General features: G+C 50.6%; 49 protein-coding genes (2 of these 49 cut by a window edge). 36 read left to right on the top strand and 13 right to left on the bottom strand.

The features are described 5' to 3' along the window. The 4 genes in view from Q9291_RS05435 to serS are tightly spaced (at most 24 nt apart) and all read left to right on the top strand, a layout consistent with a single transcriptional unit that may run on beyond the window. Positions 1-989: the 3' portion of a DNA translocase FtsK gene (locus tag Q9291_RS05435; RefSeq protein ID WP_306389012.1), read on the top strand. 1324 nt of this gene lie to the left of the window's left edge; 989 of the gene's 2313 nt are visible here — the last part of the coding sequence; its start codon lies beyond the left edge, outside the window; its stop codon occupies positions 987-989. Further along, positions 982-1599 (top strand): outer membrane lipoprotein periplasmic chaperone LolA, encoded by a 618-nt coding sequence (lolA, locus tag Q9291_RS05430; RefSeq protein ID WP_306389011.1) that lies wholly within the window; start codon positions 982-984, stop codon positions 1597-1599. The genes Q9291_RS05435 and lolA overlap by 8 nt, the downstream gene beginning before the upstream one ends. 24 nt (positions 1600-1623) lie before the next feature. Next, positions 1624-2949, top strand: coding sequence for a replication-associated recombination protein A (locus Q9291_RS05425; RefSeq protein ID WP_306389021.1), 1326 nt, complete (start codon positions 1624-1626; stop codon positions 2947-2949). Continuing rightward, positions 2949-4223 carry a serine--tRNA ligase gene (gene serS / locus Q9291_RS05420; protein WP_306389010.1) on the top strand — a complete coding sequence of 425 codons (1275 nt, stop codon included), beginning with the start codon at positions 2949-2951 and terminating at the stop codon, positions 4221-4223. The genes Q9291_RS05425 and serS overlap by 1 nt, the downstream gene beginning before the upstream one ends. A 21-nt stretch (positions 4224-4244) precedes the next feature. Here serS and mltF read toward each other — a convergent pair whose 3' ends face one another. Both mltF and rpiA read right to left on the bottom strand, forming a co-directional pair. Next, positions 4245-5702 (bottom strand): membrane-bound lytic murein transglycosylase MltF, encoded by a 1458-nt coding sequence (gene mltF / locus Q9291_RS05415; RefSeq protein WP_306389009.1) that lies wholly within the window; start codon positions 5700-5702, stop codon positions 4245-4247. A 29-nt stretch (positions 5703-5731) separates the two neighbouring features. Next, on the bottom strand, positions 5732-6406 hold the full coding sequence (gene rpiA / locus Q9291_RS05410; RefSeq protein WP_306389008.1) for a ribose-5-phosphate isomerase RpiA: 675 nt from the start codon (positions 6404-6406) through the stop codon (positions 5732-5734). 160 nt (positions 6407-6566) lie between these two features. Between rpiA and mfd the strand changes: the two genes are divergently transcribed. Then, positions 6567-9974, top strand: a complete 3408-nt coding sequence (gene mfd, locus Q9291_RS05405) for a transcription-repair coupling factor (protein WP_306389007.1) — start codon at positions 6567-6569, stop codon at positions 9972-9974. After that, complete coding sequence (locus tag Q9291_RS05400; RefSeq protein ID WP_306389006.1) at positions 9974-10591, top strand: DedA family protein; 618 nt, start codon at positions 9974-9976, stop codon at positions 10589-10591. Before mfd ends, Q9291_RS05400 begins: the two co-directional genes overlap by 1 nt. 192 nt (positions 10592-10783) lie before the next feature. Here the strand turns inward: Q9291_RS05400 and Q9291_RS05395 are convergent, their stop codons facing one another. The 4 genes from Q9291_RS05395 to Q9291_RS05380 form a co-directional block, all read right to left on the bottom strand. After that, positions 10784-11059 (bottom strand): hypothetical protein, encoded by a 276-nt coding sequence (locus tag Q9291_RS05395; protein ID WP_306389005.1) that lies wholly within the window; start codon positions 11057-11059, stop codon positions 10784-10786. 168 nt (positions 11060-11227) lie between these two features. Continuing rightward, positions 11228-11902: an NAD(P)H-dependent oxidoreductase gene (locus tag Q9291_RS05390; RefSeq protein ID WP_306389004.1), complete on the bottom strand. Its 675-nt coding sequence runs from the start codon at positions 11900-11902 to the stop codon at positions 11228-11230. Beyond that, the gene (locus tag Q9291_RS05385; protein WP_306389003.1) at positions 11899-15351 is read right to left on the bottom strand and encodes a UvrD-helicase domain-containing protein; all 3453 of its coding nucleotides are present in this window, start codon (positions 15349-15351) and stop codon (positions 11899-11901) included. The genes Q9291_RS05390 and Q9291_RS05385 overlap by 4 nt, the downstream gene beginning before the upstream one ends. Further along, the gene (locus tag Q9291_RS05380) at positions 15342-18086 is read right to left on the bottom strand and encodes a PD-(D/E)XK nuclease family protein (protein WP_306389002.1); all 2745 of its coding nucleotides are present in this window, start codon (positions 18084-18086) and stop codon (positions 15342-15344) included. Before Q9291_RS05380 ends, Q9291_RS05385 begins: the two co-directional genes overlap by 10 nt. A gap of 97 nt (positions 18087-18183) precedes the next feature. On the opposite strand from Q9291_RS05380, the gene Q9291_RS05375 reads away from it, so the two are divergent. The 11 genes from Q9291_RS05375 to Q9291_RS05325 all read left to right on the top strand — a co-directional run bounded on the left by Q9291_RS05375 (position 18184) and on the right by Q9291_RS05325 (position 25399). Further along, positions 18184-18552, top strand: a complete 369-nt coding sequence (locus Q9291_RS05375; protein ID WP_306389001.1) for a hypothetical protein — start codon at positions 18184-18186, stop codon at positions 18550-18552. After that, a complete protein-coding gene (greB, locus tag Q9291_RS05370; RefSeq protein WP_306389000.1) occupies positions 18552-19034 on the top strand; it encodes a transcription elongation factor GreB in 483 nt (160 codons plus the stop codon). The genes Q9291_RS05375 and greB overlap by 1 nt, the downstream gene beginning before the upstream one ends. A gap of 108 nt (positions 19035-19142) precedes the next feature. After that, complete coding sequence (locus tag Q9291_RS05365; protein WP_306388999.1) at positions 19143-19523, top strand: hypothetical protein; 381 nt, start codon at positions 19143-19145, stop codon at positions 19521-19523. A 57-nt stretch (positions 19524-19580) separates the two neighbouring features. Beyond that, positions 19581-20237, top strand: coding sequence for a hypothetical protein (locus Q9291_RS05360; protein WP_306388998.1), 657 nt, complete (start codon positions 19581-19583; stop codon positions 20235-20237). Between the two features lie 29 nt (positions 20238-20266). Further along, positions 20267-20608, top strand: coding sequence for a heavy-metal-associated domain-containing protein (locus tag Q9291_RS05355; protein WP_306388997.1), 342 nt, complete (start codon positions 20267-20269; stop codon positions 20606-20608). Then, entirely contained in the window at positions 20608-20997 is a 390-nt protein-coding gene (locus Q9291_RS05350) for a hypothetical protein (protein ID WP_306388996.1), read from the top strand. Before Q9291_RS05355 ends, Q9291_RS05350 begins: the two co-directional genes overlap by 1 nt. Positions 20998-21251: 254 nt before the next feature. After that, positions 21252-21755: a hypothetical protein gene (locus Q9291_RS05345; RefSeq protein ID WP_306388995.1), complete on the top strand. Its 504-nt coding sequence runs from the start codon at positions 21252-21254 to the stop codon at positions 21753-21755. 128 nt (positions 21756-21883) lie between these two features. After that, entirely contained in the window at positions 21884-23008 is a 1125-nt protein-coding gene (gene earP / locus Q9291_RS05340; RefSeq protein WP_306388994.1) for an elongation factor P maturation arginine rhamnosyltransferase EarP, read from the top strand. A gap of 37 nt (positions 23009-23045) precedes the next feature. After that, positions 23046-23606, top strand: coding sequence for an elongation factor P (efp, locus tag Q9291_RS05335; RefSeq protein ID WP_306388993.1), 561 nt, complete (start codon positions 23046-23048; stop codon positions 23604-23606). 236 nt (positions 23607-23842) lie between these two features. Further along, the gene (locus tag Q9291_RS05330) at positions 23843-24316 is read left to right on the top strand and encodes a hypothetical protein (RefSeq protein ID WP_306388992.1); all 474 of its coding nucleotides are present in this window, start codon (positions 23843-23845) and stop codon (positions 24314-24316) included. 21 nt (positions 24317-24337) lie between these two features. Next, entirely contained in the window at positions 24338-25399 is a 1062-nt protein-coding gene (locus Q9291_RS05325) for a trypsin-like serine protease (RefSeq protein WP_306388991.1), read from the top strand. 120 nt (positions 25400-25519) lie between these two features. Here Q9291_RS05325 and Q9291_RS05320 read toward each other — a convergent pair whose 3' ends face one another. Then, positions 25520-25777 carry a DUF2934 domain-containing protein gene (locus tag Q9291_RS05320; protein WP_306388990.1) on the bottom strand — a complete coding sequence of 86 codons (258 nt, stop codon included), beginning with the start codon at positions 25775-25777 and terminating at the stop codon, positions 25520-25522. A 238-nt stretch (positions 25778-26015) separates the two neighbouring features. Here Q9291_RS05320 and Q9291_RS05315 point away from each other — a divergent pair, with 238 nt between their 5' ends. From Q9291_RS05315 to Q9291_RS14150, 5 genes are all read left to right on the top strand, one after another. Beyond that, complete coding sequence (locus Q9291_RS05315) at positions 26016-27179, top strand: sugar MFS transporter (protein ID WP_306388989.1); 1164 nt, start codon at positions 26016-26018, stop codon at positions 27177-27179. 139 nt (positions 27180-27318) lie between these two features. After that, on the top strand, positions 27319-27453 hold the full coding sequence (locus Q9291_RS05310; RefSeq protein ID WP_306388988.1) for a hypothetical protein: 135 nt from the start codon (positions 27319-27321) through the stop codon (positions 27451-27453). A 168-nt stretch (positions 27454-27621) separates the two neighbouring features. Next, positions 27622-27855, top strand: a complete 234-nt coding sequence (locus Q9291_RS05305; protein ID WP_306388987.1) for an RH3 domain-containing protein — start codon at positions 27622-27624, stop codon at positions 27853-27855. After that, positions 27842-28105, top strand: a complete 264-nt coding sequence (locus Q9291_RS05300; protein WP_306388986.1) for a type II toxin-antitoxin system RelE family toxin — start codon at positions 27842-27844, stop codon at positions 28103-28105. The genes Q9291_RS05305 and Q9291_RS05300 overlap by 14 nt, the downstream gene beginning before the upstream one ends. 228 nt (positions 28106-28333) lie before the next feature. Further along, complete coding sequence (locus Q9291_RS14150; RefSeq protein WP_370530744.1) at positions 28334-28480, top strand: hypothetical protein; 147 nt, start codon at positions 28334-28336, stop codon at positions 28478-28480. On the opposite strand, the gene Q9291_RS05295 is transcribed toward Q9291_RS14150, so the two are convergent. The 4 genes from Q9291_RS05295 to Q9291_RS05280 all read right to left on the bottom strand — a co-directional run bounded on the left by Q9291_RS05295 (position 28447) and on the right by Q9291_RS05280 (position 35229). After that, the gene (locus tag Q9291_RS05295; protein WP_306388985.1) at positions 28447-28857 is read right to left on the bottom strand and encodes a hypothetical protein; all 411 of its coding nucleotides are present in this window, start codon (positions 28855-28857) and stop codon (positions 28447-28449) included. The genes Q9291_RS14150 and Q9291_RS05295 overlap by 34 nt on opposite strands. Positions 28858-28976: 119 nt before the next feature. Continuing rightward, positions 28977-30416, bottom strand: coding sequence for a metalloprotease TldD (gene tldD, locus Q9291_RS05290; protein ID WP_306388984.1), 1440 nt, complete (start codon positions 30414-30416; stop codon positions 28977-28979). 91 nt (positions 30417-30507) lie between these two features. After that, positions 30508-31362: a carbon-nitrogen hydrolase family protein gene (locus Q9291_RS05285; protein WP_306388983.1), complete on the bottom strand. Its 855-nt coding sequence runs from the start codon at positions 31360-31362 to the stop codon at positions 30508-30510. A gap of 24 nt (positions 31363-31386) precedes the next feature. Beyond that, positions 31387-35229 (bottom strand): YhdP family protein, encoded by a 3843-nt coding sequence (locus Q9291_RS05280; RefSeq protein WP_306388982.1) that lies wholly within the window; start codon positions 35227-35229, stop codon positions 31387-31389. A 335-nt stretch (positions 35230-35564) separates the two neighbouring features. On the opposite strand from Q9291_RS05280, the gene Q9291_RS05275 reads away from it, so the two are divergent. The 9 genes from Q9291_RS05275 to Q9291_RS05235 all read left to right on the top strand — a co-directional run bounded on the left by Q9291_RS05275 (position 35565) and on the right by Q9291_RS05235 (position 48377). Further along, positions 35565-37466, top strand: a complete 1902-nt coding sequence (locus Q9291_RS05275) for an ATP-binding cassette domain-containing protein (RefSeq protein ID WP_306388981.1) — start codon at positions 35565-35567, stop codon at positions 37464-37466. A 103-nt stretch (positions 37467-37569) separates the two neighbouring features. Continuing rightward, a complete protein-coding gene (locus tag Q9291_RS05270) occupies positions 37570-38136 on the top strand; it encodes a hypothetical protein (RefSeq protein ID WP_306388980.1) in 567 nt (188 codons plus the stop codon). Between the two features lie 246 nt (positions 38137-38382). Further along, entirely contained in the window at positions 38383-39063 is a 681-nt protein-coding gene (locus Q9291_RS05265; RefSeq protein ID WP_306388979.1) for a response regulator transcription factor, read from the top strand. Between the two features lie 62 nt (positions 39064-39125). Next, complete coding sequence (locus Q9291_RS05260) at positions 39126-40241, top strand: sensor histidine kinase (RefSeq protein ID WP_306388978.1); 1116 nt, start codon at positions 39126-39128, stop codon at positions 40239-40241. 76 nt (positions 40242-40317) lie between these two features. After that, positions 40318-41871 (top strand): lysine--tRNA ligase, encoded by a 1554-nt coding sequence (lysS, locus tag Q9291_RS05255; RefSeq protein WP_306388977.1) that lies wholly within the window; start codon positions 40318-40320, stop codon positions 41869-41871. 172 nt (positions 41872-42043) lie between these two features. After that, the gene (locus Q9291_RS05250; protein ID WP_306388976.1) at positions 42044-43435 is read left to right on the top strand and encodes an OprO/OprP family phosphate-selective porin; all 1392 of its coding nucleotides are present in this window, start codon (positions 42044-42046) and stop codon (positions 43433-43435) included. A gap of 65 nt (positions 43436-43500) precedes the next feature. Then, the gene (locus tag Q9291_RS05245; protein ID WP_306388975.1) at positions 43501-44487 is read left to right on the top strand and encodes a PstS family phosphate ABC transporter substrate-binding protein; all 987 of its coding nucleotides are present in this window, start codon (positions 43501-43503) and stop codon (positions 44485-44487) included. Positions 44488-44772: 285 nt separating this feature from the next. After that, positions 44773-46419: a putative bifunctional diguanylate cyclase/phosphodiesterase gene (locus tag Q9291_RS05240; RefSeq protein WP_306388974.1), complete on the top strand. Its 1647-nt coding sequence runs from the start codon at positions 44773-44775 to the stop codon at positions 46417-46419. A 302-nt stretch (positions 46420-46721) separates the two neighbouring features. Next, entirely contained in the window at positions 46722-48377 is a 1656-nt protein-coding gene (locus Q9291_RS05235; RefSeq protein ID WP_306388973.1) for a putative bifunctional diguanylate cyclase/phosphodiesterase, read from the top strand. Here the strand turns inward: Q9291_RS05235 and Q9291_RS05230 are convergent. Then, positions 48352-49695, bottom strand: a complete 1344-nt coding sequence (locus Q9291_RS05230) for a TAXI family TRAP transporter solute-binding subunit (RefSeq protein WP_306388972.1) — start codon at positions 49693-49695, stop codon at positions 48352-48354. The two genes, Q9291_RS05235 and Q9291_RS05230, sit on opposite strands and share 26 nt — an antisense overlap. Before the next feature lie 135 nt (positions 49696-49830). Then, a complete protein-coding gene (dsr1, locus tag Q9291_RS05225; protein WP_306388971.1) occupies positions 49831-53667 on the bottom strand; it encodes an anti-phage defense-associated sirtuin Dsr1 in 3837 nt (1278 codons plus the stop codon). A gap of 207 nt (positions 53668-53874) precedes the next feature. Between dsr1 and Q9291_RS05220 the strand changes: the two genes are divergently transcribed. From Q9291_RS05220 to Q9291_RS05200, 5 genes are all read left to right on the top strand, one after another. Then, positions 53875-54855: a sulfate ABC transporter substrate-binding protein gene (locus Q9291_RS05220; RefSeq protein ID WP_306388970.1), complete on the top strand. Its 981-nt coding sequence runs from the start codon at positions 53875-53877 to the stop codon at positions 54853-54855. 56 nt (positions 54856-54911) lie between these two features. Further along, positions 54912-55739 (top strand): EAL domain-containing protein, encoded by an 828-nt coding sequence (locus Q9291_RS05215; RefSeq protein WP_306388969.1) that lies wholly within the window; start codon positions 54912-54914, stop codon positions 55737-55739. A gap of 110 nt (positions 55740-55849) precedes the next feature. Continuing rightward, on the top strand, positions 55850-56683 hold the full coding sequence (cysT, locus tag Q9291_RS05210; protein WP_306388968.1) for a sulfate ABC transporter permease subunit CysT: 834 nt from the start codon (positions 55850-55852) through the stop codon (positions 56681-56683). A gap of 69 nt (positions 56684-56752) precedes the next feature. Then, complete coding sequence (gene cysW, locus Q9291_RS05205) at positions 56753-57643, top strand: sulfate ABC transporter permease subunit CysW (RefSeq protein ID WP_306388967.1); 891 nt, start codon at positions 56753-56755, stop codon at positions 57641-57643. A gap of 1 nt (position 57644) precedes the next feature. Next, on the top strand, positions 57645-57671 hold the 5' portion of the coding sequence (locus Q9291_RS05200; RefSeq protein WP_306388966.1) for a sulfate/molybdate ABC transporter ATP-binding protein. It continues 951 nt past the right edge of the window; 27 of the gene's 978 nt are visible here — the first part of the coding sequence; its start codon is at positions 57645-57647; the stop codon falls past the right edge of the window.

The raw sequence follows: 57671 nt of genomic DNA, 5'->3' as shown, positions 1-57671 counted from the left end.
CACTGATTCTAAGCTTACTCTACAAGGCTGAGGCCAGTCGGGTGCGCATGATTCTCATCGACCCCAAAATGCTGGAACTGTCTGTGTATGAAGGCATTCCGCATTTGCTGGCCCCCGTGGTCACTGACATGCGGCAGGCGGCCAATGCCTTGAACTGGTGCGTGGCAGAGATGGAGCGCCGCTACAAGTTAATGTCCACACTGGGTGTGCGCAACCTCGCAGGCTATAATCAGAAAATTGTAGAGGCCAAAAAGCAGGGCACAGCTATTCCGCATCCATTCAGTTTAACGCCGGATGCGCCAGAGCCTCTGGAAGAAATGCCCCTGATTGTAGTGGTGATTGATGAACTGGCCGACCTGATGATGGTCGTGGGCAAAAAAGTGGAAGAGCTGATTGCCCGTCTGGCGCAGAAAGCGCGCGCTTCCGGTATTCATCTGGTGCTGGCCACGCAGCGGCCCTCAGTTGATGTGATTACCGGCCTGATCAAGGCTAATGTGCCGACCCGTGTTGCGTTTCAGGTATCTAGCAAAATTGACTCGCGTACCATTCTGGACCAGATGGGTGCGGAAACCCTGCTCGGCCAGGGCGACATGCTCTACCTGCCGCCTGGCAGCGGTTATCCCTTGCGTATTCACGGCGCCTTTGTCAGCGACGGTGAAGTGCATAACGTGGTGAACTTTCTAAAAGCGCAGGGGGAACCGAACTATATCGAAGGCATTCTCACCAATGAGACGGAAGGTGGCGACATGGATGGCCTGTCCGGTGGGCAGGATGCAGGCGGTGAGAAAGACCCGTTGTATGATGAAGCCGTCGCCATTGTGTTAAAAACCCGCCGTGCCTCGATTTCATCCGTGCAACGTCAGTTGCGTATCGGCTATAACCGTGCAGCGCGATTAATCGAAGATATGGAACGTGCCGGTCTGGTCTCTGCCATGCAAAGCAATGGTAACCGTGAAGTACTGGTAAAGGCTGGAGGCGATCATGATTAAGAGGTTTGTAGTGTGTGTATTCAGTGCACTGGTGGCGGTGGCGGTGGCGCATGCCGATGGCGTGGATGACCTGAAGCGTTTTTACAGTGCCACCCAGGCCATGCGTGCCAATTTCAAGCAAACCGTGTTTGACCAGAAGGGCCGCAAGCTGCAGGAGGTCGATGGCACCATGATGTTGCAACGTCCCAACAAGTTTCGCTGGGATTATCATAAACCCTACGAGCAGCAAATCATCAGCGATGGCAATCAGGTGTTTTTGTTTGATATCGACCTCCAGCAAGTGACTGTGCGCGCCGTCGACAAAGTGCTGGGTACCAGTCCGGCCGCATTACTGGCGGGTGGACCAGCCGTCGAGACCAGCTTTCAGCTGAGTCGCCTGGTTGATTATGAGGGCTTGCAACGCGTGCAGGCCAAGCCACGCCAGAAAGACAGTGGTTTCCAGGTGGTGATCATTTCGTTTGATCATGGCAATCTGGCGCAAATGCGTATGGTGGACAGCTTTGGTCAAACCACCCAAATTGTATTTTCAAATGTAGAAGTGAATCCCGCTTTAAACACAGCACAGTTTCTATTTCACCCACCCAAAGGGGTCGATGTCGTGGGTGAGTAATTCATCCATCCACGTCTGCGTATGATGCAATCACTGTTTGAACCTGCCGCCCCCACCTCAGTGCCATTGGCTGAACAATTGCGGCCCAAAGTACTGGATGACGTCGTCGGACAAACCCATCTGCTGGGCGAGGGCAAGCCATTGCGTCGGGCGTTCGAGTCCGGCAAGCTGCCTTCCATGATTTTATGGGGGCCACCAGGCGTCGGTAAAACCACGCTGGCGCGCCTGATTGCACAGACGGCAGATGCCGAGTTTGTGCCCTTGTCCGCCGTGCTGTCCGGCATCAAGGATATTCGCGAAGCGGTTGAGCGTGCCGAGCATACCTTGCAGCAAACTGGCCGCAATACCATTTTATTTGTGGATGAAGTGCATCGCTTCAACAAAGGTCAACAGGATGCGTTTTTGCCCTATGTTGAAAGCGGCTTAATTACCTTTATCGGCGCGACGACCGAAAATCCTTCATTTGAAGTCAACAGTGCCTTGCTCAGTCGTGCGCAGGTGTTTGTGCTGAATGCGCTGACCGAAGCCGAATTGGCGCAACTGCTCGAACGCGCCCGTCAGAAAGTCGCGCCAGAAATCCGCTTGACCGCAAGCGTGCAGGAGCAGGTGCTGGCCTATGCGGATGGCGATGCCAGACGCTTGCTCAACTTTGCCGAAGGCTTGCTCTACGGCGCGCTGAGCGAAAAAATCGCTGAGATCGATGACGCGTTTCTGCAATCGACCATGTCCAGCAAACTGCGTCGTTTTGACAAAGGGGGAGAAGCCTTTTACGACCAGATTTCAGCCCTGCATAAGTCTGTGCGCGGGTCTAATCCTGACGCTGCCTTGTACTGGCTGATGCGCATGCTCGATGGCGGTGCTGAACCTCTGTATCTGGCCAGACGCATTATTCGCATGGCCTGGGAAGATATAGGCTTGGCTGATCCACGCGCTATGCAGATTGCGAATGATGCTGCGTTGACCTTTGAGCGGCTGGGCAGCCCGGAAGGCGAACTGGCGCTGGCGCAAGCGGTGATTTATCTGGCGGTGGCCGCCAAAAGCAATGCCGGCTATATGGCCTACAACCAGGCCAAGGCCTTTGTGGCCCATGACAAATCACGTGCGGTGCCCTTGCATCTGAGAAATGCACCAACCAAACTGATGAAAACGCTGGATTACGGCAAGGAATACCGTTACGCGCACAATGAGCCTGGCGCCTATGCGGCGGGGGAGCAGTATTTTCCGGACGATTTGGAAACACAACAGTTTTACCAACCCACACCACGCGGTTTGGAAGGTAAAATAGGCGAAAAATTGCAGCACCTTAAAGAACTTGATCAGCAATACTTACAGAGCAAAGCGAAAAAATAATGTTAGATATTCAGCAGCTTAGAAATGATTTGGATGCCTTGGTGGCCCGTCTTGCAGCACGCAAGTTTACTTTTCCGGCAGAGGAATTCAAGGCACTGGAAGCCCGGCGAAAAACCATCCAGACCAATACCGAAAACCTGCAAGCCAAGCGCAATGCCGCTTCCAAGCAAATCGGCATTGCCAAATCCAAGGGCGAAGATGCCAGTGCCATTTTGGCCGAAGTGGCTGGGTTAGGCGATGCACTCAAGGCCGCTGAAGCTGAGTTGAACGAAGTGCAAGCCAGTATTTTGGTACTGATGCAGAACGTACCCAACCTGCCGCATGACAGTGTGCCGGTGGGGCTGGATGAAACACAAAACGTTGAAGTACGTCGCTGGGGTAACCCACGCCAGTTTGATTTCGCAGTTAAAGATCATGCCGATGTAGGCGCACCAATGGGGCTGGATTTTGATACTGGCGCCAAACTGTCAGGTGCGCGCTTTACCTTTATGAAGGGGCAGATCGCTAAACTGCACCGTGCCATCGCACAGTTGATGCTGGATACGCAAACTGAAAAGCATGGTTATACCGAGTGCTATACGCCGTATATGGTGAATCGCGAAACGCTGGTAGGCACTGGTCAACTGCCCAAGTTTGAAGAAGACCTTTTTTCTACGCCACATAATGACAGCAAGCTGTATCTGATTCCGACCTCTGAAGTCACCCTGACCAATACGGTACGGGATGAAATTGTGGCGCTGGAAAACCTGCCGATTAAACTCACTGCACACACCCCGTGCTTTCGCTCCGAAGCTGGCTCTTATGGTCGAGACACCAAAGGCATGATCCGTCAGCATCAGTTTGATAAAGTCGAGATGGTACAAATTGTGCACCCGGAAAATAGCTATGCGGCGCTGGAAGAGATGGTTGGGCATGCTGAGGCAATTTTGCAAGCGCTGGAATTACCTTATCGTGTGGTTTCACTCTGTACCGGTGATATGGGCTTTGGCGCGGCCAAAACATACGATCTGGAAGTCTGGTTGCCCGCGCAGAATACCTACCGTGAAATCTCTTCCGTCTCCAACTGCGAAGCCTTCCAGGCCCGCCGGTTACAGGCGCGCTTCCGCAATGCCAACGGTAAGCCCGAGTTGCTGCACACCTTGAATGGGTCCGGTCTGGCAGTAGGCCGGACACTGGTGGCGGTGCTGGAAAACAACCAGCAAGCCGATGGCAGCGTGACTATTCCCAAGGCTTTGCAGCCTTATATGGGTGGAAAAACAGTCCTCTCACTCTAAGCTGTGGTCTGGTTGCCTGTTTTAATCTGCCTTGGCTAATAGCCAGGGCATTTTTACGTCCGCAATTCTGTAAGGGTCTACGCCAGGGTCATACGGTGGGAAGTGTTTTTCCATGATCTGGTAATAGCTGCGCACCGATTCGGTGTAAATCACTGGCGCACCGCAGCTGCAGTAACCATGCTTGGCATTCACATAATGTGCCGGATCATTGAGCAACTGATAGCCGCGTTTTACATCGGCCCAGCTGTCCGGGTTAAGCCCCAGCCGTTGTGCAATCACCCGCGCATCTTCAAGATGTCCAACCCCATTATTGTAAGCCGCAAGCGTCATAAAAGTGCGGTCCGGTTCCGGAATCCGTGACGGGATACGGTCTTTCAGCCAGAGCAAAAATTTGGCACCTGCCATCACACTTTGTTTGGGGTCCAGTCGGTCAGTCACATTCATCATGTCCGAGGTCTGTTCCGTCAGCATCATCAGTCCGCGCACATTGGTGGGCGAGGTGCTGTAGTTATCCCAGTGTGATTCCTGATAGCTCAGTGCGGCCAGCAGGCGCCAGTCAATGTCGGTAATTTCCTGGGCACTCTTGAACAGACGGACATATTTGGGCAGCAAGGTTTGTGATTTGCTTAAAAAGGTCGCCACGTCTACTTTTTTAAGTCGGCGGGTATGTCCGTGGTAACGGTCCAGCAGATTACGCAGCGTGCCATCTTTTTCAATTTTTTTGAAAAACGACTCGATTTGTTCGAGCTTTTCATGCGCATGCTGCTTGTTAATTGCCCAGGCAATTTTATCTGCGGAGCCCAGTATCAGGCCTGCATCCAACTGCGGGTAGTTATACTGCATGATGGCAAGCAGATGATTGTCTGCGACTGTGTAATCGATTTGGCCGAGCGCGACCGCTTCAATCAGTTGTTCCGAGCTGTATTGATCGCTCTCTCTCCAGGTCAGTTCTGGATGTGCCGACTGCAACTCACGCAGACGGTCTACAAAGCTGGTCTCACGGGGAACGACCAGTGCTTTATTGAGTAAGGAGGACACCTTGCCGGGCTCTTTATTTTTATCTTTATTAAACACCACCATAGATTGCACCTGGTTAAATGGCGGCCCAAATGTCACCTGACGTTTGCGTGGTGTGGTAATGCTGATGTCTGCGGCAGCAATATCGGCTTCGCCGCGAAGCAAGGTTGGCAGCACTTTTGAAAAACTGTCTACGACAATAAACTCGAGTGTGTAGGGGGGGCCGATAAACTCAACAAACCGCTTGGCCAGGTCATATTCGAGCCCGGCATAGTTGTTTTGACTGTCAATATAATAAGTGCTTGGGCTGTTAATCGTCACAAATCGTATGGTGTATGGGTCCGGGGCTGCGGGGGGAGATGTTTGCGATGACATGGGCTCTTTGCAGCCAAGCAAGGCCAGGCACATGCCAGCAAGTGCCAGCAAGTGCCGTGCAGGCCGCAGAGCCATTGTTCTGCGCAAGATTCCCCCGTACTTGCCGAACATGACGACTAGCCGCGTGCCTCAACCTTGCCTTGATCGGCGATCAGGACCGTAGTGGCCAGTTTGGCAAAAATACCATGCTCAACCACACCGGGAATATTATTGAGCAGTGCGTTGAGCTGGTGGCCGTCAATCCCGGCATCAAAGCGCATGTCTAATACCAGACTGCCATGGCTGGTGATGCTTAAGCCATCTTTAGCAGCGTTGGGGCGCAAGTCTCCGGTTCCGCCAATAGCTTCAATGCTACGCTTGGCTGCCTGCCAGGCAAAAGGCATGACCTCAATCGGAATCGCAAAGTGTTCACCAATGCGGCTGACCAGCTTACTTTTGTCAGCGACGACAATAAACTGCCTGGCAGCTTTGGCCAGCAGCTTTTCCATGACCAGATCATAGCCGCGTCCTTTTAGTAGCGTATTATCCGGCGTAATTTCGTCTGCTCCATCGACGTACAGGTCTATTTCAGATAGTTGCGCCAGGCTAAGCACAGTCAGTCCGACGGACTGTGCTTTAATCATGCTGATATTCGAACTGGCAACCGTAGCCACACGCAGGCCCTCAGATTGCTGGCGTTGTGCCAACGCCTCAATGAAATAGTTGGCGGTGGAACCTGTGCCAAGGCCGACAATCATATCGTTCTTGACGTAATTGGCAGCTTCCAGTGCAACGGCCTGTTTGTCGTTCATGGTGATTTCTCCGTTTTTATATGGCGCGCGAGTGCCTTTGATCGCTCGGGTGGACAGCGGGTGAATGTCACAGCTGCTGTACGCTTGCAGTTATAATAGCAAACTCGGCAAATTCGCCAACCATTACTCATCTAACTTCTACACGCAGATTCGACTTTTTATGGCAGTTTCACTCCCCGTCATCGGGCATCCGCAGCGATTTTCATTTCAGAGCCAGGGCATTGACAGTCGCGCGCTGGCTGACCTGGCCTGTGCGTTAAAAACCACCCATACGCCGCTGGTCGTCCTCACCGCCAATGCTTTTGAGGCCCAACGCCTGCTGGAGGAGATTCCTTTTTTTGCCAAGGACATTACGGTCAATGTATTGCCAGATTGGGAAACCCTGCCTTACGACGTGTTTTCGCCACATCCTGATTTGATTTCAGAGCGGTTGGCTACCTTGTACCAACTCAGCCAGAACCAGAGTAATGTCGTGGTGGTGCCCATTTCAACGGCTTTGTTACGGTTGCCGCCGGTCGCCTATCTGGCAGCCCACACCTTTATGCTCAAAAAAGGGCAAAGGCTGGATGTAGACGCCTTACGCAATCAATGCGCACAGGCAGGCTATCACCATGTCAGCCAGGTGATGAGTCCGGGTGAGTTCAGTGTGCGCGGTGGCCTGGTCGACTTATACCCGATGGGCAGTGCCTTGCCGTATCGCATCGACTTGTTTGATGATGAAATTGAAACCATCCGTACCTTCGATATCGATACCCAGCGCAGCGTGTACCCGGTGTCTGAGATCCGCATGCTGCCTGCGCGTGAATTCCCCATGGACGAAGCGGCGATTACGCGCTTTCGCAGCCAGTTTCGGGAGTATTTTGAAGGCGATCCGCAACGCGCAAAAATTTATAAAGATGTGAGCAAAGGCACGCCCAGCGGTGGTGTGGAATGGTATCTGCCGCTGTTTTTTGAAGACACGGTGACCTTGTTTGATTACTTTCCCAAACAAGCCGTCTTGTGTTTGCATGGTGATCTCGACAAAGCGGCGCAAACGTTTTGGGGCGATGCCAACCTGCGTTACCGCCTGATGGCATATGATGCTGAAAAACCGATTCTGCGTCCGGAAACCCTGTTGCAGAAAATCGATGATTTTTTCAGGCAAACCCATGCGTTTGCCCTGGTGCATTATCAACTGCAAGGCGTGGCGGCCATGCCGGCTGTGGATGTGGACCGGCGGGCCGAGCAGCCTTTGCACAAACTGCAAGCTTATCTCCAGCAGTTTGACGGCCGTGTATTGATTGCCGCCGAGAGCCTCGGCCGACGGGAGACCATTGCCCAGCTGTTTGTCGAGCATGGCCTGCAAATGGCGACCTGCGACGATTGGGCCAGCTTTATGCAGGCACCGGACCGTGTCATGCTCGGCGTAGCCCCGCTGCATATGGGCTTTGTCGATGAGGCGCGTGCAGGCAGCCCAATCGTGGTGATTACCGAGGCCGAGTTGTATGCGGCCACTGTGCGTCAGCAACGCCGCCGCAATCAGGAAAAAGCCCGCAATACCGAGGGCATGCTCAAAGACCTTTCCGAGTTGCGCATCGATGACCCGGTCGTGCATGAGCAGCATGGCGTGGGTCGCTACAAAGGCCTTGTCAATATTGATTTTGGTGAGGGCGAAACCGAGTTATTGCTGATTGAATATTTTGGCGATGACAAGCTATATGTACCCGTCTCGCAATTATTCCTGATTTCACGCTATTCCGGCGGACCGCCTGAAAGTGCGCCTTTGCATCGCCTGGGCAGTGGTCAGTGGGAAAAAGCCAAGAAAAAAGCACTCAAGCAGATTCGTGATACCGCTGCCGAATTACTTAACTTGTACGCACAACGCGCTGCGCGCAAAGGTCATGCCTTTACTTTAAGCCTGCATGATTACGAAGCCTTCTGCGAAAGCTTTCCGTTTGAAGAAACACCAGACCAGCTCGAAGCCATTGAAAATGTGATCAAAGATATGCAGTCTGGCCGCCCCATGGACAGGCTGGTGTGTGGCGATGTCGGCTTCGGCAAGACGGAAGTGGCCTTGCGTGCAGCTTTTGTGGCCGTGATGGGTGGCCGTCAGGTCTCCGTGCTGGTGCCCACCACCCTGCTGGCAGAGCAGCATTACCAGAACTTCTGTGACCGTTTTGCCGAATGGCCAATCAAGATTGCTGAAATTTCGCGCTTCCGCACTGCCAAAGAGCAAACCGAAGCGCTCAAAGGACTGGCCGATGGCAGCATAGACATCATCATCGGCACCCATCGCCTGATCCAGAAGGATGTAAAGTTCAAAAATCTGGGCCTGGCGATTCTAGACGAAGAACACCGCTTTGGTGTGCGGCAGAAAGAACAGATGAAGGCCCTGCGTGCCGAAGTCGATGTGCTGACACTGACGGCCACGCCGATCCCGCGTACGCTCAGCATGGCGATGGAAGGCTTGCGCGAGTTCTCCGTCATTTCCACGCCGCCGCAAAAGCGGCTGGCGATTAAAACCTTCCACACCGAATATTCCGATGGCATTATCCGCGAAGCTGTCATGCGTGAATTCAAGCGCGGCGGGCAGGTGTATTTTCTGCACAACGAGGTGGATACCATCTACGTGATGAAGGAAAAGCTGGAAAAAATCGTGCCCGAAGCGCGCATTGCCATCGGCCATGGCCAGTTGCGTGAGCGTGAGCTGGAACACGTCATGCGTGATTTTTATCAGCAACGTGCCAACTTGCTGTTATGCACTACCATTGTCGAAACCGGTATTGACGTTCCCACCGCCAATACCATGATCATTAACAAGGCCGATATGTTCGGCCTGGCACAGTTACACCAGTTGCGTGGCCGCGTCGGTCGCAGTCACCATCAGGCATATACCTATTTGCTGACCGATCCACATCGCACCATTACGCCACAAGCGCAAAAGCGGCTGGATGCAATTCAGTTGCTGGAAGACCTGGGTGCTGGTTTCCACCTCGCCATGCACGATCTCGAGATCCGTGGTGCCGGTGAATTGCTGGGCGATAGCCAAAGTGGTGAAATGCAGGAAATTGGTTTTAACCTGTATTCCGACATGCTCAACCACGCCGTGAAGCAGCTTAAGGCTGGTAAAGAGCCCGATCTGGATGCGCCACTCGGCGTGACGACAGAAATCAACCTGCATACGCCCGCCTTGCTGCCTAGCAACTATTGCCCGGATGTACATGAGCGACTGGTAATTTATAAGCGCCTCGCCAACTGCGAAGATGACGAAGCGCTGGATGGCATGCAGGAAGAGCTGATTGACCGTTTCGGCCTGCTGCCAGAACCTGGTGAAGCGCTCGTGGCATGCCATCGTTTACGGATTGCCGCCAGAGCACTGGGTATCATCAAAATTGACGCCTCGGATGCCGCCATTCAACTGCAATTTAATCCCAAGGCAGATATTGACCCGATGAAGCTGATCAACCTGCTGCAACGTGATAAACGCTGCCGCATGAATGGGCCTGACAAGCTCAGAGTTACGGTACAATTGGGCAACCTCAACCATCGTACCGAGTTGGTCAAAACCCTTCTGAAGGAATTTATGTAATGTTGGAAAAACTGTTGGCAGCAATTGCCGCCTGGATTATCGGCGTGATATCGACCATGGGCTACGGCGGTATCGTGTTGTTGATGGCGATTGAGTCAGCCTGTATTCCCTTGCCATCAGAAATCATCATGCCGTTTGCAGGGTTTCTGGTGACCAAAGGCGAAATGACCTTGTGGGGCATCGCGCTGGCAGGCGCCATTGGCTGTGTGGTCGGCTCGATTCCGGCCTATTATCTGGGCATGTATGGCGGCCGTCCGCTGGTGGAGAAGTATGGTAAGTACGTGCTGATCAGCAAAAGGGATCTGGACATGGCAGACCGCTGGTTTGCGCAGCATGGCGAGATTATTATCTTTATCGCCCGTCTGCTGCCTGCTGTACGCACCTTTATTGCTTTCCCGGCAGGCGTGGCGCGCATGAATATGACGCGGTTTGTGGCTTACACCTTCGTCGGTTCATTGATCTGGTGTTTTGTGCTGGGCTATGTCGGCATGAAGGCCGGTGAGCACTGGGAGGACCTGAAAGTGTATTTCCATGAGTCGCATTATGTGATCGCGGCATTGGGATTGATCTTTGTTGTCTGGTATGTGCGCAGACATTTCAAAAATGAGGCAGCGTAATCATGCATCTTGAGTGACCGGTACACAGGCGCTGTGACCAATCAAAACCTGATGCCTTGGATTATAGATCCACATGCATGAAAAACACAAAAGGCCGTTAACCGGCCTTTTGTGTTTTTACTGTATCGATCACACACCATTTACAACATAAGCGAGTGCACCCCAAGAAGCATTTGCCGTGAGTGCGCAGTTTTATGCGAGCATGCTGTCTGCATCAGTACTGTCAGCCTGATCATCATCCGATGAAGCCACTTTGTCCAAGGTCATGCTGGCATATCCCTTAGTTGAAGCCTCCAACGCAAACGCAAACGCGTATGTAGCAAGGCCATCTTTCATGGGAAGGTCTGCATGCGCAAGCACACCCTCTAACACATCCACTAGTCCCCCATGATCTGCAGTTGCATTGGCCGTAAACGTTGCCAATATGAGCGCACTGCAAGTGAACATATTTTTGAATACCGATTTCATCCAACACCCCACTGATTTTATTTTGAAATCAGACTGTAACAAAGACTGGTCATGCATTTAAATAGCCCTTTAAGGCCAATGCTTGAAGTTTCGCATTGTTTGCACAATCAAGGGCTGTGTCTCGATGTGTAGTGTCCTGTAGGCGTTATCCTAATGGTCCAAGGGCGCTCACTTCCAAGTCACCACCTGATCCATCCAGCGTCTGGTTTTGGGTTTGGGGTCGTGTTTGCGATAGCCAAAGGCCACCATATACGCCAGGCCATAGACCCCCAGGTTGACATCAAACTTTTCTGCCAGCAGCTTTTCAGTTTCCTGTTGCTTGAAGCCTTCAATCGGGCAGGAATCGATACCGCGCATGGCCGCCACTGTCATCATATTGGCCAGCGGCAGGTAACATTGCTTGCTGGCCCAGTCGAACAGTTTGCGGTCATCAGTCAGGTCAAAGTCAGATTGCTGAAACTGTTTGTAAAAACCAAGTCGTATATTGACCATCTCTTCGGAGTGCTGCTGGACCTCCTGCATAAAGGCGGGCAGGTAAGGGCTGTCGTAATTGAGGAACGGTGACTTCATGGCCAGGCACAGGACAAAATGGCTGGCGGTATCCAGCTTGAGCGGGGCGCCCCAGGCGTGTTGTTTCAATGTTTCGCGCAGTGCCGGGTCTTGCACCACAATAAAGTGCCAGGGTTCAAAACCGAACGAACTCGGTGAAAGGCGGGCGGCTTCCAGTATCAGTTCAAACTCATCTGCGGGGATAGTTTTGCTGGCATCAAACTCCTTGCAGGCATGGCGGAATTGAAAGGCTTCGAGGATGGCGTGACTGTCTATCACGTGGCTGTTTATCATAAGTGCTCCTGTGTGTGGTCAAGTGGCACCAGGGTGCCGATATTTAAAAATAAAATGGCAGTACGGATGGGGAGGTGTTCATGCGCAAACAGCGTTGCATAGGCTGCTAGCTGTGGCGCAAAGCGGGCGGCAACTGCAGGCAGGTCATCGTTTGTCGTGACTGGCATCGACTTGTAGTCGATGATCCAGCGCGTGCCTTCTGCGACAAAGGTCCGGTCTATGACTTTTTTACTGCTGGCGAATCCTTGGCTCAAAGGGGCCGTCAAGCTGTCAATCGCCAGTTCTGACGCTGCGTGTACATGTGGCTGCAATGCCCACAAACCATCTGCTGAGAGCAGCGTGGTTGTCAGCAGGGCAGTGACACGGCTGCTTGCGGCGTGCTGTTCGGCCTCCTGATAGCCTCGTTGCCTGAACCAGCGTTGGATGGCGGCCTGCAATGCTTTAAATTGCGTGGCTATGTGTGTTTCCCAGTGTGCCAACCCTTGTTCCGCAATGAGTTGCAGATACATGTGTGTCAGTGTGCCGATATCCGCCTCCAGTGCACGCTGCAACACGCTTGATTGGCTGTCGGCGTCGCTTGCCTGACGAGGGTTGACCATCGATTGAATAGCTGTATTTACTTGTAGCCTTGCCGGTATGGCGGGGTTTTGCAGGCGGATCAATTTTGGCACAAAGCTGGCAATGTCGCTTTGTTGTGTGCTGCGCGGATAGCGCGCGACAATGTCGTGCTCCGCAGTAAACTGTGACACGATGCTGGGCCACAGCAAATGCAAAAAGCTGCCCTTGCGTGGTTGTGGTGCGCCGCTTTTATCCGGTTTGGCAGCTCCCAGCAAGTGCAAATGACGCTCCGCCCGTGTTGCCGCCACATACAGCACGCGGGCATCCTCGTAGGCAGCGCGGGTTTTGTCGAGGTCGTTTAGATAGTCGTAGGCGCTCACACCGGCCAACTGCCGTTTTCTGGCGGTGGGTAACCAGGGCGCCGCCGCCAGCGCCATGCGGCCATCCGGCAGGGGAACCTCTTCCCAAATCACCAGCCTGGGGTCATCGGGCGGATTGCCACCATCCAGCCCGGGCAAAATCACGGTGTCAAACTCCAGCCCTTTGGATTTGTGGATGGTCATGAACTGCAGCCGGGTGTCTGCGTTGGCGTCGGGTGCCGCGTACAGTTTCTGCACATCGTCCGCCAGTGCCTCCGGGCTGAACTGGTCGTGTTGGCTCAGTGCTTCAATCCGGGCAAAAAAGGCCTGGACATCTTGTACATCGTTTGCATCCCATAAGCAGCTGGCGCCGCCCAGCCGCAGCCATGTATTGTGGATCCAGCGGCTCAACGTCGCGCGTCCGCGCAAGGCGAGGGCGCTATGCATCACCTCGCGCAGATGGCGGGCGCGTTGTTGGCCATCACTACTCAGCATGGTCAAGCGTTGTTCGTCTTGCAGCAGCGCCAGTACAGTGCGCTGGCTGTCGTTGCCGATCAAGGCATGCAGGTCAGCCAGGGTCAGCCCGCACCAGGGCGCGCGCAACAGCGCCAGCCAGTGTACGCGGTCTGCCAATTGGTGCAGGGCGTGGGTCAGGCTAAGCAGGTCTTGCACAATCTGGCGATTGGCCAGCTCTTCAATTTCAACGGCCTGAAAGCTTAAGCCTGCGTGATTGCGTCGCATTTCACCCACCAGGGCATGCAAATGCCGCCGCGCGCGCACCAGCACGGCGATGGTGGCCTCCGGCTTTGCAGCACGGGTGTCGTGGATAATCTGAATAATGCGTTCAGCCTCAATATGGCGGATATCCGTACTGTCAGCTTCTTCATCGCTTTCAACTGGCACCAGCAGCGGATGCACGGTCACGCCAGCACCTGCGTGGTCTGCGCGCGTGGCCACAAACGGGCGGTAACGAATCGCGCCCTGTTGCGGATTGTCAGTCGGGGGCAGCATGCCTTTAAAAGTCTGGTTAATCCACGCGACGACTGGCGGGCAGGAGCGGTTATTGCGCCATAGCTTGAGCGGCGTGAGTGCGATATCGCCAATGCCATGTTGCGCCACTTGCAAAAACAGGCCGACATTGGCTTTGCGAAAGCGGTAAATCGATTGCATGGGATCGCCCACGGCAAACAGAGTGCGGCCGTCACCCGCTTGCCAGCCTTGCGTCAACGCACGTAATAATGCAATCTGGGTGGGGCTGGTATCCTGAAACTCGTCCACCAGCAAATGCTGGATACGATAATCGAGCCGCATCGCCAGCTCTGTAGAACTGCCGTCATGGGCTTGCAATGCCTGCAGGGCGCGCTGTGAAATTTCAACAAAATCCACTTCGTGCTGTTGCTGAAAACACAGCCAGAGTTGAGCCACCGCAATGTGCAGCAATTGCGTCAGCGCGATGATGATGCCTTCCGGATCCTGGCCGCCAGCAGGCAGTTTGCGTAAACGCGCGACAGTGGATTCAGCCCCTTCCTGCTCCAGTGCCTGCAATATCTCAGTCAAGGCCTCTTTGTAGGGCTTTGCTTCATCGGTCGCGGCCAGGCCCATGTTTTTATCCAGCCGCTTGCGCAAGCCACCGGTGCCGGTGAGGAGGAGTTCTGCCAGCGCTTGCCAGGCCGGTAGGTCATGGATATTGGCGGCCAGCGGCACCTGCCAATCCAGCAAGCGCGCCAGCGGATGCTCTGCGGGTAGCTGGCTCGCGGCATAGCGGGCAATCGGCATCAAGGCTTGCTGACGACGGGCAGGCATCACCTGCAACACTTCTGCCAGTTCTGCTTCGACCAGTGTGGTCAATGCCTGGCTAATCTCCGCGTTCTCGTCATCAGCACCATACTGGCTCAGATGCAACCATTGTTCGCGTTTAGCCAGCATGGCTTGCAGCAGCGATTCCAGTCGTATCTGGTCATTATCCACATAACGCAACACCTGCTGAATGGCGGGTCCGTGCGTGTCATCTTCCATCGCCTGTATCGCTTGGCTGGCCGCCTCGCGATAATAAAACCAGGCATCTTCAGTCACCGCTGGTTGCGTGCCAAAGCGGCTGAGCAAAGGCATTTGCCGCGCCAGATTGGCGCACAGCGAATCGATAGTATAAATGCGTAACCGGGCAGGGGCTTCGAGTAAATGCCAACCCAGCTCGGCCGAGCGTTGCAAGGCTGCCTGCCCAAGGGTAAAGGTGATTTGCTTGTGCGGCTGGGGCGGCATGACGCCTTTGGCCGCCAGCTGCAAACTGTCCAGAATCCGCGCCCGCATTTCTGAAGCTGCTTTGTTGGTAAAGGTAATCGCAATGATTTCTTCCGGCGCCTGCACGGTTTGCAGCAACTTGAGTACGCGCTGCGTCAACAGCTCGGTTTTACCGGCGCCCGCCGGAGCTTCGACAATAAATGACTCGAGCGCCAGCGCATGCTGGCGATTGTGTGCGTCGGCAGCCAGCGCTTGTGCCAGCGCCTGATCAGCTTCTTGCATCACTAAACGCATGCCTGCGCTCCTGATTGCAGATGTTCAAACTGTAATTGCCGTTCAGGCAACCTGAGCAGGGGCAGTACATCGCAGTAGGCGAGGTCTTTTTCCGAGGTGAACACGACACCCGCTTCGCCAGTTTTGAGTGATTGCGCGGTGCGGGTGATGGTGTGCCGCCAATGGTTAAGCAGTGATGGCCAGTCGGGAAACTGCTCGGGAGGAAAAACGTTATTTTTCTCGGCATTGTAGGCTTTAACGCCGGGCAGTATGTCTTCTCCGGCGGCGACGCCGGAAAAACCGCCATCGGTCAAGCGCACCTTGCCAAAGCAGACCGCCGCAATGTCGGCTTCCTGTAACAAGAATGCAGCATAAATCGGCAGTTGGGGTTCGGTAATTTGTGCGCTGGCCCAGTTTTTAAAGTCGGGCGCACTGCCGGTTTTATAGTCAATCACCACCAGTCGGCCATCGTCCAGCGTATCCACCCGGTCTATCACCAGCTTGACTTGTATGCCTTCAATCAGCAGCTTGAATTCTTTTTCAATCAGGGTCGCGGTATAGGCTTGCGGCCGTTCGCGCTCGACTTCCCATAGCCAGGTCAGTGCCAGCTTGCTCAGGCGCTCGGCTTCCAACAGGCAAAATACGGCCGAAAAAGGTTGGGCAAACGCGCTGTTAAACTCGGCCATCACGGTGCTTGCGATCTGCTCAAGTTGCGTTTTCAGGTCCTCGGGCGAGACACTGGCCCAAGTGACAGCCGGTGTTTGTGACCAGAATGCCGCCAGCACCTGATGGATCAAGTCGCCGCGTTCCATGGCATCCAGGCCGTTTTTAGGCGCCTCCAGCTTGCGTGCCTTGAGCCTGTACTGGTAAAAGGCCCAGGCCGGACAAATGGCTTGCGCCCTGAGCAGACCTGTGCCGCCGCTGACATGCTCACCTTCTTCCACAGGCGGCGCATGCTGATCATCCAGCCATTGCCAGTCCTGTGTGCTGTGTTGTGCAAGCGTTTCTGCCAGTGTATGTAAGGTGGGCAGTGGCGGGTACTCTTCAATCCCGTTCAGCAAGGGGCTCATACGTAACAGGCGGTCACCTTCGAGGGTGGCATACGAAAAAACCACTTGCTTGGCCGAGCGGCGCAAGCGCTGGTGAATCTGGCTGGCAAAGGCCATTTGCACATCACTGCTCGCATTGGGCGTGCCCGCCTTGCGTTGCAACTCGGCCGGGAGCAGTGCATTGGTACGCGAGAGAGGTGGCCATACATGGTCATTCATGCCCATCACCCATACCCCGTCCAGCGGGTGGGCGGCGGCTTCGAGCATGCCCATGACGACAATATTGGGCTGGACGACTGTTTGTGGCTGAAAAATTTGTGCCTGACACAACTGCGTCAATTGTTGCAAGGCTGGCATGGCGGCGATTGGCCCCAGCAAGGTATCCAGTGCGGCCAGTTGCGCCAGCACACGAGAAAATGATTCACTGCATTGAAACTCGGTACTGGACAGGCTGCGTTCACCGGGCCAATGGGTGGCCTGCAAGCAGTGTTCAAATGTGGTTGCCCAGACGGAAGGCAGTTGTTTGCGGGGCGCTTGTTTGGCTTGTGCAAACAGCGCCTGCACGTCTGCCTGCAAGTGCGGGCAGGGGATGGCATGCGGAGCCTCTTGCTTGCGACTGACAAAGCGTGCAAAGGTATGGCCATGCACGCTCAGCGGTAACTGGGAACGCATTTCGGCATCCAACTGCGCACGGAGATGGTTTTCCTGCAAGGCTTGCGACCAGTAAATATCTCCCAGCAATGCGGACAGTTCGGTTTGCGCCAGCGCGCCGGGTTGAAAGACTAGCCGTAACAAGCGTAAGGCTGTGTCTACCATGGGCCAGCGGTGCAGTGGCAAGCCCAGCGAAAACTCGTAGCAGCGAGGCAGCTCCGCCTGCGCCGGATCCAGTGTCTCCGGATGCAGGCAGTCATCCAGCAAGTTGGCCAAGGTGGCGCGCCATGTATCCAGTGCCGGCACCACTATCGCCAGCCTTGCTGCCGGGTTGTCTGCCAGTTGCTGCTGGGCCCAGCCCACCGCGGCGCGGCATTCTGCCAGGCCATCGCTGTAAGCCATGCGCACAGTGCTGACAGTCTCTACCTGAGGCTGCATATGGCTGACCTGCACACCACGGTCAATGAGCAGCTGGAGCAGGCGTTGCAAGTGCGGGTTGATGCGGTCAAACCCTGCCAGTTCGATATGACCAGGCAATGGCAACGTGGATTGTGCCAGCTGTTCGAGTTGCCAGGCATGGTAACGCACACTTTCCAGCATGCCACTTTGTTTGCACAATTGCTGAAATTGTTGTCGCCAGCGCAGAAACTGCCGTGTTTCCTCACTGGTGTCCGCCATGTCGAGGCTGATGTTCCATTCGATGACGTAGCGATTGGCCTCCATCGCCGCGCTGGCCAGCCCGCTGGTATTAAACAACTCCGCAGCTTCATGGCGCTGCAGGCTCTGGCTGATGGCCTGCTGCCAAAGCAAGGCTTCCTGTGTATTGTCCAGCACACCCGCAGGGGCCAGTTCGCAGGGAATCTGGCCGCATAAAATCGCTTGCTCTATGGTCTGGTCCAGCCATGTCTGTAGCGGATACACCTGTGGGGATTGCCATTGTGCCAGCCCTTGACGCTGGTATTCTGCCTGCCGCCACTGGCGTATGCCCTGTGCCAGCCGTGGCGAGGCACAGAGCGTGACCGTGTGTGGATGCGAGGTATCAGAAGCAATCGACATGCAGCGTTGTGAGGAGATAGTTAACCGAGTGGCTATTTTATAAGATAATGTATCGCATGCACGATAAAAATGATGAGAGAGAAAGAAGGCACAGGGTATGGGGAGATTTTTAAAAGGGTTGTTCTGGTTGATCGTGTTGCCAGTGGCACTGCTTGCCCTTTATACCTGGGCCAGCCTGACCTGGGTGTATTCTTCCGGGGAGCGGATTGGCTATGTACAAAAGCTTTCCAACAAAGGCTGGGTATGCAAAACCTGGGAAGGCGAACTGGTGCTGGTGACGGTGCCGGGGACACAAGCCGAGAAGTTCTATTTTACGGTGCATGATGATGCCGTGATTGCCAAGATTAACGGCATTGCAGGTGACCGGGTGCGCTTGCTGTACAAGGAGCACAAGGGGGTGCCTTCCAGTTGTTTTGGTGAGACCAGCCATTATGTGTATGACGTTGAAGAAGTTAAAGAAGACTGATGGCCGATATTAAGAACTACATTACCCCCGAAGGCTATGCTGCGCTGGAAAAAGAGTTTCAATATTTGATCAAGGTGGATAGGCCAGAGGTAGTGCGTGTGGTGAGTTGGGCGGCCGGTAATGGTGACCGCAGTGAAAATGGCGATTATATCTACGGCAAAAAACGCCTGCGCCAGATTGACGGGCGTATTCGCTTTCTGACCAAGCGTATGGAGTCCGCTGAAATTGTCTATAGCCACACGCAAACCAATACAGAAAAAGTCTATTTTGGTGCCTGGGTCACGCTGTTCAACCTGGGGGATGACAGCGAGCTGCATATCCGGATTGTCGGCCAGGATGAGCTGGATCCAACGCAAGGCTATATTTCATGGATTTCCCCCATGGCCAAGGCCTTGTTGGGCAAAAATCTCGGGGATAGCATCCGCGTGGTGACCCCCGGTGCAGAAACCGAATATGAAATTATCGATATCCGCTACGCATAAAAGCCTATCTGCCAATCAGCACCGCTCAACATCATCCTGGAGCATAAAGTTAAGCATCAAGGTGCACACGCCTTGAACTTATTGCGGGTTGGCCTTATCCTAGCCGATATGCGTAAATATCTGTGTATGTTCCTGATCTGCTGGTTGCCGTGCTTTGTCATGGCCGCTAACGGCATGTCATTACAGATGATGTTGGCTGATCAGACAGTTGCCTTGCCAATATCTCCTGCGCTGCAATCTCAGGTTGAGGCCATGCCTTGCCATCATATGACAGATGCGCACGCGTCTGGCGCCCCCGAGGCCGATCAGCAGTCACCTCATAAATGCAGTGTATGTGGTTTTTGTATGGTCAGCACGGGTGTTGCCCATCTCGAAGCGTTTCCTGCTGTTTCCCTCTTTGCACAATCGCACGCGGCCCCTTTGTTTGAGGCTGATCCAGTGCATTCGCAAACTTACCCGCCTGCCATCAAGCCCCCCATATTCGCTTAACGCCCAGGACGAATCCGTCCAGTTTTAGCGTTTTTGCATTTTGAATATGGAGGCTATATGTTTAAGCAACGTTATGTTGCCTATGGCGCCTTCCTGCTAAGCCAGATCATTTTGCCAGCTCACGCGGCGGCACTGATGGGGTTTGAGGACAGCGCCATGCTCATGACCGAAATCGGTCGCTACAATCAGGAATGGATGTTGAATTACTCGCCCACTTTTGGGCATGCCATTGGCGTTGAACAAATGCGCATGTCGGGTAAAGGCGAGCAATCCACGACCATTTCGGGTATCAACTACACCGGGATTATTAAACGCTGGAACCTGCCATCTGCCCAGGCTAATGTCTGGTTTAATGGCAGTGTCGGGGAGGCACGCGGCCAGTACAATGGCTTCGCTTACACGCCCAGCCTGCAGTTTGATGTCGAATCCACCCGGCTGTATTTCCTGGCCAAGGCGCGCATGATCCGTGCCCCCAATATGAACTTCGACACTGCCGCGGTGCAGGCCGGGTTTTCATTTTATGAAGCCGGCTTTGACCAGACGCAGCCGTGGTTTGTGCTGGAGGCCAAAACCATGCGTAACAACGATCCCTCGCTGCAACTCACCCCGGCGCTGCGGCTGATCAACAAAAACTATTTTCTTGAATTCGGTGTGACCAATCCATGGCAGGGTGAAGGCTTTGCGCCGCGCCTGAATGCAATGTTTGTGTTTTAACCCATTTGATTTTTAAAAAGGATATTGCAATGAAAAAATTATTAGTGACTTTGATGCTTTCTGCCATGGCCCCTGCGGCCTTTGCCGTGACCACGATCAAGGCTGAAGTGAATGGCATGGTGTGCGCATTTTGTGCCAAAGGCATAGAGAAAAAGCTCAATGCCTTGCCACAAAAGCAAGCCGCCTTTGTCGACCTCAAGAGCCGCGTGGTGGCGTTGCAGTTGAAAGACGGGCAGGATGTTTCCAATGATGCCTTCAGCAAGGTGATCCAGGATGCCGGTTATTCGGTTGGCAAGCTGGAACGTGTCAACCAGACCGTAGAAGTCATCCAGGCCGAAGTGGCCAGCGCAGAGAAGGCTGGTAGCAAGTGATGGCGGCGGAAATTAATCATTTGCGGACTACGAAACAGTTGAACCTGCTGTCGCTGTTCACCAGCGGGTCTACACTGATCTGCTGCGCACTTCCGGCGACGCTGGTGGCGATTGGCTCGGTCGCGACCTTGACCAGCCTGATCAGCCACTTTCCGCAACTGATCTGGGTAAGCGAACATAAGCCACTGGTGTTTGGGGTGGCGGGTGTCATGCTGCTGCTGGCCGGCAGCATGCAATGGCGGGCGCGGAGATTGCCTTGTCCTGGGGATGCACAACTGGCACGGCTATGCATGCAAACGCGTCGCCAAAGCCTGTGGATTTACGGGTTCTCAGTGGCCGTGTTTTTGATTGGCAGTTTTTTTGCATTTGTTGCGCCGTTGCTCATGTAAGCTTGTACTTAATTGGCATTGAAACTAGCCCCATTTTCGCGTTTGCGGTGATGGGGTTTTTTGTATAATGGCTTGCTGTGCATGCGAGAATGATTAGTATAGTTTCTATCTATGTGCACATGATTATTGATGGGCGCTCAAGAAATGTGGTAAATAAGCCGTCAATAGGATAAATGACCTGATGTCATTACATTGAAATTTAAAACTGATAAAAAAGCTACGCACACGATTGCGTCGTCAACGAGAGTATATATATGCAGCCACCGATCATCCTAGATATTGAAGCTTCCGGTTTTGGCGTGGGTAGTTACCCGATTGAAATTGGTTATGCTTCAGCTAACGGGGAGACTTGGTGCGCACTGGTGCAGCCGCAAGCTGAGTGGCTACATTGGGACCATGAGGCAGAAAAACTGCATCAACAAACGCGCCAAAATCTAATGCAACATGGTTTGCCTGCCTGGCAGATTGCCAAACATCTGAATTTAACATTTTCTGGTCAAACCTTGTACAGCGATGCCTGGTTTAATGACTTTGTCTGGCTCAGTTGTTTGTATGAAGCCACCGCTATGCAGCCCAGTTTCAAGCTGGAAGATTTGCGGATGATTCTGAGTCCGCAACAAGCAGATATCTGGCATCCAACCAAGCAGGCGATTATGGCGTCTTTGAGCATGGAAAGGCACCGCGCATCGATTGATGCCAAGGTTTTACAGCTGACATGGCTGGAAACCGTGCAATCTAGAGTTACTGTCCCAGCCTGATACGGGCTTGATCTTACAACGCACGCAATAACCAGCATGCGCGTTTCGTGCATGACAACGGTTATTTTTCACATCAATTCAGCTACACTGCATTTCTTGCATTCTCCGCGACAATTACGTAATCCACTATGACAGCCAGGCTGCCTTTGAATCGACAATACGATATTTTCTGCAAAGTGGTGGATAACTTTGGTGATATCGGTGTGTGCTGGCGCCTGGCACGTCAATTGGTGGACGAGCACAACGTTTCAGTCCGGTTGTGGGTAGACGATCAGGCGCTGGCAACGCGGTTTGCTGGCGATGACCATGACGGCATTCAATTGCATCACTGGACGGAACGGGCTGACTTTGGGCAGGCAGCTACCGTGGTGATTGAAACATTCAGTTGCGGCCTTCCGGAAAGTTATCAGTCTGCCATGTTCGTTGCGCAATCTCTCTGGCTGAATATTGATTATTTATCCGCTGAAGACTGGGTTGAGGACTTTCATGGCAAGCCCTCACCGCAAGCGAATGGCTTGATCCGATGGTTTTTTTATCCTGGCTTTACGTTACGCACTGGCGGCTTGTTACGTGAGGTCAGCCTGCCTGGCTTGCAAGCGGATGCGGCCATGCAGGCCGATGCCTTTTGGCAGCACTTGGGCTGTACGCCCGCTGCGACGGGGCAGATGACGCTGTCATTGTTCTGTTATGCACATGCCCCGCTGGCTGCCTTGCTTCAAGCCTTTGCACATTCTCCGCAGCCGATACGCTTGCTGCTCCCGGACTCAATTGCGCCCATGGTTGCCAATGTGTTGAGTTTGGCTGTATTGCGCGCTGGGCAGCGTGTACAGCATGGGGCATGCGAAATCTGTGTGATTCCCTTTTTGTCGCAGCCTGACTATGACCGTTTGCTATCCCTGTGTGACGTCAATTTTGTGCGCGGTGAGGATAGCTGGGTGCGTGCAATTTGGGCGGGTAAGCCAATGGTGTGGTTGCCTTATCAGCAAACCGACGAAACCCATTTGCAAAAACTGGCAGCTTTTCTGCGCCATTATCTGGCGCTTGCCAAGCCAGAAGTCGCTGCAGTGATTCAAGACATGATGCAGGCATGGGCAAACGGCAGCTTTGAATGTGCGCATTGGGCCGCTTTCACCAGCCATTATTCCGAGGTTTCCCGGCACAGTATGCTGGTGGCCAGTCAGCTGGCGAAAACTGCTGATTTGGTGACTAACATGGTGATTTTTATTGAGAAATTGCAAGAAAATCGGGTATAATGCTCGGCTTTATTATTCCCACATTCAAAGGCATTGTATGAAAATCGCTCAGGACTTACGCGTAGGCAACGTGATCATGATTGGTAATGATCCTATGGTAGTAGTGAAAGCCGAATACAACAAATCCGGCCGTAACTCAGCGGTCGTAAAAATGAAAATGAAAAACTTGTTGACTGACGCCCCTAGCGAGAACGTATACGCCGCGCAGGACAAGTTTGACGTGATCGTGCTGGAAAAGAAAGAAGTGACTTTTTCTTACTTTGCTGACCCAACCTACGTATTTATGGATGCTGAATACAATCAGTACGACGTAGATGCCGAGTTTATGCAAGATGCTCTCCCATATCTGGAAGATGGCATGCCTTGCGAGGTACGCTTCTATGATGGCAAAGCGATTTCCATCGAACTGCCAACCACTGTTGTGCGCGAAATCACTTACACCGAGCCAGCGGTGAAAGGCGATACTTCCGGTAAAGTGATGAAACCAGCCAAGATTGCCACCGGTTTTGAAATTCCGGTGCCATTGTTTGTCAGCCAGGGCGACAAAATCGAAATTGATACCCGTACCGGCGAATACCGCAACCGTGTGATGAAATAATCACTGCGAATTGCATGTTGTTAGAAAACCCGGGCTTGCCCGGGTTTTTTATTGCATAGCATTTGCTAAGGATAATCTGAACTGAGCGGGCCTCTCTGAACCTTGTTATCGTGTAAATGGTTATTTCGATATTGGGAAATGTTGCAACACTGGCGGGGAATCATTCACTGGTGAGCCGATCATTTTTCTTTGACAATCCCTGACAGCTTTACATCTCAATCAGCAAGGGGGTTGCAATGCGTCATTGTTCTTTATTTGGTATGCGCTCATGTCTGTCCGCGGCAATGTGCCTTGCAGGTGTTTTCTCCGGGGCAGCGGTCGCGGAAGAGACTGATGCACGCTCCTTAAAGCACCCGCTGATTGGCTATTGGGAGGCCAGATTGCCGGATTCAGGCTGCATGGAAACCTACTGGTTTAAAGAAGATGGGACAGCGGTGTTTACCAGTGGTGACGAGCAACTGGAAGCGCGTTATACGGTCACGCCACAGCCGGATGCAAATGGATTCTTCAAATTAAGTCATCGTATCACCTTGAGCAACAAGGCGCCGGATTGTACCAAGCAGGTGTCCGAGATCAACACTGAGCAAACCACCTATTTACTGTTTCAACCCGATGGCCGCTCAGTCATTTCCTGCGACAATGATGCCCCTTCGCTGGAAAGCTGTTTTGGTCCGCTTGAGTTAAAAAATAACGCAGACAAAAGCTTGTAAGCTCGATTGCGGGAGATGGGTATGCACGTATCCCCCTCGTTTTTATGCAGGCTGCTCCGGCCTGTCATGCCTGTGCTGGTGATGTGTGGCGGTTTGGCGCTGATGACCTCCTCACAGGCCTTGATACATGGCATGCCTTTTCCGGCACTGGCTATTTCCACCGTAAAGCTCAGCATACAGCATGAACATTATCTGCGCTCCATGGGCACATGGGAGCATTACGACTCGATGTGCAGCGCGGTGATTGTGGGCCGCCAGCCACTGACCCTGCTGACGGCAGCGCATTGTCTTAGAGAGGTGAAGCTGACCGGCCCTAAAGAGTTACCCGACGTGACCATCGCTCAGGCACAGTCACTTGGTATTGAGGCGCTGCACCTGCGGCAAGCCTTTTACCGTCCATATGAGGAGGTATCTGAAGATGTCACCAAGGATATCGCCATTCTGGTGTTCGACGCAGCATTACACGGCGGCATACAGCCCGTGCGTATCCACCTCAAAGAAAAGCTGCCTGACGCACTGATGATCTGCGGTTATGGGCGTGGCTATCAGGAAGGGGATACACGGCAGCCACGCTGCGCCGAGCGTGCCCTGTTACGCGACCTCTCTGACTTTTATCAAGTATTGCCGCAAACCTACGAAGCCATGGATGAGATGCTGCATATCAAGTCACGCGCCCAGTTTGACTATACCAAAGAGCTGGTACACGCTGAAAAAGCGCTACTTGCCGTGAATCGGCTGGGTGCGCAAGCTCAATATGCCCCTGATCTTGCCATGCCTACCGTGGGTGACTCCGGCGGCCCGTGGATGCTACTCAATGCACGCGGGCAATATGAGCTGGTGGCCATCACTAGCCTGGTGGAGCGTTTTTACAATAAAAGCCTGCACTGGTCATTTTTTGAGCGTGACGTACCACTCTCGGATTTTCCATACATTGCTTATGGCTTGAAGTTAAATCACCCCGAAGTGCTCGGCTTTTTACAATATGCGCGCAACAGCGGGGCCGATATACAGTTTGTGTTGGCAGACCCCGCCTGGGAAAGTGAAGTCACTTTACCACCGGAAGAAAACCCACCTGTGCAATAAGGCAGTAAACATCATCTAAAAATGGCAGGCACTCAACCCATGCGTGCAAGTGCGTTACTTGTGTCTGGCGCCTGTCGCGTAAGCCTGAGTCAATAGCCTAAGCCAGGAAACTGCACTGGTCTAGGCACCGTTCAGTTTGGCATCGACTTCCAGTTCGGCCGCCAGCCAGTGGTCCATATGATTCGTGTTGAAGCCATTTTTTTCAGCAATATAATAGGCAGCAGTTTCGATCATTTTGTAACGTTCTTCACTGGTCATTACGGACGGTTTGGCTGCCTTTTTACGCGTGGCAGCCGATTTGGCTTTAGGCGCCGCCGTTTTAGCTGCTGCTTTTTTTGCCGGGGAAGTTTTTTTACCTGTGGTTTCGGTCGTTGCCATACAATCTCCTTGGTCTGGAAGTGAATAAAGCATTCAGGCTTTTGGCCTTTGTTGATATCTTATTCAATACAATAGCTTAGCGTCAAGATATCCGTGGCTCGAACAAGCACGGGATTTGATCTGTATTAAACAATTGCGCACACACTGCGCCATCAAGCTGCATATTTTTGATGGCCGCATCTTTCCAATACGGCCTGTTTGTGATGTAGTGCACGGGCACGTACATTAAAGGACCCCTATGTATAAAAAAGCCCTGGCCTCACTTACCGTATTGTTTTTTATGATGGGCTTTATTACCTGTCTGAACGATATTCTGGTGCCTTACCTGAAAGACATTTTTGCGCTCACTTATGCGCAGGCCGCGTTAATTCAATTCTGCTTTTTTGCTGCCTATGGCCTGACCTCCATTCCGTTCAGCAAGTTGATTGAGCAAGTCGGCTACCAAAAGGGTATGGTGATTGGCTTTGCCTTGGCTGCGCTCGGTTGCCTGCTATTTTACCCTGCCGTACTCTTGCATACCTATGCATTGTTTTTAGCCGCGCTGTTTGTCCTCGCCTCTGGCATTGTGCTGCTACAAGTTGCGGCTAATCCCTGTGTATCCATTATCGGCCCCAAGGAAACCGCCTCTTCACGGCTCACCATGGCGCAAGCCTTTAACTCGCTGGGGACCTTTATCGCCCCATTCTTTGGTGCTTACTTCATCCTCTCCGGCTTAACCAATTCCGTGTATGCCGAAGGCGTGGTGTATCCTTATTTTCTTATTGCGGGCGTATTGATCGTGATTGCGCTGGTGCTTTCCCGCATCAATCTCTCAGGCATGGAAAGCGCAGCAGCGGATGACAGCCCTTGGGACGAAGTATTAAAAGAAAAAGGCCTGCTCCTCGGCGTGATCGGAATTTTTGCCTATGTCGGCGCTGAAGTGTCGATTGGCAGCTTCCTGGTCAATTACGTTATGGAGATCAACCACGTTGCAGCAACTCAGGCAGCGCCCCTGGTAGCCCTGTATTGGGGAGGCGCCATGATAGGCCGTTTTATTGGCATCTTTACCTTAAAACAGTTTGCACCTGCCAGAGTGCTCATCACGCATGCTTTACTTGCCGTTGGCCTCATACTTTTCTCCATGCAATCGACAGGCTCCCTCGCGATCGGCAGCATGGCATTGGTCGGCCTGTGTAATTCCATCATGTTCCCCACCATTTTTACTTTGGGTATCAAAGGTCTCAAAGCAGGGCAGGAGAAAAAAGGCTCAGGATTACTCGCAACAGCGATTGTCGGTGGCGCCGTAGTGCCCTTGCTCACAGGCCTGCTGGCCGACCGCTTGGGATTGCACCATGCGTTTGTGTTGCCGGTGATTTGTTATGCTTATATTGCGTGGTTGGGTTGGCGGAATTTAAAGCCATAGTCATAGAACAGCTGATTCTGTACTGACTTGATTTTCAATTGATCAGCGTAATCAAGCTGGAGGCGATATATCGAAATCGTCTTCTTATGTTTCTGATGAAATTGAAGCGGTGATCAGGTGCAAGGCCAGGCAAGCGAATATGTCACTTTCAAAATATCTGGCCAAAGTGGTAAAGCGAGAATCTCAAGTGCAGAACCATTGGCCTGAAAGCTATATTGCGTTGTTTGATGATTGGCAAGACGAGACATTAGAGCGTCCATCGCTCTTGCGCTAATCCATGTGTGCGCTTCACGAAACGCTGCGCCAGCCTGTAGGGTGGCCAACTTGTTGCCCACAAGGCTGGGTTTTAAAAAACTGGCCATCATTTAACTATTTGGTGTTTTAACGCTATAGCGTTGTAGTGCTATAATAGGCACATCAATAATTTTATAGTAGAGCAAAAATGGCCGAATTATCAAAACGTTCAACTGTTTACTTTGACCCTTCAATTCACCAAGCCTTACGCTTAAAAGCAGCCACCAACCATGTGTCACTTTCCGAATTGGTGGATGAGGCAGTGCGTTTACTGATGCGAGAAGACCAAGAAGATCTAGAGGCAATTGCACAGCGTGCCGATGAGCCTGAAATCAGTTATGAAGCTTTACTGAATACACTCAAGCAAGATGGCAAGATATAACATCCGCTTTAAGGCATCAGTCAGCAAAGATTTTCGCTCGATTCCCAAGCATGACGTTAAGCGCATTCTCGAATGCATAGAGCAACTGGCAGAAAATCCGCGTGCTGAAGGCTGTATCAAACTCACAGGGAAAGACTGTTACCGGGTGCGGCAAGGCTTATATCGGATTATTTACGAAATTCAGGATGAAAATCTAGTCGTAATGATTATTAAAATAGGGCATCGTTCCGCGGTTTACGGTGCGATTTAAGTAATACTTCCCTTAGAACATCTCGAAAGGTATTTGATGTACTTGATGCCTGGCAGGGAGAGCCTGAGTCATTGGTGCTCGCAACAATAGCCAATCTTGAATGCAGATGTGATTGTCGCGATTGCTTTAGTTGAGTAGGGCGTACCCGTTCGCGGTACGCCATAGGCGTAATTTTCTTTAATTTGAAATATTTTAAATGCGGCGGACTAGACAAGTCCGCCCTACGATATCTACAAGGCTGAAAAAAGTGGGATCACCCGCGAGGCGCTTTATAAAGCCTTAAGGCCCAATGCGCAGCCGCCGTTTGGTACTGTGGATGTTTGCAAGGCAGACTTGCAAAGTCATCGGGTGAGGTTGAAGTCTTTTAACTTATAACTTATTTTTAGTTCAGTTCTAATGCGAGAGCGAACTAATGGAACTAATTTGCTCAGTGCTAAGTTTGCTTCTGGCAGACTCTGCTTTTCAAGGGATGAAATAAACTGTTCCATAAATTCAATCTCATCATCTAAACCGTAAAGTTGGAACAAGCTTCTTGAATGTTCGAGTTTTGTTAAGAATTCAGTTTCGTTGAAGGGGTTTCCGCCACTTTTCTGGATTGAAAACCACACAGGTAAAAAAGCTTCTAATGCATTTAGGCGGTATTCAAGTCGTTTTTGAGCAACATCTTTGACTCTATTTAGATAGCCAGTTACGAACCAGCCAAAAGCTACAATGCATGCTGAAGCTAGACTAATCCAATCTTTTATTTCCATTTTTTAACGGCTCGTTCAAGTGTTAGGAATTACACATTCTAGCTCTTAAGATAAGGCTTAGTCATTTATCACCAAACATCTGGTTAAGCAATGTGGATATTTATACATCATACTATGTACTAAGCCGACGTCCCACCCACCGTCAACCCATCAATCTTCAACGTAGGCTGACCAACTCCAACCGGCACACTCTGACCTTCCTTGCCACATGTGCCAACGCCGCTATCCAGCGCCATGTCATTGCCTATCATACTCACACGTTTAAGTACGTCTGGACCGTTACCAATGAGTGTCGCACCTTTCACCGGGTATGTGATTTGGCCGTCTTCGATCATATAGGCCTCAGCTGCGCTGAAGACGAATTTACCGCTGGTGATATCCACCTGGCCGCCGCCGAAGTTGGCTGCGTACAGGCCTTTTTTAACGGATTTGATAATCTCTTGCGGGTCTTTGTCGCCGTTGAGCATGTAGGTGTTGGTCATGCGTGGCATGGGGATATGCGCGTAGCTTTCGCGGCGGGCGTTGCCGGTGAGGCCCATGCCCATCAGGCGGGCGTTGAGCGTATCCTGAATATAGCCACGCAGAATGCCGTCTTCGATCAGCACTGTGTTTTGCGGGGCGTTGCCTTCGTCATCCATACTCAATGAACCACGACGGTCTGCTATTGTGCCGTCATCGACAATGGTGATGCCTTTGGCAGCGACTTGCTGGCCGATCATGTTGCTGAAAGCGCTGCTGCCTTTGCGGTTAAAGTCGCCTTCGAGGCCGTGGCCGATGGCTTCGTGCAGCAAAATACCAGGCCAGCCGCTGCCAAGTACGACCGTCATGCTGCCAGCGGGGGCAGGGCGGGCATCCAGGTTGACGATGGCCTGGTGCACGGCTTTTTGTGCGTAGTCTTGCAGCACTTCATCAGTAAAATAGCTGTAATCAAAACGACCACCGCCACCGCTTGAGCCTTGTTCGCGACGGCCATTGTGTTCGACGATGACTTGGAGAGAGACGCGCACCAGCGGACGTACATCGCCTGCCATGACGCCGTCACTGCGGGCGACCATCACTACTTCGTATTCGGCAGCCATGGAAGCCATGACTTGCGTCACGCGCGGGTCTTGGGCCTTGGCGTAGCGCTCCAGTTTTTCCAATAGTTTGACTTTGGCATCTGCGCTCAGGCTGGCAATCGGGTCTTGTGGCAGGTAAAGTGGCAGATGGCTGCGTGTGACAATGCTATGGCCGGTTTTTTCCTGGCCGAGGCTGGCAATGGCACGCGTGGCTTGTGCGGCTTCTTTCAGCGCATCAAGGTGAATGTCATCTGAATAGGCGAACGCGGTTTTTTCACCGCTGACGGCGCGGACGCCAACACCCTGGTCTATATTGAAACTGCCGGACTTTACCTGACCTTCTTCCAGCCCCCACGATTCACTGCGGCTGTACTGAAAATACAGGTCAGCGTAGTCAATGTCGTGCGTCATCATGCCCGAGAGGACTTTGCTCAGGGCGTCCTGATCGAGCCCGGTCGGGCGTAGCAGCAACTCGTTGGCGGTGGTTAAATGGGTTTGCATGGTCGCTTCACTTTTTAATGTGTTCGGGTCAATCTGATACGTTGGAGTGCGTCAGAAACAAAGAGTGCCACAACAGCACTCCATGATTTCATTAAATGGCCTTAATGGTTTTATGCTTCAAGGCGGGCAGGCTCTGACGCAGGTTTTTAATATAGTTACGGTTCACATTGGCCACCACAATGCCGGAGCCACGCGGCAGGCGGTCAAGCACCACGCCCCAGGGGTCCACAATCATGCTGTTACCGTGCGTTTCGCGGCCAGAGAGGTGGTAGCCGCCTTGCGCAGAGGCAATCACATAACACAGGTTTTCGATGGCGCGGGCGCGTACCAGCGTTTCCCAGTGCGCTTTGCCAGTGGTTTCGGTAAAGGCTGAAGGCACCACAATCATATCGACTTCGCCCATGGCGCGGAACAGTTCCGGGAAGCGCAAATCGTAGCAAATTGACAGGCCGATACGGCCGAACGGCGTATCAAGCGCAACCACAGTGTCGCCGGATTCTATGGTATTTTCTTCATGGTAATGCTCGGTGCCCATGTCCAGCCCGAACAGGTGGATTTTGTCATAGCGGGCCACTTGCTCGCCTTTGTCGTTATAGACCAGGCAGCTGTTACGCACCTTGTTGGCATAGTGGCTTTCCATCGGAACGGTGCCGGCCACAATCCAGATTTTATATTGCTTGGCAGTTTTGCTTAAAAACTGCTGTATCGGGCCATTGTCAGGTTTTTCACGCACGGTGACCTTGTCAAAATCTTTCAGGCCCATGATGCAGAAATACTCAGGCAAGACCACCAGTTTGGCACCCTGTTCAGCGGCCATTTTAATCAGGCGCTTGGCCTCCACCAGGTTGGCAGAGACATTAGGGCTGGAGGCCATCTGCACTGCGGCAACTTTGATGATGTCATCTATCGAGGTGGATTTCAGTTTTTTTGTTTTACTCTCTGTCATGGTAGGTGCTCGTTACAAAGGTTATTAACGGATACTTCTTGCTGGAGACTGGTTGCTTGGTGTGGCCTTGTCAACTTCTGCTTCTTGCGGGTTATCCCATGTGCCAGTAATCATATACTCACTTGAACTGATTTTGTTAAGCGGATCTTTGAGCAGCTTTTGCGCCACAAAGGCGGCAACGCCTACAATGGGGCCGCCTGCCAGTGCTGCCAGCGAGAACGAGTCGCTGATATGTGGCACGACCTTGACTCTCAAACGCTGCGTTTCTGCTTTCAGGTTGGTTTCCCCTTTAATTTTAGCCTCAGCGGCAGGGCCTGTCATAAACAGGTCATCACTGCGCAAAATGCCGTCACGGATATTGGCAGAGCAGGCAATTTTGTCAAAGGCAAAGCCCTCACTGAATAAGTCACGAAAATCCAGCGTCAACCGGCGCGGCAAACTTTGCAAGCTGAGAAGGCCCAGCAATCGCCCAACGCCAGGTTGTACTTTTAGAATCTGGCCTTTTTCCAACTGCAAGCTAAAGTCTCCATCGAGTCGCTCTACTGCAAATTCATGCGGGCTGCCGGGCCAGTTGAGTTGACCGGCCATATTGCCACTACCGCCTTTGATCATTTCGCCACCTGGCTGAAAGCGCTGTAAGGTTTTGCCCAGGTTGCTTGAGCTCAGGTTGAATTTGAGTTGTGTTTGTGGACCGCGGGTCGAATTTCGCCAAACGCCGTCTGCATTCAGTTGACTGTCCGGATTGGTCAGGGCCATTTTCTGGATGATCCAGTTTTCGCCGCTGTTGAATGCTTTTAACTCCAGATTTCCTAACTGTTTGTCACCAAACTGGAACTCTTGTGCGGTCATTTCCAATTCTGGATAAACTGTATTTAATCGACGGATTTCGCCCAGCGGTGCATTGTCAGTATCTATATTGCGTGGAATACGCAAATAATTTAATTTTGCAATCAGCTTGTTTTGCTTGCCCTGCAGCCAGTCAGCATCACCGGCCAGTTCCTGGCTTTGCATGGATAAGCGTAACCTGTCCTCAAGTGGGCTGATGCCCAGCTTGATCTGGTGCAGGTTACGGTCAAAAATATGTAACACCCCTGCGGTGATTTCAATATTGCTCACTGGTATTTTGGCTGAATTACTGTTGTCACCGCCGGGCTGCTGTTTAAAATACGCCAGCCATTCATCCACGTTCAGTTTCTGAAAGTCGGCTCGCACGTTAATGCCGTCCGTGGTGGGTAAGCGTGGTGGCGTGTTGATCGCGATTTCGCCCGCTTTGATGCTGGTTTCCTGGCCCGCATGATTGCGAATCAGATTGGCATGTATCCAGTCATCGTAATGCACGTCAATTTTGTCCTGCTGACTGTTTTCCTGTCGCAAGCGGATGTTCAAGCTGGCTGGCATGTCTGCACTTTTGTTGAGCGGCGCAGGCAGATTGGTCGACATCCCAATCAACTGTGATTGAATGTCTAGTCTGAGGCTGGGTTTCTTGACCAGGATATTGGCTTTCCAGTCCGTTGTACCATGCAAGGCGCGTGTCAGCAGGTTGTTATCTATTTTTCTCAAGGCTGCATCGGTGATCCGCCCGCTGCCTTGAATGATGACAGACTTGTCACTGCGTGTGGACAGGCTGAGATTTGCCGGGTTATCGAATAATAAGAGCTGTACGTTTTGAGCTTGCAGTCCTTTTTCATTGAATTTCAAATGGCCATTAATCTGATGCATTTCTGGCAGACCAATCTCGGCATTTGCGGCCAGATGACCGTTTTTAATGGCATAGTCACCCTGAAACTGCGCGGCATCCACATTCTCAAGTGGTATTTGCAAATCCAGATGCAGTTCGGCCTCACCGGTGGCTTTGAGGTCGTCAGTGAATCCCATAGTGACTTCTTTGACCGGGCTGTTGTTAACGAATTTTACACCTTGGTCAATATTGCTGTGTGCCACTGACTTGATGTTGAGCATGGGCCAGTCTGCATCCAGTCTGGGGATCTCGACGTGTGCCTGCGTGATACGTTGTCCAACGGTCATTGCGTTTTTAACTTCGATATCCATGCGCTGGCCTTCAAATTTCAGAAAGGCCTCCACATCACTCACTACTGGCCAGCCAGTGCCGTATTCAAGTTTGGCTTGCTGTACTTGAGCGGTTACGCGAAAAAGGCCTAGGCCAGGATCGGCGACATGGGCTGCATTCACAAACGGAAAATCCTTTACCCGTCCTTTGATAATGACTTCTCCACGCTTGATTTGTCCCGATAAAATGGAGGTGTCCAGCCAATGCAGGGTAGATTCTCCCAGTATGTTCGGGTAGTAGTTTTGTGCAAACTTGGCATCACCACGCTCAATCTGGCTTTGTAGTTGTATGGTATCTCCGCCGCTTGCGCCCAATTGATATTCGGCATTCAGGCGGAGCGCCAGATGCGCATTATCAAATTTCAGATCGCTGGTTGTAATTAACGTTTTTTTGCCGTTATTATCCCAGCGTATTGTGCCTTCCAAGCGGTCTATGGGTAACGGCCATCGTAACAAACCGGCGGTATCTATGCTGGCTTGCCGCGTGTCGAGATGCAGGCTGCCCTGATTCGGGTGCGCCGATAATTCTCCAGACCAATTCTTAAGTCCCGGAATTTGCTCGTAGGCTTCCGTGCTAATCGCGCTGAGCGAGGCTTCCAGATCGTAGTTTTGTAAAGTGTTTTTTGTGCGCAGCCAGTGAAGTTTGATCTGATTGGCTGTGCCTGTCGGGGCGATATTTTGCAAATGCGTTTTGATGGGCGAGTCGGCAGGCAACCATTCCGCCAGTGCCGGACTATTTTGCAGCGCAAGTTTTTTGATTGCCAGTGTTCCTTGTTGACTATCTTTGCCCAGGGTCAACTCACCTGTGGTGTCTTCAAGTTTCAGGCCTGGCTCCAAGTCTGCCGAAAGATGTTTTAAATGTACTACAGAGCCTTGTTCAGTGCGCTGCCAGCGAACTTCACCACGCAATGATGTTGCCTGGAATGTTTGTTTATGTTGCGGAGGCGACAGGGACAGTTGTTTTAAATCCAGTTCTGCCGCTACTCGTTTAATGTGGTTGGCCTCAAATGCCAGAGTGGCAATCAGTTTGCCCTGACCGCGGTGCAGGTTGACAGGAATATCCAGCCACGGCTGCCATACCGCGAGATCGGTTTCTGGTATGCGGACCGAGGTTTCACCATGCCATGATGGCAGGTTGGCAACGTCATGACCAACCACGGTGGCCTCCAGAAAAATGCGTTCACGGGTGCCGTGCGATAATAGGCTGTCAAGGTGGATTTGGTGACGACCAAGCAGGCGTTGCCAAACCGGGGTGAGCATTTCGATGTTGAGGTCGCTCAGGGTGAGCGGGGGAGCTTGACGTAATTCATCCACCCAGGTGACCGTTGCATGTGAGATTTTAATACGCCGTTGCGCGAGCAGCCAGTTACCAAATGCCGGGTTTCCTTGCCCTGACATTGAAATGCCAGCCAGAAAAATTTCTCCTGTGGCTGTGCGGCGAACTACTAGTTTTGGTCCGTCAATACGCAGGCTGACCAGTGTAGGTGAAAGTAACATCACACTACTCCAGGAAAGGCGTGAGGCCACCTTGGCAAGTTTGAGTGCGGGTCTTAGTTGCTGGTCGTATAACACAATATCACCCAGCGTGATTTGTGGCGTAATGCCGCGCCAGCGCACAGCAATATGCGCAATACTCACTTTTTGCTGCAAGGATTGTGTTAATGCCTGCGCAATGCGGTTTTTGTAATCATTGATGTGTGGAAATACATAGAACTGCAATGCTCCGATCACACATGTGAATGCCACCACGATGACCAGCAATAGCATCACCAGCCAACGTTTTATTTTTTGTAAAGGCATAAAATTGTTATGGAACAAATTTGGATTTCTTCATTGAGTGACTATTTTACTTGAAAACAGTTGCATCGCGGTGCAGCTGTGTTGGCATCTTGTGCATGTGTCCAGGATGTTTGAATGGTTGATTGCGTAGCGTAGGTTGTTTTAGACCCTTTTGTCACGTGTTGACTCGATATTTATTGTGTTGCGTGTCGGTCTGTTTCAGCTGCTGATGCCGCAGGTAATCAAAAGTTTGCTGATTGATGCATGCGCGCAAGCAATTATTCAATGCACTCTTGATTGAATCGTTTAAAATGCAGGGCTGGTTTTTTAATTCAATGAAATGAAAGGTACAGTTTGTGATTCAGTGTAAACAACTGAGCTTTTCGCGTGCTGGTAAAACCCTGGTTGATCAAGCCAGTTTCCAGTTGCACCCCGGTCATCGGGTCGGTCTGACAGGGGCTAACGGCGCAGGTAAATCCAGCTTGTTTGCGCTATTGCAGGGCCAGTTATTGCCTGACAGCGGTGAATTGCTGCTGCCGCCTGACTGGGTCATGGCGCATGTGGCGCAGGAAACACCTGCACTCGAGCAGTCTGCGCTGGAGTATACGCTGGATGGCGATACAGAACTGCGTGATTTGCAGCATAAGCTTGCACTGGCGCAGCAAGATGCCGGTCTGGATCAGACGCTTGTTGGAGAGTGGCACCAGCGGCTGGCTGAGATTGATGGGTACAGCGCTGAGGCACGTGCCAGTACATTGTTGGCCGGGCTGGGGTTTACGCAGGATCAGTTAGCGCGTCCGATCAAGGATTTTTCTGGAGGTTGGCGCATGCGCCTCAATCTGGCGCAGGCGCTGATGTGTCGCTCAGATGTATTGTTACTGGACGAGCCAACCAATCATTTGGATATTGAAGCGGTGATCTGGCTGGAAAGCTGGCTCAATACCTATCGCGGGACATTGTTGCTGATATCGCATGATCGAGAGTTTTTAGATAATACGGTTAACCACATTCTGCATATTGAACAGTGCGCACTGACTTTGTATCGGGGTGGTTACAGTGATTTTGAGCGTCAGCGCAGCGAGCGCCTGGCTTTGCAGCAAGCTGGTTTTCAAAAGCAGCAGGCGCAAATGGCGCATCTGCAACAATATATTGACCGTTTTCGTGCCCAAGCCACCAAAGCCAAGCAGGCGCAAAGCCGTATCAAAGCATTGGAGCGCATGGAGTTGATCAGTGCTGCCCATGTGGACTCTCCATTTAGCTTTACCTTTCGCGCACCGGCGCAAGCGCCTGATCCACTGCTGGTTCTTAATCACGCCAAGCTTGGGTATGCCAATCAGGTGCTGGTGACACTGGCGCACCTTGCCATTCGCCCCGGTGAGCGCATTGGATTGCTTGGCAAAAACGGTGCAGGCAAATCTACGCTGATTAAAACATTGGCGCAATCAGCTACTTTGCTCGCAGGAGATCGCGTGGAAGGTAAAGACTTGCGTATCGGATATTTTGCCCAGCACCAACTGGAACAACTGATTGCCACAGATTCACCCTTGCAACATTTACAGCGGCTGGATCCCAATACGCGTGAACAAGAACTGCTGGATTTTTTAGGCGGTTTTGATTTCAGGGGCAACATGGCCAAAGCACCCTGCGGTGCATTTTCCGGGGGTGAAAAATCACGGATGGCACTCGCCATGCTGATCTGGAACCGACCTAATCTGATCTTGCTAGATGAACCCACCAACCATCTTGACCTGGAAATGCGGCATGCGCTATCTCTGGCATTGCAAGCGTATGAAGGCGGGATGGTGATGGTGTCGCATGACCGCACGCTGTTAGGCACCTGTTGCGAGCAATTTATGCTGGTGGCAGAGGGCAAGGCCACTGTTTTTGATGGTGATCTTGATGATTACAAAACCTATTTGCAGCAGCCTGCGGGCAATAGTGCCCTGCCGGTCACAACCGCAGCCGTCAAGCAAAACAGCTACCATCAGCAAAAGGCTGACAGACAAGCCCGACTGGCTGAGCGGCGACCTTTAGTCAAAAAGCTGGCACAGTTGGAAATTAGAATGGCAGCGCTGACAGAAGCCGAGGCACACATGCAAAAGCAATTGGCAGACCCGGATATTTATCAATCTGAACATAAAGAAGCTTTGCAGGGTCTCCTGATCCGGCAGGCTGAAAATCAAAAGCAGTTGAATGATGTGGAAGGTGAGTGGCTGGATCTACAGACAGCACTGGAAGCTTTGCCTGAAGTTGCATAAAACTGACAGGCAAAGCGACTTGATGTGCGTTAAAAATGATTAGAGACGGTTGCGTCGCACGCAACCACTTTTTGTACATGCAGTTTATAAATATAAGGAATACATGGTGGAAATAACGTATACCCAGCGCTTGAAATTATTGCATCAACTCTGTCTGGCTGAAACTTCGCAGGCGGTGCCGGAGCAGGGTGTTGATTTTGATACATTGGATGTCGAAGATTCTGCGCATTATGTGTCAAGTTATGCAACCTTCAAGGCGATACAAGAGGCTGGTCGTCAGCCCGCTGAAGAGTTTAATAGTGACTTCGATATGCTGGGTGTCTATCAATGTTATGCATTGATGGTTTACGCATTTTTGATGATGCCTTTGGCTCAGGAAGGCCATCAGCCAGATTATCCGCGCGCGCAGATTACCATTGCCAAAACACTGTTTAGCGGTATTCCAGCTGAAGTCATGGCTGAAATTATCGAGTCTGGTCTCCACAAATTTAAATTGATTGCGGAGGCAGATGCCGAGCACTGGCAAGAGTACCGTGAGAACCTGGATAAAGTGACCATCAGTTTCATAGTAGCTGCTACTGATGATGAAAGCCCACACAGTACGAAAGAGGTGTTGCCCTTGTTTGGGCAACTGCTTAGTCAATTATGTGAAGCTTTTAGTGCTGCTTGATCGAATTGGTTTAAGATAATTAAGTTAGAGATTATTTGGTGGTTAACTTAATTTAATAAATGACTTACACTTTGAAAACTTGGGTAAAAATACGTTCTTAACGCTTGTTAATCAAATTGCTTGTTCTATAAGATTGATCTTAAATGCGATGGTACGCTCATTTTAAACTGACATTTTTTGTAAATGACGCGTGCTTTGAATTAAAGAGCTATTTCATGTGCAATAGCTTTTATCAAAAGGATATCAATGAGTAAATTGCTTTTAATAGATGATGACGTCGAATTGGCAAACATGCTGAAAGAGTTTTTGACTCAGGAAGGTTTTGTTGTCAGTTTGGCACACGATGGCGTGACTGGTGAACAGTACGTATTGGCTGGCAAATTCGATTTGGTGATTCTGGATGTGATGATGCCAGGCCAAGATGGCATGCAAACCTTAAGAAACATTCGTCACCATTCTGACATTCCGGTGATGATGCTGACCGCCAAAGATGATAACGAAGGCCGCATTGAGGGCTTGGAGGAAGGGGCGGATGATTATGTACAGAAGCCGTGCCTGCCTCGTGAACTGGTGGCCAGAGTCCGTGCTATTTTGCGCAGGCACTCCGGTGATTCTCCCAAAGGTAATGATGTTGTAGTTGGGCAACTCGTGGTATCCAGTGAGCGCCGCAAAGTGTTTTGGGGTGACCAGCCAATTGTGTTCACCAGTACAGAGTTTAGTCTGATAGAAATACTGGCGAAAAATGCCGGTACTATTGTCAGCAAAGAAGACCTTTCTATCAAGGCTCTGGGCCGTCCTCTGGTTAAGTACGACAGAAGTATTGACGTGCATTTGAGCAGTATTCGTCAAAAGATTGCTGAAATTTCTGGTGGCGTGAATGTGATTCAAACCATTTATCGTGTAGGCTATCAACTGGTTCGTGAATAATGACTGAACGGTGATGGTGTGTGATGGGGCGCCTGTTTTGGAAGGTTTTTGCAGCACTTTTTTTGGCGCTAATTTCTACTGTCATTACTGTCGGTAATATTGTGCAATGGGAAATCCGTCAGAACTCTCCGGGATTTACTTACTCGACTGCGCATAGTCCTTCAAAATCGGACGCCCAAGTTCCACTCTCGTCTGAGACCACACCCAAGCTGCCAACTGTCAATGTATCAGCAGGAAGCAATGAGCTTAACTACATGCGGTTATTGCTCACCTTTCCGCTCACTGCCCTTGTTTTTTGCATTATATCCAGCCTGATTTTTGCCGGCGTACTGGCTTGGTCTATCTCTCATCCGATCAAGCTTTTGCTTGAGCATTTGAAACGAGCCGCAGATGGTGATTTACAGACCCGCGTAAGTCCCAGAATCGGCGCCAGTCACGATGAATTCTCCGATTTGGGCGAAGCTTTTGACCTGATGGCGACACGGCTTAATAATATGATTAAAAGCCAGTCTAATATGCTGCATCATGTGTCGCATGAGTTGCGCTCTCCACTGGCCCGCATACAGATGGCTGTCGGACTGGTCATGCAGAACCCGAAAAAAATGCAAGACTGCATGCAGCGCGTTGAGTTGGAAGCCATTCGTATGGAAAAGATGATTGCCGAGTTGCTGGAGATTTTCAGGCTGGAGTCAGGCATGCAAAGGCTGCGGCGAACTGAGGTGGATATGGTGACTTTGCTTAAAAGTATTATCAGTGACGTGCAGTTTGAGCGTCAGGATGCGAGGATACAACTAGTCTTACCCCAGACGCAGGTGATATTGTCCGGACATTTGGAATTGCTGCATCGAGCCATTGAAAATGTGATTCGAAATGCTGTCAAGTATGGGCCGCCTGAGGGTGAGGTAACCGTTGAGTTGCAACTCAGCGTCAGGACCGGGGAAGTGGTGGTTGAGGTGCAGGATCAGGGACGCGGTGTGGCGCAACAGGAGCTTCTGCAAATATTCAAACCTTTTGTACGCGGGCGCGAAACCACGCAAATTGAAGGGCATGGCATTGGACTCGCCATTACCAAACATATTGTAGAGGCGCACGGTGGTTTTGTGAGAGCTGCGAATCTCAATCCTGCCGGTTTTATGTTGCGTATTCACTTGCCGGTGGAAAGTAAACTGGTTGCTTAAGCGCCAGACTTTGCAACTCCTCGGAAATTAGGGGTAACAGTGTTAAAATAGATGGTTTTAAACAGTCTGATCCATCATGACAGCACAATCATCCAACTCTCAGCCGCAAGTCGAATCCACCGCAGGTGAACCCCATCTGGACGAAAATCATGTGATTGCCGAGCGTCGCGAAAAGCTGCGCCATCTGCGTGAACATGCGCAATCCAGCAACACGCCTGTTTTTCCCAATGATTTTAAACCGGAGCATAAAGCGGCTGACCTGCAGGCGCGCTACGCCGAGGCTGATAAGGAAACGCTGGATCCACAGGAAATCCCGGCAGTAGTGGCTGGTCGCATGATGCTTAAACGCGTGATGGGCAAAGCCAGTTTTGCCACCATCCAGGACAGCACAGGCCGCATTCAGCTTTATATTGCGCGTGATGAAATTGGTGAGGCGCTGTACGAGAGCTTCAAACATTGGGATATGGGCGATATTGTGGGAGCACGTGGCCGCTTGTTTAAGACCCGTACCGGTGAGCTTTCCGTCCATGTCACTGAGTTACGTTTACTGACCAAATCACTGCGTCCGTTACCAGAAAAATTTCATGGTCTGCAAGATCAGGAAATCAAATACCGTCAGCGTTATGTCGACCTGATTACCTCGGATGAAACACGCGCCACTTTCCGTGCGCGTTCACAAGTGGTCACTGCCATCCGTCAGTTCATGAACCAGAACGAGTTTCTTGAAGTGGAAACCCCGATGTTGCACCCGATTCCCGGGGGCGCTTCGGCCAAGCCATTTATCACCCACCACAATGCGCTGGATATGCAAATGTTCATGCGTATTGCGCCAGAGTTGTATCTCAAGCGCCTGATTGTGGGTGGTTTTGAGCGTGTATTTGAAATCAACCGCAACTTTCGTAACGAAGGCTTGAGCGTACGCCATAATCCTGAGTTCACCATGATGGAGTTTTATGCGGCCTATACCGACTACCAATGGTTGATGGACTTTACTGAACAATGTATCCGCGCAGCAGCCATTGCCGCCAAAGGCACGGCTGTATTAAGTTATGCCGGTAAAGAGGTCGATTTAAGCAAGCCATTTGAGCGCCTGACCATTGTTGGCGCTATCCAAAAGTATGCGCCGCAATATAGTCTGGAGCAACTCAATGATGCAGAGTTTGTACGCAAAGAGTTGCTCAAGTTTGGCGTTAAGGCTTTTGATCATGCTGGTTTGGGCGCGTTGCAGCTTTCGCTGTTTGAAGAAACAGCCGAGAGCCAGTTATGGCAACCCACTTATATCATTGATTACCCGGTGGAGGTCTCGCCGCTGGCGAGAGCTTCAGATACCCAGCCAGAAATCACCGAGCGTTTTGAGCTGTTTATCACGGGTCGTGAAATTGCCAATGGCTTTAGCGAACTGAATGATGCAGAAGACCAGGCCGCGCGTTTTCATGCGCAAATGAAAGCCAAAGAAGCTGGCGATCAGGAAGCCATGTTTTATGATGCGGACTTTATCCGTGCCCTGGAATACGGTATGCCGCCCACCGGTGGATGTGGCATTGGTATTGACCGTCTGGTGATGTTGATTACCGATAGCCCGAGTATTCGTGATGTCATTCTGTTTCCGCATATGCGTTCAGAACAGTAAGAAAACTCTGCTTTCCAATAAAAAAGCCACCCTGAAAGGTGGCTTTTTTATTGCATGACAGCGGACTAGATGTGTTTACTAGTTCCATACGCATTTATGTCATCAAATTGTCATATTGACTCTTCAAAATACGTCCCGTTGTTTAGATAAATATTTAAAACAGGGAAAAAATATGAATTTAAAACTTAATCGTGTAGTAACGACAGTCGTGTTTGGAAGTCTTGTTGCATTAGGTTCATTTAGTGCTTTTGCTGACTCAACGGACGATATCGTGAATGCTTTGATTGCAAAAGGCGTACTTACTGAAGAAGAAGGCTCATTAATTTTAAAAGGGCACGGTGGCGAGAGGCAAATGGCTGAAAAGAAAGCCAAAAGTAACCCAACACTTGAAGTAGGTAAAAAAGGCTTAGTTGTTAAAGGTGCTGATGGTGACTTTAGCATTAAATTGGGTGGTCGTATGCATGCTGACTATACTGAACATGACGGTCAAGAGGGTCTAGCTGCAAGCCAGCAACCAATCAATGGTACACAAATTCGTCGTGGTCGTATCGCCTTGAGTGGTACTGTTTACAAAGATTTTGATTACATGATTGAGTCGGATTTTGCTAACGATGCAGTTTCAATTAAAGACTTGTTCTTGGTTTATCACGGGTTTGACTCTCCTTTAGAGTTCACCGTCGGGCATCAGAAACATGCCATGAGTATGGAAATTCAGGAAAGCTCTAACGATATCATGTTCACAGAACGTTCACTGGTAAGTGCATTGACTGTACCGTTTTTTGACCGTGCCATAGGTGCAAACCTGAAGGGGTTTGGTGAAAATTGGAACGTTCAGTCAGGTATTTATGGAGACTCAATGGGTAGCAGTGCAAACAATACTAACAATGATGAGGGTAAAGGTTTTGGTATTCGTGGCACATGGGCGCCCATTCTGGAAAAAGATAAGGTATTACATTTAGGTCTGAACTACGGCTACAGAAAAGCAAGCGATCTTGCCGCAAGCAGCGCAAACAGTAAGGCGCCTCGTTTCAGCTACACTACAACCAATATGTCGGGGCTCAGGCTCGTTGACGCTAACTTGACTGATTTTGATGATGTAAAAACAGCGATTGTTGAATTTGCAGGTATGTATGGTCCTCTCTCATTTCAAAGTGAAATTGCCCAATCAAACGTTTCCAGAAAAACAAACCAAAATGTAGACTTCAGTGCATGGTATGCACAAATTGGATGGACTTTAACCGGAGAGTCAAGAACTTACAAAGGCTCTGATGGCGAGTTTAAACGACTGTCTCCAAAAAATACTTTTGACTGGAGAAATGGTAAATGGGGTGCATGGGAACTGGCAGCGCGTTACGACGGTATTGATCTTGAAGACGCTAACGTCACTGGTGGCGAGGCAAAAAGATTGTCAGTGTCTTTAAACTGGTATTTGAACGATGACATTAGAGTCTTGGCGGGTTACACAAGAGCCTTTGATCTTGATGGTGGTGCATTGAAAAATGCAAACGGTTCTTATGCTGATGATATTGATGTCTACACTGTCAGAACTCAATGGGCATTCTAAACAAATTAAGCGGCGCAATATGCTAATTTAGTTAGCGTCTTTTGCTGAAACTATGGAGAAATTGGATGAAAAACAGATTGATAGTCATCACTTCTGCAGCTGCAATGGGTATATCTGTATTTAGTTACAGTGCTGCTGCTGATAAGGTCATCAAGATTGATGGTTCAAGCACCGTTTACCCGATCACAGAGGCTGTTGCTGAAGAGTTTCAAAACACGACCAGTACCAAAGTGACTGTTGGAGAGTCTGGAACTGGCGGCGGATTTAAAAAATTCTGCCGTGGAGAAATTGATATTTCTGATGCTTCGCGGCCAATTACGCAGAAGGAAATTGATTTGTGTAAAGAGACCGGAGTACAGTTTATTGAGTTGCCAATTGCTTATGATGCCCTCACTGTGGTGGTTAATAGCAAGAACGATTGGGTAAAACAGCTGACTATTTCAGAATTGAAGAAAATATGGGAGCCAAACTCAAAGGTGAAGAACTGGAAGCAAGTAAACAGTGCTTTTCCCGAGAAAGCTATCAATCTTTTTGGACCAGGTACTGCGTCTGGAACTTTTGATTACTTTACAGAAGCTGTAAACGGTAAATCAAAGGCTAGTCGAAGTGATTATACGCCTTCTGAGGATGATAATGTGCTGGTGCAAGGCGTTGCTGGTAACCATGGCGGATTAGGTTATTTTGGTATGGCTTATTATCTGGAAAATACAGATAAGTTAAAAGCAGTGCCAATTCTCGCTAACGATAGTGCCAAGCCAGTATTGCCATCAGAAGCTTCTGTAATGGATGGGTCTTATCAACCATTGTCTCGCCCGATTTTTATCTACGTCAATGCAACATCTGCTGCATTTAAGCCAGAAGTTAAAGCGTTCGTCAATTTCTATCTTGATAATGCACCCAAACTTGTTAAAGAGGTAAAGTATGTGCCATTGCCGAAAGCAGATTATGAAGCAGTCAAAACGCATTTCAAATCAATGAAACCTGGTACTGGCTTTAATGGTGGCTCAGAAATTGGTATCAAGATTACAGATTTATTATCCAGAATTAAATAAATATTTAATGTTTAGGCTTTACTTTTTTCAAAATTAACTGTTATACCAGCCTGTAAAAGCCTGCATCTGGATGCAGGCTTTTTTTTGTAAAAACTTCAAGCACTTTGTTAGACGAACTTTGCGTTTGAATACTTACTGTTGGGATGAAGGTCACTTAATTAACATTGTTTTCCCTTGCTGTTCCCCTGATGGTATTTGTCTGTTTTAGGATTAAATGACATCACTCAGAAATGTTTTGTGCACCATGTGCAAAATATGACATTGGTTGGGTTAAAGGGTAAAACAATGAATCAAACCGGAGTTGGCGTAACGCCTGCTCACACTACAGAAACTGTTGCGCAACGACAGTTCATGCGTCACCGTCTTGTACGAAAAGTACAAGACAATACGCATTTTCTAGCCATGGCCAGCATGGTAAGCGGATTGCTGGGCTTTCCGCATTATCTGCTGGATGTGGACAATAACGTCTGGCTCGCGCAGTTGCTCACTTATCTCACTTTTATCCTGGTGAGCTATAACCTGTTGCTTGAAAATGGCCGCACCAATCTTGCCATGCTGACCTTGTCGCTGGTCACAATCAGCCTGTTTGTTGTACAGCTTACGCCGTATGCGGCAGACTTTAACGACACAGCCAATCTTTTGCACAATGCCAACAATCAGCAGTTGTATTACGCGTCACGTACCCAGGAGTTTATGGCCGGCGGTTTTCTGGCCTGTTTGATTGCGGTTTCCTATTTGTTTCAGCGCCATCACTATCTGGCAGTAAGCCAGGCATTGCTGTGTATTGCAGTGATGATCCCGCTCATCCCTTTGCTGGGGGTGCTTTGTGGTATTTCCAACCCCTATGGCGTAATGTCGCCGCTCACCACATTGAGTGGCATCTTGTGCGCATTTGGCCTGCTCGCCAAGCACGCCTCGCATCCGCCCATGAGCTACTTGTTGCTGATGGATGATACGGGTAAACAAATAAGGTCAAGTATTCTGTTGCTGAGTTTGTGCGCCATTATGCTCGCCAGGGCAGGGGTGGAGTTTGGCAATAACATGCGCGCAATTCCACTGGTTGTCGTGGTTTCGCTGCTGGCGATTATTTATACCATGACCGTGACTTACTACCGTAAAGGAAAAACCAGCGAACAAGTGTTGCCAGCAACCGATATGGATTTTGCCAGCCAGGTTGAAAGTGCGCTCGATAACCAACAGTTTTACCTGGTTTACCAGCCACAAATAGATTTCAATACTGGTCGTCTGAAAGGGGTGGAGGCTCTAATCCGCTGGCAGCATCCCACCAAAGGCATGATTTCGCCGGTTGAGTTTATTCGTGTTGCTGAATTAACCGGGCTCATTGTGCCGTTGGGAAAATGGGTGATGCGCACCGCCTGTGCACAAGCAGCAGCGTGGCGAGATCACCCCGTCCTTGGCCAGATTGAAATCTCTGTCAATGTGTCGGCGTTGCAATTACAGTCTGGGACGCTGGTAGAAGATATCTTAGGGATCCTGGCAGAAACCGGGCTGTCACCGCACAGGCTAGTGGTTGAGTTGACCGAGAGTGCGTTTGTGCAGGACGATGGAGAGAATGCCAGAATCATGCGCAGCCTCAAAAGTGCAGGCATCAAGCTGGCCATTGATGATTTTGGGACAGGCTATTCCTGCTTGTCCTATTTGCGAGATATTCCAGGCGACTACTTGAAAGTGGACCGTTCATTTGTGCTTGAGTTGCCCGGCCATAACAAAGCCGAAGCCGTGATTCAGGCCATTGTCAGTTTGGGGAAAAGCCTGGATTACCGCATTATTGCCGAGGGGATTGAAAATCAGGCGCAAGCAGATTTTCTTCAACGTATTGGGTGTGATATTGCGCAGGGGTTTCTGTTTGCCAGACCGATGGAAGCTGACGCGTTACAGCTGTGGTCATCCTCCCCTCACTCAGATATGTAAACGCTTAGCCCATACTAGAAATAGTGTGATGCATGCATCACACCATTTGTGCGCCGCATATTTTTATTTTTCCTGATATTTAGCACACAAAAGAAGTCTTTTTCATATGGTGTTTTTTCCGCAACTCATATATAACATCACTATAAAAAATAGCATTTCTATTACGTAATCCTTATTTCTTGATAAATAACGCCACTTATATTGCGTTGTTTGTGAAATGAATAGTCTGGGCGGGCGGATAGAGTGAAAATTCGCCATGAAGCCGGGTTTTATCATTTCACAAGGACTGGGAGAGCGAAATAATGTCAAATTCCAGCGTTGACTGGTTGGCGATCACGTCACCGGAGTACGCAACGCAACAGCAATTTATGCGCCATCGCTTTTTGCGCTCGATTCAGGCGCAGACACCGATGCTCGCCATCGTCAGTATTGCAGCCGCGCTGTTTGGCTTGGCGCTGGCCTTTCATGTCTCTGCGGGACTATGGTCTGCACAAGCCTTGGTTTACCTGATCTTTATGCTAGTGAGTATAGGCGTAATGCTTGAAATCTGGCGCAGCAGTCGCATGCGCAATCTGCTGTCAATCATGGCTCTGGTTTTACCTCTGGGTGCCGTGTTTGCTTTTGTAAGCAGGTCTGCGCATACCTGGAGTTTTCCCTTATTCGGCGCATTCCTGAAATCATCACCAGGCCAAATGGCAACCGAGTTATCAATGGCCTTGCTGGTGCTGGTTGCATTTATCTTTTATCGCTATCGTTGTGCCATGTGGAGTCAATGCTTGCTCAGTATTGCGATATTTATGCCGATCACTGACTTGCTGGCCTCGCTTTATCAGATTCCGCAGGCCTATGGACAGGTTTCGCTGCTCGCAAGTGTCAGCGGCTTGTTCAGCGCCATAGCCTTGCTGGCTATTCAGATGTCGCAAACACCGATCAGTTATTTGTTCTTGATGGATGACTCCGGCAGTCACCTGCGCTGGCGTGTATTGATTATGTCACTATGTGCAGTGGCGTTGGGAGGCATAGGCGTTTTGTTCAAGCATGATCCCAAGCTGACGCCAGTATTGATTACAGTTTCTCTGGTGGTGATTGTCTGTACCCTGACGATTACCTATTACCGCAAAGGCGTGGTGCATGAGCAGGTCCTGCCGCCGGCTGACTTGGCGTTTGCCAGCGAGCTTGAATCGGCAATTGCGCATCAGCAGTTTTATCTGGTGTTTCAGCCGCAGATCAACTTTCAATCCGGCGAAATGATGGGCGTCGAAGCGTTGATTCGTTGGCAACATCCACAATTGGGCGTAGTGTCGCCAGTCAAGTTTATCGGGGTGGCTGAGCTCACCGGTTTGATTGTCCCGATGGGCGCTTGGGTGCTACGTGCAGCCTGCATGCAGGCTGCGAGCTGGACAGATCCCGGGCGGGTGAATTTGAAAGTCTCGGTCAACGTTTCGCCCCTGCAGTTAAGATCGCCAGGTTTTGTTGCCTTTGTCTCAACAGTATTGCAGGAAACCGGATTGTCCGCCGAGCGGCTGGTGATTGAACTCACCGAAAGCGCATTTGTACATAATGACAGCCATGGTGCCGAAACCATGCTCAAACTGAAGCAGATGGGTATCAAGCTGGCGATTGATGACTTTGGCACCGGCTATTCCTGTCTGGCCTATTTACGCGATATCCCGGGGGATTATTTGAAGGTTGACCGCTCCTTTGTCCGAGAGCTGCCAGGACAGGAGCGTTCGGAAGCCGTCACGCGCGCGATTGTCGCGCTTGGCAAAAGCCTGCATTACCAGATTGTCGCCGAAGGCGTGGAGACTGAAGCGCAGGCCGATTTTCTCAAGGCGCTGGGGTGTGATTTGGTGCAGGGTTTTCTGTACGCCAAGCCGATGCCGGCAGATGCCTTGCAAGCCTGGATAAGTGGCCGTGAGGCGACCCCCGTACTTATTGACCAGGCATTTTCGGCTTGACGCGTTTTTCGTGGCTGAGTTTGGAGCGTACCAGTTCAATATGTGCACGTAACTCATACGCATATTGTGAGAAGGTCACGGGTAATTTAATATTGATGACTTTCGTCTCAATTTCGTTCAGCGTTTCCAGGCAGGCGGCTATATCCTCGTCACTGCTGATATCCTTCAATTGCGCATCCAGATAGCGCAATTCACCGTAATATCTGAACAGTTTTCTTTTGACCAGCCACACATATACCATCGGAATAATCTTGGTGAGCGGGATCAGTAAGGCAAGCAACGGTAAAATCACAATCAGGGTACGGTTGACAAAGGTCGCTGCCCAGAATGGCAGGTATTTATCAATAATCGGCAGGCCGGATTTGTAAAAGTTGAGTGCCTGGGTGCTGAGCGGGAAGTCGGTATCTTTGGCGGATGGAAACTCCCCTTTCTGATTGAACATGCTTGGACCACCATGTACCTGTGAGATCACCTTCATCATCAGGTAGACCAGTGCCGGATGCATGCTCTCCTTGACTACCAGGGTGGCAGTAGGCGCCACTAGGTGCACATCATGGGGTGGCAGGTTACGCGCCAGGTCCATCGCCCCTTCGGGTAATACCAGATGATGCATGAACGCAAACTTGCGTGAAAAGGCCTCGGCAGTATCCAGGCTCAGCAGTTTCAGTTGCGGCTCCCCCAGCAGTTCGCGAACCTGGCTGGCATTGGCCACATCCACAAACAAGGCTGCATCCACTTGCCCCTGACGCAATGCCTCAGCGGCCTCATCACCACCAATCGCCTTGAGCGTTGCGTTTGTAGCATCAATGCCGCTTTCCGATAACAAGGTACTGACCAGGGCATGGGTCCCGTCACCCACATAGCCAATCGCAATCCGTTTACCTTTCAGTGCAGACAAATGCGTGACCTCTTTTTTGCAACGGCAGAATATCCAGACTGGCTGGTAATACAAACTCCCCAGAGATAACAGCATGCCAGCGCCTTCAGTATGCGCAACGCCGTCCTGGATAAAGGCGATGTCCACGTCCGAATCCGGATTTTTCAGCAGGCGCAAGTTTTCAATGTCGCCGGAAGTTTTGCGCGTCTCCAGGGTAATGCCTTCTTTTTTCAGGTAAACCCCGTAGATAGCGGCAAAAGCGTTGTAGTTGAGGTCTGCATTGCCGGTGGCAATCACAATTTTACGGGGTGGGGCAGGATCTATGAACTTGTAGGCAAAAAACAGGGCCAGGCTAATGAGCAGCACAGATGGAAGCGTGGCTTCCAGCATTTCCCTGGTAAAAATGGCAGTAAATTTGTTGTTACGCGGATCAAATTTCATCGGTTATCTGGCATTTAGTGGTGAAAATATCGACAGGCAAATACTTCTTCGCGATTCTACAGAGAGTTAAAAAGCATGTCACAGGTTAGAAGCAATAACCTCGCAACTAAACCTTATAACTTTTAGCCCCTATTATTACCATTTAGGTTTTCTAGAGTACTCTTTTAATTGGGTAAATTTTCTATCTTGTGTCAATTTAGGATCTGAGTTCGCAATTTGATTTAAACAATTATCTAAGTCCCTCGGTACCAATTCTTGATCAGTGATTATCAAACTTAATAAAAGTAACGCGTCTTTTGGGTATTTAGAGCATATTCGAGATTCTGCTAGTAAGCCTACAGCGTAATCAGGATGTTCAAGCCGTTGAAGCCAACCCTGCACAGTCTGCAAAGCTGATGGAAATTCGTCTCGAGAGGCAATCACTAACCGAGTCAAAGACTCAGCGATTCGTGGAGTAGCAAGTTTTCGAGATTTTGGCCAAATCTGTTGCCAAAAAGGCTGAGCACGATTTCTCCAATAGTCCTCTCGTTGATCTCCAGCACCTTCAAGTGCCTGATAGAGCCCCTGCGCGGACTCTTCCAGACCTTCTTGTGGGAGCGCACCAATCGCAGTTCGAAACTCTTCAACTGTGTATCCGGTAGTCGGTCCCAATGCTGCATATGTGAGGAATGTTGCGAACTGTTGGCGATGATCTCCAAGGTCGTCATAGTGGTTAGCACTATCTAGGAACTTCGATTTGAACGCTTTTAACAATGGCTGATACAAACGTGGCGACCATAGGAATCCTTCCCATAGTGCTTTTGCTTCGATAGGATTATTCCAGTCGAACAACGGTAACAAATATTGTTCGGTCCAGGTTCGATCGACGCGAAATAATGCGATTAGGCGCGAGCCAAGTATCAACCGGCCATGGCGAAATTGCTCTATTTGAACGTCACATAATTTGGTAAAGATAGGCTTAAATTTCGCAGGAAGCTGATCGTTATCGTTTGGGTTTTGTTTAAACCAAATATTGATCAGGGCTTGCGTGACATGCCCGATAGGGTGATTGATTGCTGAGGTAACAGGGTCATAGGTTTCGACGCCATTGCGTATTATCCGAGGACCTGTGCCTTCTTCTAACTGCAAGGCAAGCACACGGTTGCATAGGCTCAGTAGTATGTCTTCATGGTAGTTGATCGATTTGGATATGGATTCGATCCACCAAGTGGCAGCATGGATCATCTCTTCAAACACTTTGTCAGGCATTGTCTGTATCAGTGGTGCAACATATCGCCAGGAGCGCAACATTGTGCCTTCTCCAGCCCAAGCTTGAAGTGCTTCGCGCCATCGACCAACGGGCCACACATTCTTCTTGGCCAAGTCGCAAAGCGCGAAAAAACTGTGAAAGAAGCGAGTGCGGCAAACATCTCTCCACGTATCTTCATAGAAAGGTCGACCTCCTGAAGTAGGTTTAGTGAGCCATTGCACTAGATCCTGACGCTTTCGAGGTGCAATGTCGACATCACGGCTATCTTCATAGTCCGGATCTCCAGTGCCACTCATCCAGTGCGAGAATTCGTCACGTTCGTTACTCATCAACTGCCATTGAGGATTGGTGGTAGAAATTTCCACCAAGCGTGCTGCAGCAAGTGTTCCCAATGTAAGACCGGAAACATTTAATTTAGCCAGGTGCAGCCAGATAGAGCGTGAAACCAAATCTTGCCACTGATCTTCCTCTATACCCTCTCGGTACATCTTACGCAGCGGACCTTTCAGAATAGCAACCTCAAGGCGTTCTTGTGCGTGTCCTGTCAATTGACGCCCTTGTTGGACAAATAGTCTGAACACTTCTCGTCCAGTATCTGTCGACCACAACCACCATCCATCATCGGTCAAAAGCCAATTCACCCATTCCTCGGGGGAGATGCAATCATCTTGACTGGCAGCAAAGAATGCAAGACGTTTAAATGCTGGATAGGGAAACTCAAACCAAGTATGAGCAATTCGTGTGGCGCGCGTCTTATCGATTAAATAAATCGCCTTCCAGGCATCACGCAGCAATTCTATGAGGGTCACCCAATCACGGAATCCACGATTTTGCCAGTGAGGGGTTATGGAGGGTAAATCCCAATGTGATCGGTCGCTATGATCATTGGCTTCTCCCAACTCACGCTGCAAATCCAGGGCATCGAGTAATAACTGTTGGAAATCATCAAACAAAAGAGGTAGGGCAGATGTCCAGTGGACATTAGCCGAGTCGCGCAGAGTGGGACCCACGTGATCAGCGGAAAGTACGAGTTCCCAGTCTACCAATTGTTTGATCCGAGAGGGCTCGTCAGCGTCGCTCGAATCATCCTCATTCCAGTGAAATGGTTTCTTCAAAATTACCTTTGGCGCTAACAGTTCACGCAACTCCAGACGTAATGTGGCGGTTAATCCTTCGCGTTTAAGGCGTCCTATCCAACGATAGAAGTCGGGATCGTGCCACAGCGATTTCACCCGGCCACTAAGCAGAAGGCGCCACAAAGTGCGCATGAGTGGGCCAGGAATGGCTTGGGGTGCGTGTAAGCGTATTTCGTCGAGTTCGGACGTTTTACCCTCATGCTCCAATAAAACAAAGCGGTCGAGTTCATGTTCAATTAGCCAAATCCAACGGTCGTGTAGCCGCCCACCCCGCTCTGCAATCCATATAATCAGTTTAGGGTCATTCAGGTGGCGCACCAACCATCTGGCAATCTGGAACATCACGTCATCCCACTGGCTGCTGACAGTGCTGCTGGATGTTAGTAGCATTTGAGGTGCGAGGGTGTAAGGTGAAGGTCGCCTAATCAAGCTGAATCGTAACTTTGCGTCCACTTTTTTACTTGGAGCTACGCCAAAACGTGATAGATCATCGTAGCCAAAATGCTCGTTAGAAAATTCGAGAAGCCAATCTAATGAAGGAGCTGGATTGATCTCTGCAAAACGTTTTGCCGGTAAACCTGAGTCATCTGATAAAGCCCAAAGCATACGCCCAACGAAATTGTCTTGTTGGGTGCTCTCCTGGGGACGGGCCAGGGCATGTTTAACCACTATTGATTCCTTGCCCTGAACGCCGTCACGATAAGTTTCTGACCAAGCTTGCAAAGTTTGGTGTAAGGCAGAATGATCGTGGCTGCCTGCAGGCACACTGTAGAGTATAGGTCTAACACCCTTTGCTTCCCATTCTATGGTTTTGATATGCTCTTGCCCTGTTGTGCAATCTCCAAGGGCCCAAGCCTGCGGTGTGACCTCGCCCTGCATGCGATCAGCTGCTAATGCGTCCATCATGTAGCGAAGTACTGGGTCGTTAATGCTGTAACCGACAAAACATACGACATAATTTCGAAATAACTCGCTTACAAAGCGTGCTGCCCAACGTTCGGTTAGATACCCTAAACCAAAGTCACCGCTTGTTACAATCAGACGATTCAAAGCTACATCATCATTTTTTTCTGGCAGTAGCCCATGTAAAAAGACGATGCCATCCCATCGACTATTTTTGGGAATAGGTAACATTGGTGCTGCATAAGTCTGAAAGGATTGACCAGTCCTTTTTGCTGCAGCATGAAAGATACGGTCAAAATTTGTAGTAACTAATCTAAGCGCGCCATCCCGATTGCGAGCTAGACGTAACAAAGCAGCTTGGGTATCAGTGGCCCCCTTCCGACTTAGATTGGGTTTTAGAGCTTTAGCCAAAGCTCTTCGTACTGCAATCCGTTGTTCCGGCAAGCGTCGTTCAAGTAGGTCAAGAGTTGCATCAAACTGACCGCGGTTGAATGCCTCAGTCTCAATATCGCTGTCGGATATATTTGTGCCATTTAATTGGTAGATCTTCTTAACTAAGCCTGCAAATCCTGGTAAACCAGCCGGATAAGAAATTCCAGCTCCACAAAAAAATACTACACGACCTTCTTCATGCGCCTGTAGCAAAGTATCGGGAATATCAGGCCCGGTATTAATGAATTGCATAGATGCAACCCCCTATTGTTAAGGTTTAGTTTTTATAGAGCATTAGCAATTAGTTTTGATGAAGTATATATGTTCATTGTAGTTTCTTAGATATTTGCTTGCTCTTTAATTCTTTATAGTTATAAATATATTATTTTTTATTCTTTTTAAAGATATAGGTTTGTCGCTATAGTGCTCCCCAGTCTCATCATAAAAAGGGAGTGATCTATGCCGTTTGTTTTGCGCAGTGCCTTGTTAACCATGTTATTGAGCAGTGTGTCACTGCAAGCCGCCGAATTGTTGAATGCTTCATATGACGTGACGCGGGAGTTTTACAAGGATTTCAATCCGGCCTTTACACAGTACTGGAAAGACAAAACCGGCGAGACGGTGACGATTAACCAGTCTCACGGCGGCTCATCCAAGCAGGCCCGTGCCGTGATCGACGGGTTGGAGGCGGACGTGATTACCATGAACCGCAGTGCAGATATTGATGTACTGGCTCAAAAGGCCAAGCTGATTCCAGCTAACTGGCAGACGCGCTTGCCCAATAACAGTGTGCCCAGTGCCTCACCGACTGTTTTCCTGGTGCGCAAGGGCAATCCCAAACATATTAAAGACTGGGATGACTTGGTGCGTCCTGGCGTTGCGGTGGTGATCCCCAACCCTAAAACCTCTGGTAACGGTAAATACAGTTATCTGGGCGCATGGGGCTATGTCACGCAAAAGGGCGGCGATGCCACCAAGGCACGCCAGTTTGTGACCGAACTGTTCAAACACGTGTCTGTGCTGGATACCGGTGGCCGCGGGGCAACCACCACCTTTGCCCAGCGTGAAATCGGCGATGTGTTACTCACCTTTGAAAATGAAGTGCACCTGATCCAGCAGGAATTTGGCGATGATAAATACGAGGCCGTGTATCCCTCACTCACTGTGCTGGCAGAAAATCCGGTGGCCTGGGTCGATAAAGTGGTCGACAAAAAAGGCACACGCAAACTGGCGCAAGCTTACCTTGAATACCATTTCTCAGCGCAGGGTCAGGCGATTGCCGCCAAGCATTATTTACGGCCACAAGTGACCGATGCCGGACAGCCTGCTTTCAAAAAAGTGAATACGTTTACCGTCAAACAAGCCTTTGGCAGCTGGAGCGACGCCGAACAAACCCATTTTAGTGATGGCGGCATCTTTGACCAGATTTACTTGAAATAATGTGACAGCTCAATGATTAGAGCCAAATGATTACAACTATGGGAAGGAGGTAAGCCATGACCCATAAAGTACAGACTGAACCCGATTATATTGCCCGTTTGCGGGCGGAGCTCAAGCAGGCTTTGTCTCTTGATCTCGATGAGCTGGGTTTGATTGAGGCGGACAGCGGAGAGTATGAAAGTACCTTTATTGGCGTGCATCTGAAAACAGCATTCCAGCCGATTTATGACACCAAACAAGGCGAGATCTACGGCTACGAAGCACTGATCCGGCCCTCATTATTTGGCACATTGGGCAGCACGCCAGAGTTTGCATTCACCTATGCCGAGCAGGCGGGCAAACTGGTGCAGTTTGACCGCGTATGCCGTTCGCAACATGTGCTGAATTTTCGGGCGATACATCAGGAAAATGGCTTGCTGTTCCTCAATGTGCATCCCAAGTTGCTGATCGAGGTCAATGCGCATGGCAAGGTCTTTGAGCAGATCCTGCACAAATACTCGGTGCCTACCGAGCGCGTGGTGCTTGAAATCAAGGAATCTCTGGTCGAGCAGGACAAGCAATTGCTACCGGCCATAGAAAATTACCGGGCATTAGGTTACCGCTTGTGGGCAGCGCACCATGACTTTATCAAGTTTGATATCTCGGTCATTCATCAGGCGGCTCAGCAACCCGCATTGGCGAGTGCGCTCAGAGGGCTGGTACATAGCGTGCAAGACCTCGGCAGTACGCCGGTGATTGTCGGCATTGAAACGCAGCAGCAACTAGACATTGCTGTCGCCGCAGGCGCCAACGTGTTACAGGGGAATTTTCTGGCGGAACCGGTGGTGGCCAAAGTGCTGAACGACCAGTACCGCAACAATGGGCGTGTGCCCAGAGTTGCCTGACGTACGCAATGGATATAAGAAATAGTTATAAATAAATGATTATTTATTCTTTAATTTTTTTAGAGTTTCACGCTACATTAGCGCCTGTTTAATCCACGCACCGACAAGGTATGAAGAAGAAAAAAAAGCATTTACTGCCGGGGTTCGGTCTTTCATTAGGCTACACCCTGGTTTACCTGAGCCTGATTGTGCTGATTCCATTGGCCGCCGTTTTTTTACGCTCAGCCGAGCTAGGGCCCAGTGAGTTCTGGGCGGTAGTGACCACGCCCAGGGTATTGGCCACCTACCGCCTCACTTTCGGTGCGTCATTGATTGCGGCACTGATCAACCTGGTGTTTGGCTTGTTAACCGCATGGGTGCTGGTGCGCTATCAGTTTTTTGGCAAAAAAGTACTCGATGCACTGGTAGATTTGCCTTTTGCATTGCCGACGGCGGTAGCCGGTATTTCACTCACAGCGATTTATGCGCCGAATGGCTGGCTGGGCCAATGGCTGGAGCCACATGGCATCAAGGTCGCCTTCACGCCGCTGGGCGTGGTGGTCGCCCTGACCTTTATAGGCCTGCCCTTTGTGGTGCGCACCGTGCAGCCTATCCTGGAGGATTTTAGCGCTGAGGCCGAAGAAGCCGCAGCCAGCTTGGGTGCCAACCGTTGGCAGACCTTTTATAAAATCATTTTGCCCGCGATCTGGCCTGCGCTGCTCACCGGTTTTTCGCTGGCATTTGCACGGGCAGTAGGCGAGTATGGCTCGGTGATCTTTATTGCAGGCAATATGCCCATGGTGTCAGAAATCACGCCGTTGATGATTATTACCAAGCTTGAACAATATGATTATGCAGGCGCAACCGCAATTGCCGTGGTGATGCTGGTGATTTCATTTGCCTTGTTGCTCATCATTAACCTGTTGCAATGGTGGAGTAGCCACCGGCATGGGAACCGGGCTTGACCCGGACCAAGCTGCGGCCACAGTTCATTCTCCGCAACCATATACAAACCATTATTCAGGGGTGTCATCGTGCATCAAACACAATTTCAACAATACCATGGCAAGGTTGCCCTTAAGCGTGCAACCTCAGAACCGCCCTGGGTACGCCGCCTGCTATTGGCGTTAGCCTTTGCGTTTCTCGGGCTGTTTTTACTGTTGCCGCTGGCCGCCGTATTTAGCGAGGCCTTGCGTAAAGGGTGGGATGTCTATCTTGCCGCCATCACCGAATCTGATGCGGTTTCTGCCATGCAACTGACCCTGATTGCGGCCTTGATTGCCGTGCCCCTTAATCTGGTGTTTGGCGTGGCGGCGGCTTGGGCGATTGCCAAGTTTGAGTTCAAAGGTAAAAGCTTTCTGATCACTTTGATCGATTTGCCCTTTGCTGTTTCACCGGTGATTGCCGGCCTCATTTTTGTGCTGATTTTTGGCTTGCAGGGCTGGTTTGGCGAGTGGTTGATTGATCATGATATCAAGGTGGTATTTGCCGTGCCGGGCATTGTACTGGCAACCATTTTTGTGACCTTTCCATTTGTGGCACGCGAACTGATTCCGCTGATGCAGGCGCAGGGCAAGGAGGAAGAAGAAGCCGCACTGGTGCTGGGTGCCTCGGGTTGGAAAATGCTTTGGCATGTGACTCTGCCCAATGTGAAGTGGGGCCTGATTTATGGCGTGATCCTCACAAATGCCCGTGCCATGGGCGAGTTTGGCGCGGTGTCTGTGGTCTCCGGGCATATTCGTGGCCTGACCAATACCATGCCCCTGCATGTGGAAATTTTGTACAACGAATATAACTATGCTGCGGCCTTCGCAGTGGCGTCATTGCTCACCTTGCTGGCATTGGTGACGCTGATTTTAAAAACCTATGTGGAATGGCAGGCCTCGCAGTCGGCAGCAGATAACGAACAGGAAGTGACGGTTTAATATGAGCATCACCATACAAAATATCAGT

Origin of the sequence: Methylophilus aquaticus (genome assembly GCF_030769565.1) — a bacterium.
GTDB lineage: Bacteria > Pseudomonadota > Gammaproteobacteria > Burkholderiales > Methylophilaceae > Methylophilus > Methylophilus aquaticus.
This window is presented reverse-complemented; position numbering and strand designations above follow the sequence as displayed.

Coding starts and splice junctions, on each gene's coding strand:
- lolA (WP_306389011.1), top strand. CDS start 982: ATGATTAAGAGGTTTGTAGTGTGTGTATTCAGTGCACTGGTGGCGGTG.
- Q9291_RS05425 (WP_306389021.1), top strand. CDS start 1,624: ATGCAATCACTGTTTGAACCTGCCGCCCCCACCTCAGTGCCATTGGCT.
- serS (WP_306389010.1), top strand. CDS start 2,949: ATGTTAGATATTCAGCAGCTTAGAAATGATTTGGATGCCTTGGTGGCC.
- rpiA (WP_306389008.1), bottom strand. CDS start 6,406: ATGAACGACAAACAGGCCGTTGCACTGGAAGCTGCCAATTACGTCAAG.
- mfd (WP_306389007.1), top strand. CDS start 6,567: ATGGCAGTTTCACTCCCCGTCATCGGGCATCCGCAGCGATTTTCATTT.
- Q9291_RS05400 (WP_306389006.1), top strand. CDS start 9,974: ATGTTGGAAAAACTGTTGGCAGCAATTGCCGCCTGGATTATCGGCGTG.
- Q9291_RS05395 (WP_306389005.1), bottom strand. CDS start 11,059: ATGAAATCGGTATTCAAAAATATGTTCACTTGCAGTGCGCTCATATTG.
- Q9291_RS05390 (WP_306389004.1), bottom strand. CDS start 11,902: ATGATAAACAGCCACGTGATAGACAGTCACGCCATCCTCGAAGCCTTT.
- Q9291_RS05385 (WP_306389003.1), bottom strand. CDS start 15,351: ATGCGTTTAGTGATGCAAGAAGCTGATCAGGCGCTGGCACAAGCGCTG.
- Q9291_RS05380 (WP_306389002.1), bottom strand. CDS start 18,086: ATGTCGATTGCTTCTGATACCTCGCATCCACACACGGTCACGCTCTGT.
- Q9291_RS05375 (WP_306389001.1), top strand. CDS start 18,184: ATGGGGAGATTTTTAAAAGGGTTGTTCTGGTTGATCGTGTTGCCAGTG.
- greB (WP_306389000.1), top strand. CDS start 18,552: ATGGCCGATATTAAGAACTACATTACCCCCGAAGGCTATGCTGCGCTG.
- Q9291_RS05365 (WP_306388999.1), top strand. CDS start 19,143: ATGCGTAAATATCTGTGTATGTTCCTGATCTGCTGGTTGCCGTGCTTT.
- Q9291_RS05360 (WP_306388998.1), top strand. CDS start 19,581: ATGTTTAAGCAACGTTATGTTGCCTATGGCGCCTTCCTGCTAAGCCAG.
- Q9291_RS05355 (WP_306388997.1), top strand. CDS start 20,267: ATGAAAAAATTATTAGTGACTTTGATGCTTTCTGCCATGGCCCCTGCG.
- Q9291_RS05350 (WP_306388996.1), top strand. CDS start 20,608: ATGGCGGCGGAAATTAATCATTTGCGGACTACGAAACAGTTGAACCTG.
- Q9291_RS05345 (WP_306388995.1), top strand. CDS start 21,252: ATGCAGCCACCGATCATCCTAGATATTGAAGCTTCCGGTTTTGGCGTG.
- earP (WP_306388994.1), top strand. CDS start 21,884: ATGACAGCCAGGCTGCCTTTGAATCGACAATACGATATTTTCTGCAAA.
- efp (WP_306388993.1), top strand. CDS start 23,046: ATGAAAATCGCTCAGGACTTACGCGTAGGCAACGTGATCATGATTGGT.
- Q9291_RS05330 (WP_306388992.1), top strand. CDS start 23,843: ATGCGTCATTGTTCTTTATTTGGTATGCGCTCATGTCTGTCCGCGGCA.
- Q9291_RS05325 (WP_306388991.1), top strand. CDS start 24,338: ATGCACGTATCCCCCTCGTTTTTATGCAGGCTGCTCCGGCCTGTCATG.
- Q9291_RS05320 (WP_306388990.1), bottom strand. CDS start 25,777: ATGGCAACGACCGAAACCACAGGTAAAAAAACTTCCCCGGCAAAAAAA.
- Q9291_RS05315 (WP_306388989.1), top strand. CDS start 26,016: ATGTATAAAAAAGCCCTGGCCTCACTTACCGTATTGTTTTTTATGATG.
- Q9291_RS05310 (WP_306388988.1), top strand. CDS start 27,319: ATGTCACTTTCAAAATATCTGGCCAAAGTGGTAAAGCGAGAATCTCAA.
- Q9291_RS05305 (WP_306388987.1), top strand. CDS start 27,622: ATGGCCGAATTATCAAAACGTTCAACTGTTTACTTTGACCCTTCAATT.
- Q9291_RS05300 (WP_306388986.1), top strand. CDS start 27,842: ATGGCAAGATATAACATCCGCTTTAAGGCATCAGTCAGCAAAGATTTT.
- Q9291_RS05295 (WP_306388985.1), bottom strand. CDS start 28,857: ATGGAAATAAAAGATTGGATTAGTCTAGCTTCAGCATGCATTGTAGCT.
- tldD (WP_306388984.1), bottom strand. CDS start 30,416: ATGCAAACCCATTTAACCACCGCCAACGAGTTGCTGCTACGCCCGACC.
- Q9291_RS05285 (WP_306388983.1), bottom strand. CDS start 31,362: ATGACAGAGAGTAAAACAAAAAAACTGAAATCCACCTCGATAGATGAC.
- Q9291_RS05280 (WP_306388982.1), bottom strand. CDS start 35,229: ATGCCTTTACAAAAAATAAAACGTTGGCTGGTGATGCTATTGCTGGTC.
- Q9291_RS05270 (WP_306388980.1), top strand. CDS start 37,570: ATGGTGGAAATAACGTATACCCAGCGCTTGAAATTATTGCATCAACTC.
- Q9291_RS05265 (WP_306388979.1), top strand. CDS start 38,383: ATGAGTAAATTGCTTTTAATAGATGATGACGTCGAATTGGCAAACATG.
- lysS (WP_306388977.1), top strand. CDS start 40,318: ATGACAGCACAATCATCCAACTCTCAGCCGCAAGTCGAATCCACCGCA.
- Q9291_RS05250 (WP_306388976.1), top strand. CDS start 42,044: ATGAATTTAAAACTTAATCGTGTAGTAACGACAGTCGTGTTTGGAAGT.
- Q9291_RS05245 (WP_306388975.1), top strand. CDS start 43,501: ATGAAAAACAGATTGATAGTCATCACTTCTGCAGCTGCAATGGGTATA.
- Q9291_RS05240 (WP_306388974.1), top strand. CDS start 44,773: ATGAATCAAACCGGAGTTGGCGTAACGCCTGCTCACACTACAGAAACT.
- Q9291_RS05235 (WP_306388973.1), top strand. CDS start 46,722: ATGTCAAATTCCAGCGTTGACTGGTTGGCGATCACGTCACCGGAGTAC.
- Q9291_RS05230 (WP_306388972.1), bottom strand. CDS start 49,695: ATGAAATTTGATCCGCGTAACAACAAATTTACTGCCATTTTTACCAGG.
- dsr1 (WP_306388971.1), bottom strand. CDS start 53,667: ATGCAATTCATTAATACCGGGCCTGATATTCCCGATACTTTGCTACAG.
- Q9291_RS05220 (WP_306388970.1), top strand. CDS start 53,875: ATGCCGTTTGTTTTGCGCAGTGCCTTGTTAACCATGTTATTGAGCAGT.
- Q9291_RS05215 (WP_306388969.1), top strand. CDS start 54,912: ATGACCCATAAAGTACAGACTGAACCCGATTATATTGCCCGTTTGCGG.
- cysT (WP_306388968.1), top strand. CDS start 55,850: ATGAAGAAGAAAAAAAAGCATTTACTGCCGGGGTTCGGTCTTTCATTA.